Source organism: Allomuricauda sp. TY007, from assembly GCF_010468565.1.
In the GTDB taxonomy this organism is placed as follows: Bacteria; Bacteroidota; Bacteroidia; order Flavobacteriales; family Flavobacteriaceae; genus Flagellimonas.
Genome location: NZ_WUEG01000013.1, coordinates 57,672 through 115,342, shown reverse-complemented (window position 1 = coordinate 115,342; position 57,671 = coordinate 57,672). Strand labels below are relative to the sequence as shown.

53 protein-coding genes and 5 tRNA genes (2 of these 58 cut by a window edge) are annotated in these 57,671 nt (G+C 41.6%); 44 read left to right on the top strand and 14 right to left on the bottom strand.

Going from position 1 to position 57,671, the window contains the following annotated elements; all coding sequences use genetic code 11:
- The 3 genes in view from GO009_RS13935 to GO009_RS13925 are tightly spaced (at most 42 nt apart) and all read right to left on the bottom strand, a layout consistent with a single transcriptional unit that may run on beyond the window.
- Window positions 1-512, bottom strand: partial view of a YceI family protein gene (locus GO009_RS13935; RefSeq protein WP_163626916.1) — the 5' portion only. Its footprint begins 61 nt before the window's first position; only the first 512 of its 573 coding nucleotides appear in the window; it begins with the start codon at window positions 510-512; its stop codon lies beyond the left edge, outside the window.
- Between the two features lie 42 nt (window positions 513-554).
- The gene (locus tag GO009_RS13930) at window positions 555-1,187 is read right to left on the bottom strand and encodes an NAD(P)H-dependent oxidoreductase (RefSeq protein ID WP_163626914.1); all 633 of its coding nucleotides are present in this window, start codon (window positions 1,185-1,187) and stop codon (window positions 555-557) included.
- 5 nt (window positions 1,188-1,192) lie between these two features.
- On the bottom strand, window positions 1,193-1,639 hold the full coding sequence (locus tag GO009_RS13925; protein ID WP_163626912.1) for a MarR family winged helix-turn-helix transcriptional regulator: 447 nt from the start codon (window positions 1,637-1,639) through the stop codon (window positions 1,193-1,195).
- Between the two features lie 134 nt (window positions 1,640-1,773).
- Between GO009_RS13925 and GO009_RS13920 the strand changes: the two genes are divergently transcribed.
- The 27 genes from GO009_RS13920 to GO009_RS13790 all read left to right on the top strand — a co-directional run bounded on the left by GO009_RS13920 (window position 1,774) and on the right by GO009_RS13790 (window position 24,725).
- Complete coding sequence (locus tag GO009_RS13920; RefSeq protein ID WP_163626910.1) at window positions 1,774-2,328, top strand: TlpA disulfide reductase family protein; 555 nt, start codon at window positions 1,774-1,776, stop codon at window positions 2,326-2,328.
- Window positions 2,329-2,334: 6 nt separating this feature from the next.
- On the top strand, window positions 2,335-2,967 hold the full coding sequence (locus GO009_RS13915; RefSeq protein ID WP_163626908.1) for a thioredoxin family protein: 633 nt from the start codon (window positions 2,335-2,337) through the stop codon (window positions 2,965-2,967).
- A gap of 241 nt (window positions 2,968-3,208) precedes the next feature.
- Window positions 3,209-3,520: a rhodanese-like domain-containing protein gene (locus GO009_RS13910; protein WP_163626906.1), complete on the top strand. Its 312-nt coding sequence runs from the start codon at window positions 3,209-3,211 to the stop codon at window positions 3,518-3,520.
- A gap of 21 nt (window positions 3,521-3,541) precedes the next feature.
- Entirely contained in the window at window positions 3,542-4,822 is a 1,281-nt protein-coding gene (locus tag GO009_RS13905; RefSeq protein ID WP_163626904.1) for a DUF2851 family protein, read from the top strand.
- An 8-nt stretch (window positions 4,823-4,830) separates the two neighbouring features.
- Window positions 4,831-5,058 (top strand): PspC domain-containing protein, encoded by a 228-nt coding sequence (locus tag GO009_RS13900; RefSeq protein ID WP_014033469.1) that lies wholly within the window; start codon window positions 4,831-4,833, stop codon window positions 5,056-5,058.
- A 3-nt stretch (window positions 5,059-5,061) separates the two neighbouring features.
- The gene (locus GO009_RS17535) at window positions 5,062-5,304 is read left to right on the top strand and encodes a hypothetical protein (protein WP_203532461.1); all 243 of its coding nucleotides are present in this window, start codon (window positions 5,062-5,064) and stop codon (window positions 5,302-5,304) included.
- Window positions 5,305-5,389: 85 nt separating this feature from the next.
- Window positions 5,390-7,453 carry an amino acid carrier protein gene (locus GO009_RS13890; RefSeq protein WP_163626901.1) on the top strand — a complete coding sequence of 688 codons (2,064 nt, stop codon included), beginning with the start codon at window positions 5,390-5,392 and terminating at the stop codon, window positions 7,451-7,453.
- A gap of 19 nt (window positions 7,454-7,472) precedes the next feature.
- Entirely contained in the window at window positions 7,473-8,327 is an 855-nt protein-coding gene (locus tag GO009_RS13885; protein WP_163626899.1) for a helix-hairpin-helix domain-containing protein, read from the top strand.
- A gap of 10 nt (window positions 8,328-8,337) precedes the next feature.
- A complete protein-coding gene (locus GO009_RS13880) occupies window positions 8,338-9,507 on the top strand; it encodes an acyl-CoA dehydrogenase family protein (RefSeq protein ID WP_163626897.1) in 1,170 nt (389 codons plus the stop codon).
- 92 nt (window positions 9,508-9,599) lie between these two features.
- Complete coding sequence (gene rpsU / locus GO009_RS13875; RefSeq protein WP_090299076.1) at window positions 9,600-9,794, top strand: 30S ribosomal protein S21; 195 nt, start codon at window positions 9,600-9,602, stop codon at window positions 9,792-9,794.
- Window positions 9,795-9,891: 97 nt separating this feature from the next.
- Window positions 9,892-10,782 (top strand): tyrosine-type recombinase/integrase, encoded by an 891-nt coding sequence (locus tag GO009_RS13870; protein ID WP_163626895.1) that lies wholly within the window; start codon window positions 9,892-9,894, stop codon window positions 10,780-10,782.
- A gap of 54 nt (window positions 10,783-10,836) precedes the next feature.
- On the top strand, window positions 10,837-11,139 hold the full coding sequence (gene raiA / locus GO009_RS13865) for a ribosome-associated translation inhibitor RaiA (protein ID WP_127138516.1): 303 nt from the start codon (window positions 10,837-10,839) through the stop codon (window positions 11,137-11,139).
- A gap of 101 nt (window positions 11,140-11,240) precedes the next feature.
- Window positions 11,241-11,314: transfer RNA gene (locus GO009_RS13860), tRNA-Thr, on the top strand.
- 23 nt (window positions 11,315-11,337) lie between these two features.
- Window positions 11,338-11,420, top strand: a tRNA-Tyr gene (locus GO009_RS13855).
- Window positions 11,421-11,499: 79 nt separating this feature from the next.
- Window positions 11,500-11,572, top strand: a tRNA-Gly gene (locus GO009_RS13850).
- A gap of 89 nt (window positions 11,573-11,661) precedes the next feature.
- Window positions 11,662-11,733: transfer RNA gene (locus tag GO009_RS13845), tRNA-Thr, on the top strand.
- Between the two features lie 48 nt (window positions 11,734-11,781).
- Window positions 11,782-12,969, top strand: coding sequence for an elongation factor Tu (tuf, locus tag GO009_RS13840; RefSeq protein WP_163626893.1), 1,188 nt, complete (start codon window positions 11,782-11,784; stop codon window positions 12,967-12,969).
- A gap of 72 nt (window positions 12,970-13,041) precedes the next feature.
- Window positions 13,042-13,114 (top strand) — tRNA-Trp (locus tag GO009_RS13835).
- Between the two features lie 19 nt (window positions 13,115-13,133).
- Window positions 13,134-13,322: a preprotein translocase subunit SecE gene (gene secE, locus GO009_RS13830; RefSeq protein WP_127138518.1), complete on the top strand. Its 189-nt coding sequence runs from the start codon at window positions 13,134-13,136 to the stop codon at window positions 13,320-13,322.
- A 12-nt stretch (window positions 13,323-13,334) separates the two neighbouring features.
- On the top strand, window positions 13,335-13,886 hold the full coding sequence (nusG, locus tag GO009_RS13825; protein WP_014033479.1) for a transcription termination/antitermination protein NusG: 552 nt from the start codon (window positions 13,335-13,337) through the stop codon (window positions 13,884-13,886).
- Window positions 13,887-13,953: 67 nt separating this feature from the next.
- The gene (rplK, locus tag GO009_RS13820; RefSeq protein ID WP_163626891.1) at window positions 13,954-14,391 is read left to right on the top strand and encodes a 50S ribosomal protein L11; all 438 of its coding nucleotides are present in this window, start codon (window positions 13,954-13,956) and stop codon (window positions 14,389-14,391) included.
- 20 nt (window positions 14,392-14,411) lie between these two features.
- Window positions 14,412-15,104 (top strand): 50S ribosomal protein L1, encoded by a 693-nt coding sequence (gene rplA / locus GO009_RS13815; RefSeq protein WP_163626889.1) that lies wholly within the window; start codon window positions 14,412-14,414, stop codon window positions 15,102-15,104.
- Between the two features lie 23 nt (window positions 15,105-15,127).
- On the top strand, window positions 15,128-15,646 hold the full coding sequence (gene rplJ, locus GO009_RS13810) for a 50S ribosomal protein L10 (RefSeq protein ID WP_163626887.1): 519 nt from the start codon (window positions 15,128-15,130) through the stop codon (window positions 15,644-15,646).
- 55 nt (window positions 15,647-15,701) lie between these two features.
- Window positions 15,702-16,085, top strand: coding sequence for a 50S ribosomal protein L7/L12 (gene rplL / locus GO009_RS13805; RefSeq protein ID WP_014033483.1), 384 nt, complete (start codon window positions 15,702-15,704; stop codon window positions 16,083-16,085).
- A 127-nt stretch (window positions 16,086-16,212) separates the two neighbouring features.
- The gene (rpoB, locus tag GO009_RS13800; RefSeq protein WP_163626885.1) at window positions 16,213-20,022 is read left to right on the top strand and encodes a DNA-directed RNA polymerase subunit beta; all 3,810 of its coding nucleotides are present in this window, start codon (window positions 16,213-16,215) and stop codon (window positions 20,020-20,022) included.
- Window positions 20,023-20,060: 38 nt separating this feature from the next.
- Window positions 20,061-24,359, top strand: coding sequence for a DNA-directed RNA polymerase subunit beta' (rpoC, locus tag GO009_RS13795; protein ID WP_163626882.1), 4,299 nt, complete (start codon window positions 20,061-20,063; stop codon window positions 24,357-24,359).
- 54 nt (window positions 24,360-24,413) lie between these two features.
- Window positions 24,414-24,725, top strand: a complete 312-nt coding sequence (locus tag GO009_RS13790) for a DUF3467 domain-containing protein (protein ID WP_108247113.1) — start codon at window positions 24,414-24,416, stop codon at window positions 24,723-24,725.
- Between the two features lie 34 nt (window positions 24,726-24,759).
- Here GO009_RS13790 and GO009_RS13785 read toward each other — a convergent pair whose 3' ends face one another.
- Entirely contained in the window at window positions 24,760-25,191 is a 432-nt protein-coding gene (locus GO009_RS13785; RefSeq protein WP_163626880.1) for a hypothetical protein, read from the bottom strand.
- A 108-nt stretch (window positions 25,192-25,299) separates the two neighbouring features.
- Window positions 25,300-26,889 carry a peptide chain release factor 3 gene (locus GO009_RS13780; RefSeq protein ID WP_163626879.1) on the bottom strand — a complete coding sequence of 530 codons (1,590 nt, stop codon included), beginning with the start codon at window positions 26,887-26,889 and terminating at the stop codon, window positions 25,300-25,302.
- A 396-nt stretch (window positions 26,890-27,285) separates the two neighbouring features.
- On the opposite strand from GO009_RS13780, the gene GO009_RS17530 reads away from it, so the two are divergent.
- The 10 genes from GO009_RS17530 (at window position 27,286) to GO009_RS13735 (ending at window position 41,910) form a co-directional block, all read left to right on the top strand.
- Entirely contained in the window at window positions 27,286-31,071 is a 3,786-nt protein-coding gene (locus tag GO009_RS17530; RefSeq protein WP_203532460.1) for a gliding motility-associated C-terminal domain-containing protein, read from the top strand.
- Window positions 31,072-31,083: 12 nt separating this feature from the next.
- The gene (locus GO009_RS13775; RefSeq protein WP_203532459.1) at window positions 31,084-32,031 is read left to right on the top strand and encodes a type IX secretion system membrane protein PorP/SprF; all 948 of its coding nucleotides are present in this window, start codon (window positions 31,084-31,086) and stop codon (window positions 32,029-32,031) included.
- Window positions 32,032-32,042: 11 nt separating this feature from the next.
- Entirely contained in the window at window positions 32,043-33,992 is a 1,950-nt protein-coding gene (locus GO009_RS17855; protein WP_163626877.1) for an OmpA family protein, read from the top strand.
- Between the two features lie 416 nt (window positions 33,993-34,408).
- Entirely contained in the window at window positions 34,409-36,637 is a 2,229-nt protein-coding gene (locus GO009_RS13765) for a hypothetical protein (protein WP_163626875.1), read from the top strand.
- Between the two features lie 77 nt (window positions 36,638-36,714).
- Window positions 36,715-38,688: a gliding motility-associated C-terminal domain-containing protein gene (locus tag GO009_RS13760; protein ID WP_203532462.1), complete on the top strand. Its 1,974-nt coding sequence runs from the start codon at window positions 36,715-36,717 to the stop codon at window positions 38,686-38,688.
- Between the two features lie 24 nt (window positions 38,689-38,712).
- Window positions 38,713-39,645, top strand: coding sequence for a type IX secretion system membrane protein PorP/SprF (locus tag GO009_RS13755; RefSeq protein ID WP_239057474.1), 933 nt, complete (start codon window positions 38,713-38,715; stop codon window positions 39,643-39,645).
- A 56-nt stretch (window positions 39,646-39,701) separates the two neighbouring features.
- Window positions 39,702-40,235, top strand: coding sequence for an isopentenyl-diphosphate Delta-isomerase (gene idi / locus GO009_RS13750; RefSeq protein ID WP_163626868.1), 534 nt, complete (start codon window positions 39,702-39,704; stop codon window positions 40,233-40,235).
- Window positions 40,232-40,639, top strand: coding sequence for a 6-carboxytetrahydropterin synthase (locus GO009_RS13745; RefSeq protein ID WP_163626866.1), 408 nt, complete (start codon window positions 40,232-40,234; stop codon window positions 40,637-40,639). The genes idi and GO009_RS13745 overlap by 4 nt, the downstream gene beginning before the upstream one ends.
- Before the next feature lies 1 nt (window position 40,640).
- Window positions 40,641-41,609, top strand: a complete 969-nt coding sequence (locus GO009_RS13740; RefSeq protein WP_163626865.1) for a type I phosphomannose isomerase catalytic subunit — start codon at window positions 40,641-40,643, stop codon at window positions 41,607-41,609.
- Between the two features lie 28 nt (window positions 41,610-41,637).
- Window positions 41,638-41,910: a hypothetical protein gene (locus GO009_RS13735; protein ID WP_014033499.1), complete on the top strand. Its 273-nt coding sequence runs from the start codon at window positions 41,638-41,640 to the stop codon at window positions 41,908-41,910.
- Here the strand turns inward: GO009_RS13735 and GO009_RS13730 are convergent.
- Window positions 41,907-42,605, bottom strand: a complete 699-nt coding sequence (locus tag GO009_RS13730) for a DUF4369 domain-containing protein (protein WP_239057473.1) — start codon at window positions 42,603-42,605, stop codon at window positions 41,907-41,909. The two genes, GO009_RS13735 and GO009_RS13730, sit on opposite strands and share 4 nt — an antisense overlap.
- Window positions 42,606-42,650: 45 nt before the next feature.
- Window positions 42,651-43,913, bottom strand: coding sequence for a DUF819 domain-containing protein (locus GO009_RS13725; RefSeq protein WP_163626861.1), 1,263 nt, complete (start codon window positions 43,911-43,913; stop codon window positions 42,651-42,653).
- Window positions 43,914-44,151: 238 nt separating this feature from the next.
- Between GO009_RS13725 and GO009_RS13720 the strand changes: the two genes are divergently transcribed.
- The gene (locus GO009_RS13720; protein WP_163626859.1) at window positions 44,152-44,922 is read left to right on the top strand and encodes a S1/P1 nuclease; all 771 of its coding nucleotides are present in this window, start codon (window positions 44,152-44,154) and stop codon (window positions 44,920-44,922) included.
- A gap of 5 nt (window positions 44,923-44,927) precedes the next feature.
- On the opposite strand, the gene GO009_RS13715 is transcribed toward GO009_RS13720, so the two are convergent.
- Window positions 44,928-45,800, bottom strand: a complete 873-nt coding sequence (locus GO009_RS13715; protein WP_014033504.1) for an AraC family transcriptional regulator — start codon at window positions 45,798-45,800, stop codon at window positions 44,928-44,930.
- Window positions 45,801-46,015: 215 nt separating this feature from the next.
- Here GO009_RS13715 and GO009_RS13710 point away from each other — a divergent pair, with 215 nt between their 5' ends.
- Entirely contained in the window at window positions 46,016-46,393 is a 378-nt protein-coding gene (locus tag GO009_RS13710; RefSeq protein WP_163626857.1) for a hypothetical protein, read from the top strand.
- Window positions 46,394-46,442: 49 nt separating this feature from the next.
- Here GO009_RS13710 and GO009_RS13705 read toward each other — a convergent pair whose 3' ends face one another.
- Both GO009_RS13705 and GO009_RS13700 read right to left on the bottom strand, forming a co-directional pair.
- Window positions 46,443-47,075, bottom strand: a complete 633-nt coding sequence (locus tag GO009_RS13705) for an MOSC domain-containing protein (RefSeq protein ID WP_163626855.1) — start codon at window positions 47,073-47,075, stop codon at window positions 46,443-46,445.
- Window positions 47,076-47,152: 77 nt separating this feature from the next.
- The gene (locus tag GO009_RS13700) at window positions 47,153-47,506 is read right to left on the bottom strand and encodes a DUF6249 domain-containing protein (RefSeq protein ID WP_163626853.1); all 354 of its coding nucleotides are present in this window, start codon (window positions 47,504-47,506) and stop codon (window positions 47,153-47,155) included.
- Between the two features lie 137 nt (window positions 47,507-47,643).
- Between GO009_RS13700 and GO009_RS13695 the strand changes: the two genes are divergently transcribed.
- Both GO009_RS13695 and GO009_RS13690 read left to right on the top strand, forming a co-directional pair.
- Window positions 47,644-48,222 (top strand): RNA polymerase sigma factor, encoded by a 579-nt coding sequence (locus tag GO009_RS13695; protein WP_163626851.1) that lies wholly within the window; start codon window positions 47,644-47,646, stop codon window positions 48,220-48,222.
- Window positions 48,215-48,625 (top strand): hypothetical protein, encoded by a 411-nt coding sequence (locus tag GO009_RS13690; protein WP_163626849.1) that lies wholly within the window; start codon window positions 48,215-48,217, stop codon window positions 48,623-48,625. The genes GO009_RS13695 and GO009_RS13690 overlap by 8 nt, the downstream gene beginning before the upstream one ends.
- A gap of 55 nt (window positions 48,626-48,680) precedes the next feature.
- Here the strand turns inward: GO009_RS13690 and GO009_RS13685 are convergent, their stop codons facing one another.
- The 3 genes from GO009_RS13685 to htpG form a co-directional block, all read right to left on the bottom strand.
- A complete protein-coding gene (locus GO009_RS13685; RefSeq protein ID WP_163626847.1) occupies window positions 48,681-50,180 on the bottom strand; it encodes an IPT/TIG domain-containing protein in 1,500 nt (499 codons plus the stop codon).
- A 99-nt stretch (window positions 50,181-50,279) separates the two neighbouring features.
- The gene (locus GO009_RS13680; protein WP_163626845.1) at window positions 50,280-50,639 is read right to left on the bottom strand and encodes a MauE/DoxX family redox-associated membrane protein; all 360 of its coding nucleotides are present in this window, start codon (window positions 50,637-50,639) and stop codon (window positions 50,280-50,282) included.
- A 66-nt stretch (window positions 50,640-50,705) separates the two neighbouring features.
- On the bottom strand, window positions 50,706-52,592 hold the full coding sequence (gene htpG / locus GO009_RS13675; protein ID WP_163626843.1) for a molecular chaperone HtpG: 1,887 nt from the start codon (window positions 52,590-52,592) through the stop codon (window positions 50,706-50,708).
- Window positions 52,593-52,912: 320 nt separating this feature from the next.
- Here htpG and GO009_RS13670 point away from each other — a divergent pair, with 320 nt between their 5' ends.
- The 3 genes from GO009_RS13670 (at window position 52,913) to GO009_RS13660 (ending at window position 55,991) form a co-directional block, all read left to right on the top strand.
- Window positions 52,913-53,569: a TetR family transcriptional regulator C-terminal domain-containing protein gene (locus GO009_RS13670; protein ID WP_163626841.1), complete on the top strand. Its 657-nt coding sequence runs from the start codon at window positions 52,913-52,915 to the stop codon at window positions 53,567-53,569.
- Between the two features lie 5 nt (window positions 53,570-53,574).
- A complete protein-coding gene (locus tag GO009_RS13665; protein WP_163626839.1) occupies window positions 53,575-54,885 on the top strand; it encodes an AarF/ABC1/UbiB kinase family protein in 1,311 nt (436 codons plus the stop codon).
- Window positions 54,886-54,980: 95 nt separating this feature from the next.
- Window positions 54,981-55,991: a 3-oxoacyl-ACP synthase III family protein gene (locus GO009_RS13660; RefSeq protein ID WP_163626837.1), complete on the top strand. Its 1,011-nt coding sequence runs from the start codon at window positions 54,981-54,983 to the stop codon at window positions 55,989-55,991.
- Between the two features lie 122 nt (window positions 55,992-56,113).
- On the opposite strand, the gene GO009_RS13655 is transcribed toward GO009_RS13660, so the two are convergent.
- Window positions 56,114-57,671 carry the 3' portion of an outer membrane beta-barrel family protein gene (locus GO009_RS13655; protein ID WP_163626835.1) on the bottom strand. The gene runs 893 nt beyond the window's last position, so the window shows 1,558 of its 2,451 coding nt (coding positions 894-2,451); its start codon lies off the right edge, out of view — the gene reads right to left on this strand; its stop codon occupies window positions 56,114-56,116.

The following is a 57,671-nucleotide window of genomic DNA, read 5'->3' as shown; positions in this document are numbered from 1 at the left end:
CCAATGATACCTGATCCGTATTTTACGTCGTACTTGGTTCTGTCAACTTTCAAGGAAGCAGTTGCTTTGTCCCCATAAACGGAAACTTCGAAAGTTACGGGCTCGGTGGTACCTTTAATGGTAAGGTCGCCAGTTACGTCGTAAGAATTCTTACCGGTAGATTTCACTTTAGTGAACACCAATTTAGCAGTAGGATGATTTGCCGTACCAAAAAAGTCATCGGACTTCAAATGGCCGTCCAACTTATCTTTGTATTCTCCCTCCAAATCGGTTGTGTTGATGCTTGCCATATCCACAACAAACTCACCACCGACCAATTTTTCACCGTCGAATTCCAAGGCACCTGATTTAAGGCTGATGGTACCGGCGTGGGAACCTCCAACTTTGTAACCTTTCCAGGTAACAGTACTCTCCGTCGTCTTTACTTCCTTGGTTTCTTTTTTAATTGGGTTAGCTACTGCGGAAGCGGTAAAAAGGGTAACCAATGTTAAACTCAAAATTGTCTTTTTCATGATTGTTTTAAATTTCTGTTTTTAATTGTTAGGGTTTAAGGGTTATATGAGTGTAAATAATTCTTCTTTTGATTTTCTGACTTTCGGTAAATGCTGGGTCTCATCATCTTCGGAACGGTATCCTACGGCCAAAACAACGGCTGCATTGAGATTTTTGTCGTTCAATCCCAAAATTTCATTGTATTTGTCAGATTCGAAACCTTCCATCGGGCAGGTGTCGATTTTCAATTCTGCTGCAGCTTGCATCAAATTTCCAAAGGCGATGTACGCCTGTCTTGCGGTCCAATTGTTTTTGGTTTCGGTCGGGAGGTCCATCAATTTGGATTTCATAAAATCCGAATACCCTTTAAGGCCTTCTGTAGGAATATTTCTGGTTTCACTCACATTGACCAAATAATCATCTACCAATTCATCCCCGAAATCCGTTGCATTTGCAAACACGATAATGTGGGATGCATCTGTAATTTGTGATTGTCCCCAAGAAGCAGGTTTCAATTGCTCCTTTACTTCTTGGTCGGAGATAACCAGTACGTGATAAGGTTGTAGTCCGTAAGAGGAAGCACTTAAGCGTGTTGCTTCCAAAAGTGTATCCAAATCATTGTCCGATACTTTTTTTTCAGCGTCAAATTTTTTGGTGGCGTAGCGCCATGTTCTATGTTCTAATACGTTGCTCATTATGTCTAAAATTTATCTAATAGTTGATTTAATTGTTCCAAATCTTTTTGGTCGAAGTTTTTTAGTATGGTGCCATGTGCCTTTTCCAGAGCATTGTCCATTTGGGACAAAGCTTCCAAACCCGACTCGGTAACCATGATTTCCACTTTACGCCTGTTCGATGGGCAAACACAGCGGCTGACATATCCCTTGGCAATCAATTTGTCCACCAAACGGGTGGTGTTGCTCATTTTGGTGACCATCCTTTCATTTATGGTGGAAAGATTGGCAGGGTTGCCTTTTTGTCCCCTTAAAATCCTGAGAACATTGAATTGTTGCATGGAAACCTCAAAAGGCTTTAAGGTACCCGTCAATATTTCGTTGATCTTATTTTGAACCAACGCTATATGAATCACCGTTCTGGCCTCCAATGGGATTTTCTTTGTGGTTTTAATGATTTCCTCTACATTCATGTCTAAACAACAATTGTATATACAAATGTAAGTTGATTTTTGATGACGTTCCAAATTTTTGATCGATAAAATTTTGTTAAATGGTGGGAAAAGGAATTACTCTTGTGTATTTTTAAAGGTGTAAAAAACAGATAATGAATAAGTTATTCGCTTTAGGGTTGATGGTTTCCGTTTTTGTGGGCTGCGCCGAAAAGAAAGGTCAAAAAAAGGAAGAAGTTGAATCCGCTGGGAACGAAATGGTTGTTCAAGCAGAAGAAGTGGGTGCGGATGTTAAGTTCCCCATTTATGATTTTGATGGTTTGGAACCTTTGTTGCACAAGGAAGATGATAAAACCTACATTGTTAATTTTTGGGCAACCTGGTGCAAACCCTGCATAAAAGAGATGCCATATTTTGAACGTGTGCAAGAGGAGCAAAAGACGAATAATGTTGAAGTGATATTGGTCAGTTTGGATATGCCCAATATGTGGAAGACACAATTGGAGCCTTTTGTGGAAAAAAAGGGGATTCAATCTAAAGTGGTCATATTGGACGACCCCAAACAAAACGATTGGATACCAAAGGTATCCGAAGAGTGGGGAGGAGGTATTCCCGCTACCTTAATATATAATAAGGACAAGCGAACTTTTTACCAGCGTGGTTTTACGTACGAAGAACTGAACAATGAGTTAACTAAATTCATAAACTAATCAGCTATGAAAAAAACAAAGATCTTAGGATGGTCAGCTTTGCTGTTGATTTTTGTGGCAGCTTTTGCTATGGGGTTCAAAGTAGCAACCGAGCATAATTCCGATAAAGGATACGAAGTTGGCGATATGGCAGCAGATTTCTCCTTGAAGAATGTGGATGGAACTATGGTTTCGCTATCTGATTTTGATAGAGCCAAAGGTTTTCTGGTCATATTTACCTGTAACACCTGCCCGTATGCCCAAGCTTACGAAGACAGAATAATCGCTTTGGATGCCAAGTACAAACCGCAGGGTGTTCCTGTTATTGCCATTAACCCGAACAATCCCAATGCCAAGCCAGGGGACAGTTTTGCAAAAATGAAGGAACGTGCGGCCAAAAAAGGATTCACTTTTCCCTATTTGTTGGATGAGGGCCAAAAAGTATACCCCCAATATGGTGCCACGCGCACACCACACGTTTTCTTGTTGGAGAAAACAGCATCAGGAAATATGGTGAAATATATTGGAGCCATTGATGATAACTACCAAGATGCATCACAAGTGGACGAAAAATTCGTGGAAAATGCCGTGAATGCCATGTTGGCAGGAAATGAAATCAACCCTAAAACGACAAAAGCCATTGGATGCGGCATTCAATAAGTCAAACTCAAAATAAAACCATAAGAAATCCGGAGTAATGCTTCGGATTTTTATTTTTTTGTGATTGCAAGATTTTATCATAACCAAAACCTTCGTCAACCTGAACTTGTTTCAGGTTCTCATAAAATTATTTATTAATTGTACTATGAGATTCCGAAATGAATTCGGAATGACGTACAAAAAGCAATTATTACATATATGTTTTATTCAACTATTTTTGTAGCAATCTAAATTGAAAAAAATGTCAGATCTATCACAAGAAGAATGGGCGGAGCAACTGGAAAACGATGATAACGCCTTTATTTTGGATGTACGAACCCCCGAAGAAGTGGAAGAAGGCTATATTCCAGGTTCGACGAACATCGATATTTATTTGGGACAGGAGTTTGTGGACGAATTGGAAAAGCTGGATAAGTCCAAGAACTATTACGTGTACTGCCGATCAGGAAACCGTAGTGGACAGGCCTGTGCCATTATGAACAGTATTGGAATCGAAAATGCTTATAACCTGGAAGGTGGCTTTATGGAGTGGGAAGGCGAAGTAGCAGAGTAGACCTCCATTTATCCCAAATCAATGCGAGAAGACCTACTTTATTTTATTTGGAGGCATAACAAGCTTCCAACAGAACAGTTGTACACGGGCAATGGGGAACCTATTGTAATTAGGTCTCCAGGAACCCAAAACAGGTTGGCTGGCCCCGATTTTTTTAATGCCAAAGTTGAAATCGACGGGCAGCTCTGGGCCGGTAATGTGGAGATGCACCTCAAATCTTCCGATTGGTATGTGCACCATCATGAAACCGATAAAAATTATGACAATGTCATTCTCCACGTAGTGTGGGAGGATGACATTGCTGTTTTTAGAAAGGATGGTTCGCAGATACCCACTTTAGAAGTGAAAAACTATGTTTCCAAATCACTCTTGGACGGCTACCAGAACCTGATGAACAAATCACGGACGAGTTTTATCAACTGTGAAAAAGATGTAAGGCAGGTAGATTCCTTTTTGATGGAAAATTGGCTGCACCGATTGTACATTGAACGCTTGGAGCACAAATCCAAATTGATATGGAAACTTCTGGATACCTCAAAGAATGATTGGGAAGCGGTACTTTTTATGCTTTTGGCCAAGAACTTTGGTTCCAAGGTCAATGGACCATATTTTTTGGAGCGGGCACAACAATTGGATTTTTCCATAGCGAGGAAAACAACCAACGAGCCCTTGCAATTGGAAGCTTTGCTTTTTGGTCACTTTGGACTTTTACAAGTGGATGAATGCACTGATTCGCACTATGTGCAACTCAAAAAGGAGTATGGTTATCTGCAGCGTAAATTTGATTTGGATATACCAGCATCAAAACCAGAGTTCTTTGGGTTGCGGCCAATGAACTTTCCAACCATTCGGATTTCGCAATTGGTTAATTTATATGTGGGAAATCACAATTTCTTTTCCGAATTGATGCATTTGGACAGGCTGGAAGACATCTATCAGGCTTTTGAAATTTGTGCAAGCCCTTATTGGGAAGATCATTATACGTTTGGCAAGGTCTCCAAAAAACGTGTAAAGAAATTATCCAAAAATTTTGTGGACCTGGTCATCATCAATACCATTTTGCCTCTCAAGTTTTGCTATGCAAAACATGTAGGAAGGGATTGGAACGAGGAGTTGATTGCATTGGTATCGCAATTGAGCAAGGAAGACAATTCCATCATTAAAAATTTTGATAAAATCGGGCCTAAAACCCAAAATGCTCTGGAAAGTCAGGCAAAATTGGAACTATACAATAATTACTGCACAAAAAATAAATGTATGCAATGTACCATTGGCACACAATTATTGAATAGAAATACATAATTTTAACCATGTCTTTATTTTATAATACGCTTTATTACTTTCAAAAAAGAGGCTTTGAGGTCTGTCGCCGTATAGCCGAACGGCTTGGTATTCGTGCCCGTGTGGTACGTACCAGTTTTATCTATTTAACCTTTGTTACCTTGGGTTTTGGGTTTGCTCTGTACCTCTTTATAGCCTTTTGGCTTCGAATTAAAGACTTGATCTATACCAAAAGAACCTCCGTATTTGATCTTTAATTTATGATTAGACCGGTACGCCCCAAAATAGCATTGGCACTTTTCTTAATAGTTGTGGTGTTCTTGTTTGGGATATTCGGTTACAAAACGCTGTCTGATTTTACACGTATAGGTTACGTAGATTCGAACGAAAAACATATCATCAATCCAGAAGCAGATATGACATTACAGCCAAAAATTAAACTGATCGCTCTTGGAGTAGCGGAGCAATTACGAAAATTAAATCAAATGTTTCAGATAGGTTAGTTAAAAAAACATAAAATTTGATAGCGTTGAATTTTTTTTAGATATTGCTGCCTTTACCGTACCAAAAACTAACTAATTTCAATATATGAAGTATTTTATTACTCTATTGTCTTTTTTTGCACTAACCACAGGTTTCTCACAAGAATTGACCGTAGTGGGCAAAACCTATAATGTCTCCGATAACATAAATAATGGGGTCATAGAACTTGAAGTTGATGGTGGGGTGGAGCCCTATACCTATAAATGGAGCAACCAGAGTACGCCGCTCACATCAAAAAGGGCGCAAGGGCTGGTGGAAGGAATACCCTATAGTGTGGTTGTGACCGATGCTGCTGGCAATTCCGTTACAAAGGAGTTTGAAATTGAGACAGAATCGATTACTGAAATTTTTAACGGAACCATGACCCCGGCAGTAAGCGCTTTGGGGTCTGTTCTTTTTTGGGACCCCTTTGCCGCCATTGGAATATACGACCCTGTGGCCTATGCCGATGTAAAATTGATCGGTATTCCCGATTGGAGCAATGAGACCCAGGATAAATTTGTGCTTAAGGAATGGCTCAAAGAAGAAAAGGCAAGTGTTGCCAAAGGCGAGGATATTGCAATTATATCCAGTGACAAACGAGGTGAGATAATCATAAAATCCAACGCCAAAGGAAAACTCTTGCAAAAGGTGAAACAGGGAGGGGTAATCTACAACTCCCAGAACCCGGAGCATGTTATAGAACAGGGAGCACATTATTTTGCTCAAATCGAATATGACGAACCCATCCCAATGTTGCATCCCAATGGCGACCCAATTATCAAAGGGATTCCTTTTATTGTAATCTGGTTGGTGTTTGGAGCATTGTTCTTTACCCTCCGAATGGGATTCATCAACATCCGTGGCTTTAAGCATTCCATTGACCTGGCCAAAGGAAAATATGACGACCCTGATGCACCGGGACAAGTAACCCACTTTCAGGCGTTGGCTACTGCAGTTTCTGGTACCGTAGGCCTTGGAAACATTGCCGGTGTTGCTGTTGCCGTTTCGTTAGGGGGCGCAGGAGCGACTTTTTGGATGATTATCTGTGGTTTGTTGGGGATGTCCTCCAAATTTGTGGAGTGCACCCTTGGCGTAAAATATCGCGATATACTTCCTGACGGGCGTGTTTTCGGTGGCCCTATGAACTACCTGCGATATGGTCTTGAAAAAAGAAACCTGAAAGGATTTGGCAAAGTATTGGCAGGAGTGTTTGCACTGCTTGCTGTAGGAGCCTCCTTTGGAGGTGGAAATATGTTCCAGGCCAACCAGTCCTTCGAACAATTGGCAGGTCAGTTTCCTGTTTTGGCAGGCAACGGATTTTGGTTTGGTGTTGTTACCGCTATTTTGGTCGGTGTGGTCATCATTGGCGGAATTAGCAGTATTGCTAGGGTAACAGGTAAGATAGTGCCAATTATGGCCTCTGTTTACATTGTAGCGGCCTTGGCAGTAATTATAATGAACATACAAAATATTGGCCCTGCATTTTCAGCCATTTTTGAAGGAGCATTGAATCCTTCGGCCTTAAAAGGCGGTATAATAGGTGTTTTGGTGGTTGGGTTCCAACGGGCGGCCTTCTCCAATGAGGCAGGTGTGGGTTCAGCGGCCATTGCCCATAGTGCCGCCAAGACCAATCATCCCCCATCAGAAGGCTTTGTTGCTTTGTTGGAGCCGTTTATTGATACGGTGGTGGTTTGTACCCTTACGGCCTTGGTATTGATCTTTACCGGAATGCACGAAGTGGAGGGAATGGCCGGTGCTCAGTTGACCTCCGATGCTTTTGGTAGCCAAATCTCTTGGTTCCCCTATGTGTTGGCCTTGGCAGTGTTCCTTTTCGCATTTTCGACCATGATTTCTTGGTCCTATTATGGAATGAGAGCATGGACATACCTTTTTGGAAAGAGCAAGCGTGCCGAAATGATCTATAAAATGCTGTTCTTGGTATTTGTGGTTGTGGGGGCTTCCGTAAGCTTGGGTGCCGTGCTGGACTTTTCCGATATGATGATCTTGGCCATGTCCTTCCCGAACATTATCGGACTCTACATCATGTCCGGTGAAGTACGTAAAGACCTGGATGGCTATTTACAGAAATTAAAAGTCGGTCAACTTTTTAAAAAGGCTAAAAGTTAAGTTTTAGCATAAACATATTATGAGAAAACAATCCCACTTCAGGTTCAATAAACAAGAACGGAGTGGGATTTTCTTTTTATTGTTGATAACGATTGTGCTTCAAGGAGGGTATTATTACGTGAAAGCAAACCCATCTCAACGGGAAAGCAATTTTACTCTCGATACAGGGGAGCAAAGCAAGGTGGATAGTCTTAAAAACCATCAGTTTGAAGCATCCATAAAAATTTTTCCCTTCAATCCCAATTATATTACAGATTATAAAGGGTACACTTTGGGATTGTCCACTTTGGAATTGGACAGATTGTTTGCTTTTCGTGAAGATGGCAAGTTCGTGAATTCGGCCAAGGAGTTTCAAACCGTTACCCAAGTTTCTGATTCCTTGTTAAATGTACTCTCACCATATTTTAAGTTTCCAGATTGGGTTACAAAACATCAATCCATGAAAAAGGCCCCATCAAAACAACCGGCAGCAGTAAAGCTCCAAGATTTGAATACTGCAACGACGGAAGATTTAGAATCAATTTATGGTATTGGGGAAACACTATCGGAAAGAATCATAAAATTTCGGGACAGGTTAGGGGGGTTCTTGGTAAACGAACAGTTGTACGATGTTTATGGTTTAAAGCCTGAAGTTGCGGACAAAGCTTTGCTTAGGTTCCAAGTGTTGGAGGTGCCTTCGATACAAAAAATCAATATTAATAAAGCTAGTGCAGCGGAGCTATCGCAATTGGTTTATATCAGTAGGTCATTGGCTTTTGATATTGTTGCATATCGAGATAAGAATGGTGCTTATCAATCATTTCAAGAATTGAGTAAAGTCAATAAATTTCCTACGGGAAAACTAGATAGAATAGCCTTATATTTGTCCTTATAAATAAGGTGGTATGATCGATATGTACTTCACGGAAGAGCATAATTTGTTCCGGGAGAGTTTAAAAGATTTTTTGCAAAAAGAAGTTGTTCCCCACATTGAAGAATGGGAGGACACTGGAAAGATTGATAGGGCTATTTGGAACAAGTTTGGGGAGATGGGCTTTTTTGGGCTTATGACCTCCGAGGCTTATTCGGGTTTGGACCTAGACCTGTTTTATACCACTATTTTTCTGGAAGAACTACAAAAGATCAATTCGGGTGGTTTTGCCGCTGCTATGTGGGCGCATCAATACTTGGCCATGACCTATTTGAACAAACTGGCAGACCATGAGCAAAAGAAAGCTTATCTAGAACCCAGTGTGCTCGGTGATAAAATTGGTTGTTTGGGGGTTTCGGAGCCTTTTGGCGGGAGTGATGTGGCCGCTATGCGAACCACTGCTGAAAAGAAGGGCGATATATATATTGTAAACGGCTCTAAAACATTTATTACCAACGGGGTTTACGGAGACTACATTGTACTTGCAGCCAAAACGGACAAGGATGCTGGCCACAAGGGCATCAGTATGTTTGTTGTGGATAGGAATGCGAAGGGTGTCACCGCCAGCAAGCTCAACAAGTTGGGGTGGCGTGCTTCCGACACTGCAGAATTGGCCTTTGATAATGTGGAGGTTCCCGCTTCCAATTTGTTGGGTAAGGAGAACGAAGGCTTTGGTTATATTATGGAAGCCTTTTCCTTGGAGCGGTTGGTAATGGGTATCAATGCGCATGCACGGGCCGAGTTTGCCTTGGACTATGCATTGCAATATATGTCAGAGCGCGAAGCGTTTGGCAAAACCATAGACCAGTTTCAGGCTTTGCGGCATAGGCTGGTGGACCTGTATTCGGATATGTTGGTGTGCAAACAATTCAATTATGCCACAGTGGCACAAATGGAAAAAGGTGCGTATGTTGTTAAAGAAGCCACTATTTCCAAATTAAAGTCCACCAAAATGGCCGATGAGGTGATTTACAACTGTCTTCAATTTTTGGGCGGCTACGGTTATATTGAAGATTACCCTATGGCACGTTTGAGCCGAGATAGTAGGTTGGGTCCCATTGGTGGTGGTACTTCAGAAATTCTAAAGGAGATTTTGGCTAAAATCATTGTGGATAAAAAGGAATACAAAAAGACAATTGTATAGATTGCCTTTAAAAAAGCAAAATATTTCTTTACCCATTGAATATCATTTGTATATTTGCAGACCAAAATTTTAAAGAAAGGAGGTTGTAGCCCATGTTAATTATACCAGTAAAAGAAGGAGAAAACATCGATAGAGCTTTAAAGCGTTTCAAACGTAAGTTCGACAGAACAGGTACCATGCGTCAGTTAAGATCAAGACAACAGTTTACCAAACCATCTGTAGAGCGTAGAGCGCAAATTCAAAAAGCACAGTACATTCAAGGTCTTAGGGACCAAGAAGAAGTATAGGGCTATCGCTTTAACAAAATATATGAATCCCGTTCCAATATTGGAACGGGATTTTTCGTTTTAGATATAGACTAATCGTAATCGCTACCTTTGATATATGTCCGTATCAGCTTTTACATCTTATTTAAGGTTGGAGAAAAATTACTCCGAGCATACTGTAAAAGCGTATGAAAAGGATATTGATGCCTTCTCCGGTTTCTGCAGGGAGCATCATGGGGAGTCCAATCTGGAAAACGTCTCTTATCCATTGATTCGAAATTGGATCGTCCACTTGTCCGACCATGGAATTTCAAACAGAACCATCAACAGAAAAATATCTTCTCTACAGGCTTATTATAAATTTTTATTGAAGACTGGTGATATAGCCATTTCACCATTGGTGAAACATAGGGCGCTTAAAACCAGCAAAAAAATAGAGGTTCCATTTTCTGAAACGGAGATGGAAACTATTCTGTCCAAAATTCCTTTTGATGAAGATTTTGAAGGGGAGCGCGATAAACTCATTATAGAACTTTTGTACACCACGGGCATGCGAAGGGCCGAATTGGTAAATTTAAAGGTGACGGATGTAAACCTGTTCAACCATACATTAAAAGTTTTGGGCAAAAGGAACAAAGAACGTATTCTTCCCTTGTTACCATCTACCACAGAGCAGATAAAAAACTATTTGACCAAGCGCTCCGAACTTGAAAACGCATCGGATTCCACATATTTGCTGTTAACAAAAGAAGGTCTTAAAATTTATGAAACACTTGTTTATCGTACCATAAATAAGTATTTTAGTTTGGTGTCCCCCAAGGTGAAAAAGAGTCCGCATATACTCAGACACACCTTTGCAACACACTTGCTCAATAGGGGGGCGGATTTAAATTCCGTAAAGGAATTATTGGGTCATTCCAGTTTGGCATCTACGCAAGTGTACACACATAACAGTATTGCCGAGCTAAAAAAAGCACACCAAAAGGCCCATCCAAGAAACAAGAAATAAAATTCTTGTATTGTTTAACTTCACTGTCCAGGACAGTACTAAAAACTTCGTCTTATGAAAGTAAACGCACAATCGGTAAATTTTGCAGCTGATGGTAAACTCCTCGATTTTGTCCAAAAACGGATGGACAAGATGGAATTGTTCTATGACAAGGTCATTGAATCGGATGTATATTTAAAAGTTGAAAACACAAGTGCTAAAGAAAATAAGATCGTGGAAATCATGGTGTTTGTCCCTCGGGACAAATTCATGGTAAAAAAACAATGTAAGTCGTTTGAAGAGGCTGTGGATTCGGCCTGTAGTTCCTTGGAAAGACAGTTGGTAAAAAAGAAGGAAAAACTGAGGGCGAAAGCGTGATGAAAATTTTTCAAAATTTATTTTGAATTAAAATATAAATATATACATTTGCAGTCCGTTAGAAATAGCGGGCTTTTTTAGTGAGTAAAAAGCGGTGAAATGCCGATATAGCTCAGCTGGCTAGAGCAGCTGATTTGTAATCAGCAGGTCGTGGGTTCGAGTCCCTCTATCGGCTCGTAAGTTACTGAAAATTAAGGCGGGGGGATACTCAAGCGGCCAACGAGGACAGACTGTAAATCTGTTGGTTTTTACCTTCGCAGGTTCGAATCCTGCTCCCCCCACAAAAGTTGTTCGTCGGAACAGCTGGGAAATAAGGTTTTTTGAAATATTGGAATCTTTGGATGAAAGTCCAGAAAAAATGCGGGAGTAGCTCAGTTGGTAGAGCGTCAGCCTTCCAAGCTGAATGTCGCCGGTTCGAACCCGGTCTCCCGCTCTAAACTTGAAACTTTGGTTTCAAGACGAAGGTTGAAGTTTTGACGAGCTAGACTTGTAACTTTAAACTCTAAACCTGATAACCCATAGGCCGGTGTAGCTCAGGGGTAGAGCGTTTCCTTGGTAAGGAAGAGGTCACGGGTTCAAATCCCGTCATTGGCTCAAAAACGATTTGTACACTAATATAAACTAAGATTAAAATTATTTAAAATGGCAAAGGAAACTTTTGATCGTTCCAAACCGCACTTAAATATTGGTACCATTGGACACGTGGATCACGGTAAAACTACATTGACCGCTGCTATTACCACTGTATTGGCCAACGCAGGTTTGTCTGAAACAAGAAGCTTTGATTCTATTGACAACGCTCCTGAAGAAAAAGAAAGAGGTATTACAATCAACACTTCACACGTTGAGTACCAAACAGAAAACCGTCACTACGCACACGTTGACTGTCCTGGTCACGCGGATTACGTAAAGAACATGGTTACTGGTGCTGCTCAAATGGACGGTGCTATTTTGGTTGTTGCTGCGACAGATGGTCCTATGCCACAAACTCGTGAGCACATCCTTTTGGGACGTCAGGTAGGTATTCCACGTATCGTTGTTTTCTTGAACAAAGTTGACATGGTGGATGATGAAGAGCTCTTGGAGCTTGTTGAAATGGAGGTTAGAGAATTGCTTTCTTTCTACGAGTACGATGGTGACAATGGTCCTGTTATTGCTGGTTCTGCACTTGGTGCTTTGAACGGTGAGCAAAAGTGGGTTGACACGGTTATGGAGTTGATGAAAGCTGTTGATGAGTGGATCGAGGAGCCAGAGCGTGAAGTTGATAAAGACTTCCTTATGCCAATCGAAGATGTGTTTACCATTACAGGTAGGGGTACTGTTGCCACTGGTCGTATCGAAACTGGTGTTGCCAATACAGGTGACCCTGTTGATATCATCGGTATGGGTGCTGAGAAATTGACTTCCACTATCACGGGGGTTGAGATGTTCCGTAAGATTTTGGATAGAGGAGAAGCTGGTGATAACGTAGGTCTTCTTTTGAGAGGTATCGAGAAATCCGATATCAAAAGAGGTATGGTTATCTGTAAGCCAGGTTCTGTTAAGCCACACGCTAAATTCAAAGCTGAGGTTTATATCTTGAAAAAAGAAGAAGGTGGACGTCACACTCCATTCCATAACAACTACCGTCCTCAGTTCTATTTGAGAACTACTGATGTTACTGGTAACATTAACTTGCCTGACGGTGTTGAAATGGTAATGCCAGGTGATAACTTGACAATTACCGTGGATTTGATTCAGCCTGTAGCTTGTAGCGTAGGTCTACGTTTCGCTATCCGTGAGGGTGGTAGAACAGTAGGTGCCGGTCAGGTTACTGAGATTCTAGATTAAGATTCAATTTATAATAAAATTGCACTCAAGGGTGTTCCGATTTTCTCGGGATACCTTTCAGTGTAATTATAAACGGGTGTAGCTCAGTTGGTAGAGCACTGGTCTCCAAAACCAGGTGTCGGGAGTTCGAGTCTCTCCTCCCGTGCAAGTTAAATACAAAAAATATGGTCACTTACATAAAGGAATCATTCGAAGAGCTTAAGAACAATGTTACTTGGTTGGAGAGAAGTAAAGCTTCCAATCTTATGGTAATCGTTGCAGTGTTTTCTATCTTGTTTGCCTTGGCAACATGGGGTGTGGATTCCTTGTTCAGTAATTTGATCACATTGTATTTTGAAAAATTAATAGGATAAAGGTCGGTTGATATGTCTGAGGTTCTGGAGAAAAAATGGTATGTAGTTAGAGCGGTCAGTGGTCAAGAGAACAAGATCAAAGGCTATATCGAAAGCGAGGTAGAGCGTGCAGGTTTTGGCGATTATCTCGAAGAGGTTCTGGTGCCTACCGAAAAAGTTGTTCAGATCAGGAACGGAAAGAAAATCAACAAAGAGCGTGTTTACTTTCCAGGATATATCATGATAAAGGCTAACCTTGGCGGAGAAATGGTGCATATCATTCGTTCCATCACCAATGTAATTGGCTTCTTGGGCGAAGTTAAGGGTGGTGATCCAATTCCTTTAAGAAAATCCGAAGTGAACCGTATGCTAGGAAAAGTGGACGAGTTGGCTGTCAATACAGACAACGTTGCGATTCCATTCGTGTTGGGTGAAACGGTTAAGGTTATTGATGGACCTTTCAATGGATTCAATGGAACTGTTGAAAAAATCAATGAAGAAAAGCGTAAGCTGGAAGTAATGGTGAAGATTTTCGGAAGAAAGACACCATTGGAGCTAAGCTATATGCAAGTTGAAAAAGTATAACAAGAGCTGTTACATATATAAAGCTGTGTTGCTTCCAATTGACACACTTTAAATTTAATTAGAAACAATGGCAAAAGAAGTAGATAAGGTAGTTAAATTACAAGTTAGGGGAGGTGCTGCGAACCCATCGCCACCGGTTGGACCCGCCTTAGGTGCTGCTGGTGTTAACATCATGGAGTTCTGTAAGCAGTTTAATGCTCGTACGCAGGACAAACAAGGTAAGGTTTTACCTGTTGTTATCACCGTTTACAAAGACAAATCTTTCGATTTCGTTGTAAAAACACCACCTGCGGCAGTTCAATTGATGGAAGCAGCTAAGATTAAAAAAGGATCTGGCGAACCTAACAGGGTTAAAAACGGTTCAGTAACCTGGGATCAAGTAAAAGCAATCGCTGAGGACAAAATGGTAGACCTTAATGCTTTTACCGTAGAATCTGCAATGAGTATGGTTGCGGGTACTGCAAGATCCATGGGCTTGAAAATAGCCGGACAGAGACCTTTTTAAAATCTTAAAGCAATTAAGAAATGGCAAGATTGACTAAAAAGCAAAAAGAAGCCCAATCCAAAATAGATAAGAACAAACTCTATTCTTTGGAAGAGGCATCAGCTTTAGTAAAAGAAATAACCAATGTAAAATTTGACGCTTCCATTGATTTGGCTGTTCGTTTGGGTGTAGATCCAAGAAAAGCAAATCAGATGGTGCGGGGCGTTGTTACCCTTCCTCACGGAACAGGTAAAGACGTAAAAGTTTTGGCATTGGTGACTCCAGACAAAGAAGCAGAAGCTAAAGAAGCTGGTGCTGACTTTGTAGGGTTGGACGAATATTTGGAGAAAATTAAAGGCGGTTGGACCGATGTTGATGTAATCATCACCATGCCAAGCGTTATGGGCAAACTGGGGCCATTAGGTAGAATTTTGGGGCCTAGAGGTTTAATGCCCAATCCAAAGACTGGAACTGTAACTATGGATGTGGCCAAGGCAGTATCCGATGTTAAGGCCGGTAAAATAGACTTTAAAGTGGACAAAACTGGTATTGTACACGCTGCAATCGGAAAAGCTTCATTCTCTGCGGACAAAATCGCAGGAAATGCTAGGGAATTGATTGATACCTTGGTGAAGATGAAGCCATCTGCTGCAAAAGGTGTGTACATGAAAAGTATTTACTTGTCCAGTACCATGAGTCCTAGTATTCAATTAGATCCAAAAGCAGTTCAATAACTGGTAGTCCAATTTTTTTAACTATGACAAGAGAAGAAAAAGCAACAGTAATAAAAGACTTGACTGCACAGTTGACTGATAATCCTAACATTTACTTGGCGGATATATCGGGGTTGAATGCCGTGGACACCTCCAATTTGAGAAGAGCGTGTTTTAAGGCGAACATTAAGCTTGCGGTCGTAAAGAACACCTTGCTTGCAAAAGCAATGGAAGCTTCTGATAAGGAATTTGGTGAACTTCCCGAAGTGTTGAAAGGCAATACATCATTGATGTTGTCCGAAACAGGGAACGCACCTGCGAAACTTATCAAGAACTTTAGAAAAAAATCAGAAAAGCCCGTATTGAAAGGAGCCTTTATTGAAGAGGCCATCTACATTGGGGACAACAACCTTGACGCACTTGTTAACATCAAGTCCAAAGAGGAAGTTATCGGGGATATCATCGGATTGTTGCAATCACCGGCCAAAAATGTTATTTCTGGACTTAAGTCCGGAGGCGGTAAATTGGCAGGTATCCTTAAAACCTTATCTGAGAAAGAATAATTCGCGCACAATAAACTAAGTATATTTTTAAACATTTTTATTAAACGATAGAAAAATGGCAGATTTAAAAGATTTTGCAGAACAGTTGGTAAACCTTACAGTAAAAGAGGTAAATGAGTTGGCCGACATTTTAAAAGAAGAATATGGTATCGAGCCTGCTGCTGCTGCAGTAGCCGTTGCTGGTGGTGCTGCCGCTGGTGGAGGTGAAGGTGAAGCTGCTGAGGAAAAATCAGAATTTGATGTAATCCTTACAGCTGCCGGTGGTTCTAAATTGGCAGTAGTGAAATTGGTTAAGGAATTGACCGGTCTTGGACTAAAAGACGCTAAAGAAATCGTTGACAGCGCACCAAAAGCTGTTAAGGAAGGTGTTGCCAAAGATGAGGCAGAAGGTATCAAAAAATCATTGGAAGAAGCAGGAGCAGAAGTTGAGCTTAAATAATCGCTTTTCCCATTAGAACTTGGTTAAGGTCTTTCCATTTTTGGTTAGACCTTAGCCTATTTATATAAGGAGTGTATAAAGCCATACACGAACCCACATAGTATTCACGATCAAAATTTGTCCATAGATGTTCACAAACACTATTGAAAGAGTTAATTTCGCATCCGCTAAGAACATACCGGAATATCCGGATTTCTTGGACATTCAGATAAAATCGTTCCAAGACTTTTTCCAGCTTGAAACTAAATCTGACGAAAGAGGAAACGAAGGTCTCTACAACACCTTCATGGAGAATTTTCCAATCACAGATACCAGAAACCAGTTTGTACTTGAGTTTTTGGATTACTTCATTGATCCACCAAGATATTCCATCCAAGAATGTATAGAGCGTGGACTTACTTATAGCGTACCTTTAAAGGCGCGTTTAAAATTGTACTGTACCGATCCAGAACATGAAGATTTCGAAACTATCGTACAGGATGTGTATTTGGGTACCATCCCTTACATGACTCCTAGTGGAACTTTTGTAATCAACGGAGCAGAACGCGTTGTAGTATCCCAATTGCATAGATCTCCAGGGGTTTTCTTTGGACAATCTTTCCATGCAAATGGAACAAAACTATATTCAGCCAGGGTAATTCCTTTCAAAGGATCTTGGATTGAATTTGCCACCGATATCAACTCGGTGATGTATGCCTATATCGATAGGAAGAAAAAATTACCGGTAACCACTTTGTTCCGTGCCATTGGCTTTGAGAGGGACAAGGATATTTTGGAAATCTTCGACCTTTCGGAAGAAGTGAAAGTTTCCAAGACCGGACTTAAAAAAGTATTGGGCCGTAAATTGGCCGCCAGGGTGTTGAACACATGGCATGAGGATTTCGTGGATGAGGATACGGGAGAAGTGGTTTCCATCGAACGAAACGAAATTGTACTTGATCGTGATACCGTTTTGGAAAAAGAGCATATCGATGAGATCATTGATGCCGATGTGAAGACTATCCTTCTTCACAAGGAGAACAATGCACAATCCGATTACGCCATTATCCACAACACTTTGCAAAAAGACCCTACCAACTCTGAAAAGGAAGCGGTAGAACACATTTACAGACAATTACGTAATGCCGAGCCGCCAGATGAGGAAACAGCTCGCGGTATTATCGACAAATTATTCTTCTCCGACCAACGTTACAACTTAGGTGAAGTAGGGCGTTACAGAATGAACAAGAAATTGGGCTTGGATATCGGAATGGACAAACAAGTGTTGACCAAGGAAGATATCATCACTATCATCAAGTATTTGATCGAGTTGATCAACTCCAAAGCGGAGATTGATGATATCGATCACTTGTCCAACCGTCGTGTAAGAACCGTAGGTGAGCAATTGTCCTCACAATTTGGTGTAGGTTTGGCGCGTATGGCACGTACCATCCGTGAGCGTATGAACGTTCGTGACAACGAGGTGTTTACCCCGATCGATTTGATCAACGCGAAGACATTGTCATCCGTGATCAATTCCTTCTTCGGAACCAACCAGTTGTCCCAGTTCATGGATCAGACCAACCCGTTGGCAGAGATTACACACAAAAGAAGATTATCCGCACTAGGACCAGGAGGTCTTTCCCGTGAAAGAGCTGGTTTTGAGGTGCGTGACGTTCACTATACCCACTACGGAAGATTGTGTCCCATTGAGACACCTGAAGGACCGAACATTGGTTTGATTTCTTCTTTGTCCGTATTTGCCAAGGTGAACAATATGGGCTTCTTGGAAACTCCTTACCGCAAAGTTGAAGATGGTAAAGTGGACACCAAAAACCACATGTACCTAAGTGCAGAGGAAGAAGAAGGAATGAAGATTGCCCAAGCCAATATTCCATTGGCAGAAGATGGCACTATTGAAAGAGAAAAGGTAATTGCCCGTGAAGAAGGCGATTTCCCGGTTGTGGATCCAACAGAGGTGAAGTACACAGACGTTGCACCGAACCAAATTGCATCCATTTCCGCATCCTTGATTCCTTTCTTGGAGCACGATGATGCGAACCGTGCCTTGATGGGATCGAATATGATGCGTCAGGCTGTTCCATTGTTGAGACCGGATTCTCCGATCGTAGGTACTGGTTTGGAAAGACAAGTAGCAACGGATTCTCGAGTATTGATCAATGCAGAAGGAGATGGAGTTGTTGAGTATGTTGATGCACAGAAAATCACCATTAAGTACGATAGAACTGATGAAGAGCGATTGGTAAGCTTTGATGAGGATTCTAAGACGTACCAATTGGTGAAGTTCAGAAAAACAAACCAAGGAACCAGTATCAACTTGAAGCCTATCGTAAGAAAAGGCGACAAGGTGAAAAAAGGTCAGGTACTTTGTGAAGGTTATGCTACCGAAAAAGGTGAATTGGCCTTGGGTAGAAACATGAAGGTAGCCTTTATGCCTTGGAAAGGATATAACTTTGAGGATGCGATCGTAATCTCTGAAAAAGTGGTTCGCGAGGATATCTTTACCTCTATACACGTAGATGAGTACTCTCTTGAAGTAAGGGATACCAAATTGGGTGCAGAGGAATTGACAAACGATATTCCAAACGTATCCGAAGAGGCAACCAAGGACTTGGACGAGTATGGTATGATCCGTATCGGTGCCGAAGTGAAGCCAGGAGATATTTTGATTGGTAAGATTACTCCTAAAGGAGAATCCGACCCAACTCCTGAAGAAAAATTGTTACGTGCCATCTTTGGTGACAAAGCGGGTGACGTAAAAGATGCTTCCTTGAAAGCTTCTCCATCATTGAGAGGTGTGGTTATCGACAAGAAATTGTTTTCCCGTTCCATTAAGGACAAGAGAAAACGTTCCGAGGATAAAGAGGCCATCGCCAGATTGGAGATGGACTATGAAGTGAAGTTCCAACAACTGAAAGATGAATTGATCGAGAAATTGTTCAGTTTGATCAGCGGAAAAACATCGCAAGGCGTAATCAACGATTTGGGTGAAGAAGTACTTCCAAAAGGAAAGAAATACACCATTAAAATGTTGAACGCTGTGGACGATTTTGCTCACTTGGTCGGCGGAAGTTGGACAACAGATGACGCTACCAATGCTTTGGTTGCCGACTTGTTGCACAACTACAAAATCAAATTGAACGATATTCAAGGTAACCTGAGAAGGGATAAATTTACCATCTCCGTAGGGGATGAGCTTCCTGCAGGTATCATGAAGTTGGCCAAAGTTTATATCGCCAAAAAGCGTAAGCTTAAAGTAGGTGATAAAATGGCCGGTCGTCATGGTAACAAAGGTATTGTGGCGCGTATCGTTCGTCAAGAGGATATGCCATTCTTGGAAGACGGAACCCCTGTGGACATTGTATTGAACCCACTTGGTGTACCATCAAGGATGAACATTGGTCAGATCTACGAAACCGTATTGGGTTGGGCCGGACAAAAATTGGGTCAAAAATATGCGACCCCGATTTTCGACGGAGCCTCATTGGATGAAATCAACAAGCTTACCGATGAAGCAGGCGTACCAAGATTTGGACACACCTACCTATATGACGGTGGAACAGGTCAGCGTTTTGACCAACGTGCAACCGTTGGTGTCATCTACATGTTGAAACTAGGTCACATGGTAGACGACAAGATGCACGCAAGATCTATTGGACCATACTCATTGATCACTCAGCAACCATTGGGTGGTAAGGCACAGTTTGGTGGTCAGCGTTTTGGAGAGATGGAAGTTTGGGCATTGGAAGCCTACGGCGCATCATCTACCCTTAGGGAGATATTGACCGTTAAGTCGGATGATGTTATCGGAAGGGCCAAGACCTACGAGACCATCGTAAAAGGCGAGACCATGCCAGAACCTGGATTGCCAGAATCTTTCAACGTATTGATGCACGAACTTAAAGGTTTGGGCTTGGATATCAGATTGGAAGAGTAGAACACTATATACATTAATTATATCATCACCATATTGTTATGGCTAGAATAAAAGATAATAACGCACAAAAAAGGTTCAACAAAATTTCCATAGGATTGGCCTCTCCAGAGTCAATTTTGGCCGAGTCCCGTGGCGAGGTGTTGAAGCCTGAAACCATTAACTATAGAACGCACAAACCAGAGCGTGATGGATTGTTCTGCGAGCGTATTTTTGGTCCTGTAAAGGATTACGAATGTGCCTGTGGTAAATACAAAAGAATCCGTTACCGTGGAATCGTTTGTGATCGTTGTGGTGTTGAAGTGACGGAGAAAAAAGTACGTAGAGACCGTGTAGGGCACATCAACCTTGTGGTTCCTGTGGCACACATCTGGTACTTCCGTTCACTGCCAAACAAAATAGGATACCTTTTGGGACTGCCTTCCAAAAAGTTGGATATGATCATCTACTACGAAAGGTATGTGGTTATCCAGCCAGGTATTGCCAAAGGTCCTGAAGGTGAGGAAATCAATAAAATGGATTTCTTGACCGAGGAAGAATACTTGAACATTTTGGAATCCATTCCTACCGAGAACCAATACTTGGAGGATACCGATCCCAACAAGTTCATTGCCAAAATGGGTGCGGAGTGTTTGATCGACATTTTGTCCAGAATCGATTTGGAACAATTGTCCTACGAACTTCGTCATAAGGCAAACACAGAGACTTCAAAACAGCGTAAGACCGAAGCCTTGAAGCGTCTTCAAGTAGTGGAAGCTTTGCGTGAGTCGCAAGGAAATAGGGAGAACAACCCTGAGTGGATGATCATGAAGGTAATTCCTGTGATCCCACCGGAATTGCGTCCGTTGGTGCCGTTGGATGGTGGTCGTTTTGCCACTTCCGATTTGAACGACTTGTACCGTAGGGTGATTATCCGTAACAACCGTTTGAAGCGTTTGATGGAGATCAAGGCACCAGAGGTGATTTTGAGGAACGAAAAACGTATGCTTCAAGAAGCGGTGGATTCCCTTTTCGATAACACAAGAAAAGCATCTGCGGTAAAAACAGAATCAAACAGGCCATTGAAATCCCTTTCCGATTCATTGAAAGGTAAGCAAGGTCGTTTCCGTCAAAACCTTTTGGGTAAACGTGTGGATTACTCCGCTCGTTCCGTAATTGTTGTTGGACCGGAACTGAAATTGTACGAATGTGGTCTTCCAAAAGATATGGCGGCCGAGCTTTATAAGCCATTCATCATCCGTAAGCTGATTGAAAGAGGTATTGTAAAGACCGTTAAATCTGCGAAAAAGATTATAGACAAGAAAGAGCCCGTAGTTTGGGACATTCTTGAAAACGTCCTTAAAGGACACCCAGTACTATTGAACCGGGCCCCCACATTGCACAGATTGGGTATCCAAGCGTTCCAGCCTAAACTTATTGAAGGTAAGGCGATTCGTTTGCACCCATTGGCATGTACCGCATTTAACGCGGATTTTGATGGGGATCAGATGGCAGTTCACTTGCCTCTAGGGCCAGAGGCTATTTTGGAAGCACAATTATTGATGTTGGCTTCACAAAACATCCTTAACCCTGCTAATGGTTCTCCGATTACCGTACCATCTCAGGATATGGTTTTGGGATTGTACTACATGACCAAGGAGAAAAAATCTACCCCCGAGGAACCTGTTTTAGGTGAAGGATTGACCTTCTATTCTTCTGAAGAGGTAGAGATTGCCTTTAACGAGAAAAAAGTTTCGCTTAATGCCGGAATCAAGGTAAGAGCCAAAGACTTTAACGAAGAGGGCGAGTTGGTATATCAAATTATTGAAACCACGGTAGGTCGTGTATTGTTCAACACGGAAGTGCCAGAACAAGCAGGATTCATCAACCAAGTATTGAACAAGAAAGCCCTAAGAAATATTATTGGGGACATTCTTGCGGTGACCGATGTACCTACAACCGCTGAGTTCTTGGACAAGATCAAGGCCATGGGATACGATTTCGCCTTTAAAGGTGGTCTATCCTTTAGTTTGGGAGATATCATCATTCCAGCAGAAAAGCAGGATATGATCGGCGAGGCAAACGAGCAGGTCGATGGTATTATGATGAACTATAACATGGGTCTTATCACCAACAACGAGCGATATAACCAGGTTATTGATGTTTGGACATCAACCAATGCCATGTTGACCGAATTGGCCATGAAGCGAATTCGTGAAGACAAACAAGGATTCAACTCTGTATACATGATGTTGGATTCAGGTGCAAGGGGTTCCAAAGAGCAGATTCGTCAGTTGACCGGTATGCGTGGATTGATGGCCAAGCCTAAAAAATCTACCGCAGGTGGTGGTGAGATTATCGAAAACCCGATTCTTTCGAACTTTAAGGAAGGATTGTCAATTTTGGAATACTTTATCTCTACCCACGGTGCCCGTAAAGGTCTTGCGGATACCGCTTTGAAAACGGCAGATGCGGGTTACTTGACCAGACGTTTGGTTGATGTATCGCAAGATGTTATCGTTAATAGCGAAGACTGTGAAACCTTGAGAGGTATCGAGGTAGAACCATTGAAGAAAAACGAGGAAATTGTTGAAACCTTAGGTGAAAGGATTTTAGGTAGGGTATCGTTGCACGATGTGTACAACCCATTGACCGAAGAGCTTGTTCTTAGAGCTGGCCAAGAAATCAATGAAGCAGATGTAAGAAGGGTAGAAGCCGCTCCAATCGAGAAAATAGAAGTAAGGTCTCCATTGACCTGTGAGGCTCCACAAGGAATCTGCGCCAAATGTTACGGTAGAAACCTAGCGACTAACAAAATGGTACAGCGAGGAGAAGCTGTTGGTGTTGTAGCTGCACAGTCTATTGGTGAGCCTGGTACACAGTTGACCCTGCGTACCTTCCACGTGGGTGGTATTGCAGGTAACATTTCCGAGGACAACAAGTTGGAATCCAAGTTTGACGGTATCGCCGAAATCGAAGATCTAAGGCTTGTTGAAGGAGAAAACAGTGAAGGTGGAAAAACCAACATTGTAATTTCCAGGACCTCAGAAGTTAAAATTATTGATCCAAAAACTGGAATTACCCTAAGTACAAATAACATTCCTTATGGTTCTCAATTGTTCATCAAAAACGGTGAAAAGATTACCAAAGGAACCGTGATTTGTGAATGGGATCCATATAACGGTGTGATTGTTTCCGAGTTCTCCGGACAGATTGCCTACGAGAACATTGAGCAAGGGGTTACTTACCAAGTTGAAATCGATGAACAGACTGGTTTCCAGGAGAAAGTAATTTCTGAAACTAGAAACAAGAAACTTATCCCGACCTTGTTGATCAAGGATAGCAAAGGCGAAACATTGCGTTCTTACAACTTGCCAGTTGGTTCCCACCTTATGATTGATGATGGCGAGAAGGTGAAAGAAGGTAAGATTTTGGTAAAAATCCCACGTAAATCTGCCAAGGCAGGGGATATTACCGGTGGTCTTCCAAGGGTAACCGAGCTTTTCGAAGCACGTAACCCATCCAACCCAGCAGTTGTTTCTGAGATTGATGGTGTGGTATCCTTCGGTAAGATCAAGCGTGGTAACCGTGAGATTATCATCGAGTCCAAGACAGGAGATATCAAAAAGTACTTGGTTAAGTTGTCCAACCAGATTTTGGTTCAGGAAAATGACTATGTGCGTGCAGGTATGCCATTGTCCGATGGTTCCATTACACCGGAAGACATCTTGGCCATCAAAGGACCATCAGCAGTACAGCAATACTTGGTAAACGAAGTACAAGAAGTTTACCGTTTACAAGGTGTGAAAATTAACGATAAGCACTTTGAAGTTGTTGTAAGACAAATGATGCGTAAAGTGAAGATTCAAGATCCAGGAGATACCATCTTCCTAGAGAATCAATTGGTGCATAAAGACGACTTTATCAACGAAAATGATGAAATTTTCGGTAAAAAAGTTGTTGAGGATGCTGGTGATTCCGAAAGATTGAAACCAGGACAGATTTTGACAGTACGTGAACTAAGGGACGAGAACTCAATTCTTAGAAGAGAGGACAAAACCTTGGTAACCGCAAGAGATGCTGTCGCAGCAACTGCTACGCCAATCTTGCAGGGTATCACTAGAGCATCGTTGCAGACCAAGTCCTTTATCTCGGCTGCATCGTTCCAAGAAACCACCAAAGTATTGAACGAAGCTGCGGTAAGCGGTAAAGTGGATACCTTGGAAGGATTGAAGGAAAATGTAATTGTAGGACATAAAATTCCAGCCGGTACCGGTATGAGGGATTATGACAGCATCATTGTAGGTTCCAAAGAGGAGTACGATGAAATCATGGCCCGAAAAGAGGAATTCAAATTCTAAATAAAATAAACCCTGGCCTTTAGGTCGGGGTTTTTCTTTTTAAGATAAAGTGATATGGCTGAAGAAAAGAAAAATCAGAAACAGATCAACATAGAGTTGGATGAAAAAACGGCAGAAGGGACCTATTCCAATCTTGCCATCATCAACCATTCCGTATCCGAATTTGTGGTGGACTTTATCAGCTTGATGCCCGGCGCTCCCAAAGCCAAGGTAAAGAGCAGGATCATATTGACACCGCAACATGCCAAAAAGTTGCTAAAGGCATTGAACGATAATGTCAGTCGCTTTGAACAGGCACACGGAACCATTCAAGACTACGAGCAACCAGCGATACCGTTAAATTTTGGTCCCACTGGAGAAGCATAAAAAAAGCCCCAATTTTTGGGGCTTTTTTATTTTTTCACTTTAACCAACCTTTCTCAATTCCCTTTTTCGAAAAGAAAATCAGGTAAATACCTATAATGATGATTACCACAGGCATGGCGTAGGTAGATGACCCAAAGGCCTCAACAGCGTTGGAAATAAACAACCAATGGATGAATTGTGCCACAGCAGCAACCAATGAGATTATAAAAAAAGTTCTGGCCCACTTCTTACGCAGTAAAAGTCCGATACAAGCCAATGTCCCCGAAAAAACGGCAATGGCAAAAGCGGCGGTTGCCCAAGCAGGGATTCCCTCAAAAGCTTCACGCTGGGCCTGATCCATGCTTTCCAAAAGTGCCATTTGGTTAAAAGCTTGGTTGAGATAGTTGCCAACGCCCATCAAATTCCATAGAAGAGCGATAACGCTTACCACCCAAAACCAAGTAGGCGGCTTAACTGAAGTCGTCATAATTTGATTATTTAATTGGTTACGCTAATCAATGTACAAAAAAAATACATATGAATGTTGCAACCATTTCATATTCAGAGGTGTATGCTTGTACTTTAAATTGAATTCTTACTCAAATTCGGAGGTGTAGTGCAACTTTACCGAAGGATATTTTTGTTGGGTCATTTGCAAGGAGAAAGGCGAATCTGCCAAAAATACCAACTGCCCTTTTTTGTCCGTCGCCAAAAACTTTTGCTTTACACGCTTAAACTCTTTGAACTCTTCGTTGTTTTCATCCTCGGCCTCTACCCAACAAGCCTTATGTACGGGGAAGTTCTCGTAGGTACATTTAGCACCGTACTCGTGCTCCAATCTATACTGGATTACTTCATACTGCAATGCTCCCACGGTACCAATCACCTTTCTTCCGTTCATTTCCAAGGTAAAAAGCTGTGCTACCCCTTCGTCCATAAGCTGATCAATGCCCTTGTACAATTGTTTGGCTTTCATGGGGTCGGCATTGTTGATGTACCTAAAGTGCTCCGGTGAAAAGCTTGGAATGCCTTTGTAGTGCAGTTCTTCACCACTGGTCAAAGTATCCCCAATTTTGAAGTTTCCAGTATCGTGAAGCCCTACAATATCACCCGGATAGGAGATGTCCACAATTTCCTTTTTTTCTGCAAAAAAAGCATTTGGGCTGGAGAATTTGAGTTTTTTCCCTTGCCTTACGTGTAAATAGGGTGTATTTCTTTCAAATGTACCGGAAACAATCTTTACAAACGCCAAACGATCTCGGTGTTTGGGGTCCATGTTGGCGTGTATCTTAAATACAAAACCAGAAAAATCTTTTTCATTTGCCTTTACCAATCGTTCTTCGGCTTTTTTAGGTCGTGGAGATGGGGCAATGTTCACAAAACAATCCAACAGTTCCCGAACTCCAAAATTGTTTAAGGCAGAACCAAAAAAGACAGGCTGAAGTTCACCTTTTAAATAAGCATCCTTGTCAAAATCGGGGTAAACACCCTCAACTAGATCTAAATTATCGCGCAGTTCTTCGGCGGCATCGGTACCTATGATTTTCTCAAGTTCTGGATTGTCCAGATTGTCAAAAGCAATGGTTTCTTCGATGTTCTTTTTGCTGTTGCCGCTAAAAAGGTTGATGTTTTTTTCGTAGATATTGTAAATGCCTTTAAAATCGTAACCCATACCAATTGGAAAACTCAGTGGGGTTACTGTCAAACCTAATTTTTGCTCCACTTCGTCCAAAAGGTCAAACGCATCCTTACCTTCACGGTCCAATTTGTTGATAAATACAATCATGGGAATGTTGCGCATACGGCAAACCTCAACCAACTTTTCGGTTTGTTCCTCCACACCCTTGGCAACGTCGATTACCACAATTACGCTATCAACTGCGGTCAGGGTTCGGAAAGTGTCCTCGGCAAAATCCTTGTGCCCGGGAGTATCCAGAATATTGATTTTTTTGTCTTTGTAAATAAAGGCCAAAACGGAAGTAGCTACGGAAATCCCCCTTTGGCGCTCAATCTCCATAAAGTCGCTGGTTGCCGATTTTTTGATTTTATTGCTTTTTACAGCACCAGCTTCTTGGATTGCACCACCGAACAATAGTAATTTTTCGGTCAAGGTTGTTTTTCCGGCATCGGGGTGGGAGATAATGCCAAAAGTTCTTCGTTTTGCTATTTCCTTTTCAAATTCCATCAACAAAAATTTCGGCAAAAATACAGGATTTATATGTTTTGCCACTCATTTTTAGTGCGATTCAGGATTGTTAATATTATTGGAAAAAAAATAAGAATTAAAACTAGTCAAAACCAAAAAGAAAAGTAATTTTCGCCGGTTTTTAAATCGCTGACCATTCCACAATAGCATTATCCATTTGTAAATAAGCAGATGAGGTAAATAATGATGAAGAAATCGCCTTTTATCGATAAAAATAGGAGGTGAGGGTCAAATAAGTTAATTATGTGACCTATTTGTATCGAAGTGTGTCGAAAGCACTGGTGATATTAAAACCAATAAGAAAACCCCAATTTTCTTACAATTACGGGAACCACTTGTTGCCATGGTGATTAGTTGACCAAAACTTAATCATTTATGGAAAAAATTACTTTCTTGAATTTCAAGAAGAGCACACTATTATTGTTACTTCTATTTTTGGGATTGCCTATATATTCTAGCATTGTTCCGGCAATCAATCCAATAACGAATATGGCAGATACCTATTTAATGAGCGGTAATACCGATTCTGATGGTGATGGCGTGCCTGATAGTGTTGATATCGACAGTGATAACGATGGCATATTGGATGTTGTGGAAGATGCAAACCTCGATGGCGATAACAATCCCGCTACCAACCCAACCGATTTCGATGGAGATGGTATCCCGAATTACCTGGATTTGGATTCCGATGGCGACGGATTATTGGACAATTATGAAGCGCAAAACTTTGCAGACTTTCGGTTGCCTTCCGGTGTGGATTCCGATGGAAACGGGTTGGATGATATGTATGAAGATTCCCCAGGAGTGGGAAATGGATTGACACCGATAGATACGGATAGTGATGGTGTGGCGGACTATTTGGATATGGATTCGGATAATGATGGAATCCTTGATCAAAACGAATCCAGCGTGGTAAGTACAGATTTTGATTGCAGTACGGTTCCAAAATTAAATTTTGGAATGGAGCCGACCTTGGAGTCGGGCGATGCGCTTTCCGAAGGAGCCGTTTATCGTTATCAAGGAGTTGAAGAAAGTTTGGATGCACTGGTTACGATTGAAAAAGTAGTGAATGGTGAAATTTTATATTTTGACCAGAATGAGACCGATGCAGAATTTTTTAAACCAGAAATCTATTTCACCACAACATCAGAAGAAAGAAGGCCTTACGTAGATTTTAGGATCTCTTTTGTGGAACAGGGAACAAATACCCCCGTTGTTTTAGAAGAACTCAGTGCAAACTTTATTGATGTTGATGGGAACGGGGACTATCAAGAATATAATCGATTCAATACACCTGCAAGTTATACCCTCGATGCCGATAATGAAATAACGGTTCAAAATACCACAGGTGGCTTTTTAGTGAATGGAGGTACGCGGGAATATGATGGTATTTCAAATGAGCACCCCTCCGTAAATGTTGCTGTTGAGTTCTTAAACATTGACTCTTTTGTCTTCCGTTTTGGAATTCAGGCCGATGTGGATGACAATTTTAAAACGAACGTGGCTAGACAAGCCGGTATACAATTTACATGTTTAGATAATTTTAATGACCCACAAACGGTCAATTTTAGTGAAGACATTGATAGTGATGATGATGGGTACCCAGATAGATTGGATATTGACAGTGATGACGATGGAATTCCAGACAACGTAGAGGCGCAACCTACCTCTGAGTACATTCCTCCATCTGGAGATGACCTTAATGGGAATGGCCTTGATGATGCCTACGAAAGTGGCGAAACAATGGGACTTTCATTAGAAGATACTGATGCTGACGGAACTCCAGATTATTTGGATGACGACAGTGATAATGACTGGGTGCCGGATAATAATGAAGGGAACGATTTTAATTTTGATGGAATACCCGATTGGATCTATACAGGTGTAGATTCGGATGGTGATGGTCTTGACGACGGTTATGAAGGCAGTGATGTAAATGACGGCTTTGATGTGAACGATGAAATTGAAAACCCTGCAACTGATCTACCAGATAGAGATGGTACTGAGGATGTTAATTATCGAGATGTTGATGATGACGGTGATGGAATAGATACTCCGGATGAAGATGCCAATGGTGATGGCGACCCTACCAATGATGATACCGATGAAGACGGCACTCCGGATTATTTGGATAATGATACGGATACCGATGGCGATGGAGTTACCGATGAGGATGAAGAGGAAGATGGAACCGACCCGACCGACCCTTGCGATTTTATTGAAGAGCATATCACCCAGCCACAAACCGGTGATTATTTAACTGCCGATTGTGACGGTGATGGGGTCACCAACGAAGATGAAAAAGAAGACGGTACCGACCCATTTGACCCTTGCGATTATAACCCGGAAAGTGTGACCTTGCCGCAAACTGGGGATTACCTTGAGGCAGATTGCGATGGTGACGGTGTTACCAATGGTGATGAAAAAGAGGATGGAACGGACCCACAAGATCCATGTGATTTTGTGCTCGACAGTCAAACAGTTTCCCCTGATTCAACTTGGAACAGTTCTGATTGTGACGGTGACGGTGTTACCAATGGTGATGAGAAAGAAGATGGTACGGATCCATTAGATCCATGTGATTATAACCTAGAAAGTGTGACCTTGCCGCAAACTGCAGATTGGGAAGCTTTGGACTGTGACGGTGATGGTAATCCAAATGAAACAGACCCTGACCCATTAACGGCAAATGCCAGTGATGATTATGGGTCGACCCCAGCATTAACCGAAGCGGCAATAAACATTTTAGAGAACGATGATTTTCTCCCTAACAACAATCCTATCAATATAGGGGTTACAAATTTGTCAAGAACTGGAGGAGATGCAATTGGTACAGTTACTTTTGATAATGAGACTGGCTATGTAAACTATACTCCAGTAGCTTCCGAATCCAATTCAACGGTTACCATAATCTATCAAGTATGTAATGTTTTGCCGGACCCAAGTGTTTGCGCTTCAGCAACTATATATATAGAGGTAGGCGCAAATGTATTGGATGCAGCAGATGATAACTATACAACAAATGTAGGGGAAGGTGGTGTGATTGCGGATAGCAATGTACTGTTTAACGATACCTATAATGGAGAAGCTGTAACCCTTGCCGATGTTATACTGACCTCTACATCGACCAACGAACTTACCATCAACGAAGATGGAAGTGTAAGTGTGGTTCCCGGAACCGGAGCAGGTACATACACGATCAATTATACCATTTGTGATGTTTTGGATGTAAACAATTGTGATTCCGCTACGGTTACTGTTGAAGTAATGCAAGGAACAGGGAATGTTATCGATGCAGTGGATGATAACTATACAGCAAGAGTGGAAGAAGACGGTGTGATTGTAGATGGTAACGTACTGTCCAATGATATGTATAATGGTGAGCCTGTGACCTTGGCCGATGTACTATTGACCTCCACATCAACCGGCGAACTTATTATCAACGAAGATGGAAGTGTAAGTGTTGTGCCCGGGACCGAAGCAGGTACCTACACCATAAGCTATACCATTTGTGATGTTTTGGATGTGAACAATTGTGATTCTGCTACGGTTACCGTTGAAGTAATGCAAGGTGGGGATAATGTTATAGATGCCATTGATGATACATATAATGCAGGTGCTGGAGGTGGATTGATTGCCAATAGCGATGTACTGTTCAACGATACTTTGAATGGTGAGGCAGTATCCTTGATCGATGTAATATTAACTTCCACCCCTACAAATGGACTTACTGTAAACGAAGATGGGAGTGTATCCGTTGCACCAGGAACACAACCCGGTACTTACACCATTGAATATACGATATGTGAAACGGCCAACCCAAACAATTGTGACACGGCCACGGTTACGGTGGTAGTTGAAGCTATCGAAGTAAACCAAATGTTGACACCGAACGGGGATTTAAAAAATGACTTTCTCTTCATTCGAGGTGTCGAGTATATCAAATCGAGCTCCATCAGAATATTTAATCGTTGGGGAACCCTTGTATTTGAAGGCAACAACTACGATAATGTAAACAATGTTTTCGATGGACGTGTTAGAGGTAAATCAGCTTTGAGCGTAAACGATTACCTACCAGCAGGGGTGTATTTTTACATATTTAATTACGAAACCGTGCAGGGAAGTTTTACAGACTCCGAATACATTTATATAAGCAGATAAGATATTGATAGAATGGTAAAAAAACATTTTTTAACTACGTTGTTGTTTATTGGAATTGTATCCGCGGGTGCAATCGCCCAACAGGATGCCCAATATACACAATACATGTATAATACCTTGAGTGTCAACCCTGCTTACGCTGGGTCTAGGGGGCAGCTTAGTTTCGCTGGACTATACCGGTCACAATGGGTAGGTTTGGACGGCGCTCCGGAAACCTTCACTTTAAACTTGCATTCACCTATACGCAACAGTAGGTTGGGATACGGTATTTCCATTGTTAACGACAATATTGGTGACGGTGTGGTACAGGAAACATATTTGGATGCCGTTGTATCCTACACTATTGATGTTTCCATGGACGCCAAGTTATCTTTTGGATTGAAAGCAGGTGGGAATATGTTGAGTTTGGACTTCAACAGACTTCGGAATTTTGACCAAGAAGTAGTCAACCAAAATAATATAGACAATAGGTTCACTCCTAATTTTGGACTTGGGATTTATTATCACTCAGATAAGTTCTATGCAGGGGTTTCCGCTCCAAACGTTCTGGAATCAGAATATTTTGACAATGATAACTCGGACGATGGAGTAAACTTTCTCTCCGCAGAGCGTATGAATATTTATTTGATCACTGGATATGTTTTTGATTTGGGCGCAGACCTTCAATTTAAACCAGCGTTGCTTACAAAAGCGGTAGGAGGGGCACCTTTGCAGGTAGACCTTTCCGCAAGCTTCCTGTTTGCCAATAAATTCAGTTTTGGTGCAGCTTACCGTTGGGATGCCGCAGTGAGCGGCTTGGTCGGTTTTCAAGTAACGGATCAGATTATGTTGGGATTGGCATATGATCGCGAAACAACGGAATTGGGAGGAACACAGTTCAATGACGGATCTTTTGAAGTATTCCTAAGATTGGAATTGTTAAAATCTTTCCAAAGAACCATATCACCTAGATTCTTTTAATAATGTTTAGAATGCTGAAAAGAATACTCACATTATTTATCATCGTTTGTGGATGTCTGGTCAACGTAAATGCGCAACAGGACAGTATTCCCGATAAGCAGACTGCCAGGGTTATGGAAAAGGCCGATGAACGCTACAGGCAATACTCCTTTAGCCCGGCCATAGATATTTACAAAAAAGTATTGGACAAGGGGTATAGCTCCCCAGATTTGTTGAAAAGGCTAGGAAACGCATATTATTTCAACGCTAAGTACAATGAAGCAGCAGATACTTATAAAAAGTTGGAAGAAACCTATCCAGATGAGATGTCAGTGGAGGATGTTTTCCGATATGCACAAAGTTTAAAGTCGGTAGGGAACTATGACAAGGCTGCCCAAATTATGCAGAACTTTAAGGAGATGACCTCTTCCATGGTAGATTTTGATGAGGATTACATGGCCAAAATTGAAGAGAACTCTGGCAGGTATACCATAAAGCCATTTCCGTACAATAGCAAGTATTCAGATTTTGCCGCTGCCTATTACGAAAAAGGCCTCATTTTTGCTTCCGATCGCGATACGGGCAATTTTGCGAGGTACAGGCACACGTGGAACGCTAGGGATTTTTTAGACCTTTACAAAGTAAATGCCGATAGTGTTTCCAACGATAAGGCAGTAAAACTGGAAGGCGATATAAATACGCGATTGCACGAATCCACATCTGTGGTTACAAAAGATGGTACCACCATGTACTTTACCCGAAACAATTTCTTCGATGGAAGAAAGAAGAAGGATGAAGAAGGAATTATACGCTTAAAAATCTTTAGTGCAGAATATATTGATGGAAAGTGGACCAATATTGTGGAACTTCCGTTCAATAGTGATTCTTATTCCGTGGCCCACCCCATGTTGAGTCCAGATGGAAAGAAACTCTACTTCGTTTCCGATATGCCCGGCAGTTTGGGAGAATCGGATATTTTTGCGACAGAGATTATAGGGGATGGCACCTATGGTCCAATCCAAAATTTAGGAGACAATATCAATACCATGGCCAGGGAAACATTCCCATATATAACCCAAGAAGGAGTACTATACTTTTCGTCCGATGGACACCAAGGACTGGGCGGATTGGATATTTTTGCTACTAAAATCACCTATAACGATTATAGCCAGCCAGTAGTTAACGTAGGGAAACCGATCAACACTCCAAAAGATGACTTTTCCTTTATCTACAACACCGAGGACAAAGCAGGATATTTCGCTTCAAACAGGGATGGCGGCATGGGAGATGATGATATTTACGAATTTGTGGAAAATGAGCCACTTACATTGGATTGCATACAAGAAGTAACAGGAACCGTTAGGGATCGCATTTCTAACGAGGTTCTTGCCGGAGCAACCGTAAAAATCATCGATGAGGAAAATAACGAGATTTCTTCTACTATTACTGATTCTGACGGTAATTACATACTCCAATTGGATTGTTCCAAAGGTAATTTTGTAAGAGCATCAAGGGATGGTTATGTACCTGCGGAAGAATATTTGCCAATATCCGATGGAAAACCTCGAATTGTGGATTTTTATTTGGAACGCGATTTGGTCACCGGAGGTTTTGGCGACGACCTGGCAAAATTACTACAGTTGAGTACCATATACTTTGATTTGAACAAGTATAATATCCGACCAGATGCTGAAATTGAGATTCAGAAAGTAATTGTGGCCATGGAAAAATACCCAAGTCTAAAAATTAAGGTAAACTCACATACCGATAGCCGGGGTATTGATGCCTATAACCTTTGGTTATCACAAAAAAGAGCAGAATCCACTGTTGATTATATGATTTCCAAAGGAATTTCTCCTTCTAGATTAGAGGGTGAAGGATTTGGCGAAACCCGATTGGTAAACGACTGTGTAAATGGCTCAAAATGCTCCGAAGAAGAACATCAACTTAATAGAAGGTCGGAGTTCATTATTTTTGAATAAAAATTTTTTGTAGCAATAAAATATTCGAGCGGCCTCATTATGGGGTCGTTTTTTATGGATTCTATCCCAATATATTGTTACTATTTTATTGGATAGTTCACTTCTTCATAGTGAAGCCTGATACTTTCCTGTTTACGTAAACTTGTAAGATTCAACCTACTAAACCCACTGTTCTATTTAGGGCTTATCGACGAACAGCCTTTAAAAAAGTGTAAAAAAATATTGGGGTCACCTCAAAATCTATGGACTATACAGTTCTATTCCATCTGTTCACAACAATTATTTTCAGCCCCTAAAAGTGGGGGTAAATTTGTATCAGGTTGAAAATTCGGTAAGTAGAACTACATAGGAACGAGTAGACCAAAAATACAAAATCAACAAAACAACAAACACAATCCTCAACTAATAGTAACCTCATGAAAAAGAGCATTCTAGCCCTATTTTTTCTTCTTTTTACAGGAATTGCCTTTTCTCAAACCACAGTAACCCTTCAGGATCAATGCAATTGTGAGGTCCTTAAGGGTATGGATGTTTCCAGTTCCGGTGCGATAACACCAGTTGGTGCAGATTTGGGAGATATCTACGTAAATACCAATACAGGAACCATATACTTCTGGGATGGTGATTCATGGGAATTAACATTTATCGACACTAATACGGTAAATAGTAGAATGGAGGTGGTCGGAACAGACTTGGTGTTAACAGACTCGGACAATAATATTGTTTCAATTCCTCTTACGGATGTTGCAGCGGGAGGAGCCATTGGTCCACAAGGTCCAATGGGAGAGCAAGGTCCCGTCGGTGACAAAGGAGAAACAGGCGACAAGGGAGAGACCGGTGACAAGGGCCCTCAAGGCGACCCCGGTATCCAAGGCCCACAAGGTCTTCAGGGAGATAAGGGAGAAACAGGTGACAAAGGCCCCCAGGGCGACCCCGGCATCCAAGGTCCTCAAGGTGACCCCGGTATCCAAGGCCCACAAGGTCTTCAGGGAGATAAGGGAGAAACGGGCGACAAAGGCCCGCAGGGCGACCCCGGCATCCAGGGCCCTCAAGGTGACCCCGGTATCCAAGGCCCACAAGGTCTTCAGGGAGATAAGGGAGAAACRGGYGACAAAGGCCCGCAGGGCGACCCCGGTATCCAAGGTCCTCAAGGCGACCCCGGYATCCARGGCCCACAAGGTCTTCAGGGAGATAARGGAGAAACGGGCGACAAAGGTCCTCAAGGTGACCCCGGTATCCAAGGCCCACAAGGTCTTCAGGGAGATAAGGGAGAAACGGGCGACAAAGGCCCCCAGGGCGACCCCGGCATCCAAGGTCCTCAAGGTGACCCCGGTATCCAAGGCCCACAAGGTCTTCAGGGAGATAAGGGAGAAACAGGTGACAAAGGCCCCCAGGGCGACCCCGGCATCCAAGGTCCTCAAGGTGACCCCGGCATCCAAGGTCCTGTTGGAGATAAAGGAGAAACAGGCGATAAGGGAGAGACCGGGGACAAAGGCCCACAGGGCGATCCCGGCATACAGGGACCACAAGGCCCGATTGGAGAACAAGGCCCTGTCGGTGACAAAGGAGAAACAGGTGACAAGGGAGAGACCGGTGACAAAGGCCCGCAGGGCGACCCCGGTATCCAAGGCCCGCAAGGTCTTCAGGGAGATAAGGGAGAAACGGGCGACAAAGGCCCTCAGGGCGACCCCGGCATACAGGGACCTCAAGGTCCGATAGGGGAACAAGGCCCCGTCGGTGACAAAGGAGAAACAGGTGATAAGGGAGAGACCGGTGACAAAGGCCCACAGGGTGATCCCGGCATTCAAGGTCCGCAAGGCCCAATGGGAGAGCAAGGCCCTGTCGGTGACAAAGGAGAAACAGGAGACAAGGGAGAGACCGGTGACAAAGGCCCACAGGGTGATCCCGGCATTCAAGGTCCGCAAGGCCCAATGGGAGAGCAAGGCCCGGTCGGAGAACAAGGAGAACAGGGTCCGGTAGGATTGCAAGGTCCAACTGGTGAACAAGGTCCACAAGGCCCAATAGGAGAGCAAGGCCCTATAGGTGAACAAGGTCCTGATGGACTTGCTAATTTAGTTGTTACAACTGCAGAACCCGCAGGGCTTAACTGTACAGTTGGAGGAGTAAAAGTCGAAACTGGAATTGACGACAATAATAATGGCACATTAGATGTTAGTGAAGTTGATTACACAGAATATGTGTGTAATGGCGACCCTTCAACAGATGATCAAAAAGCATCAGAAGTGGATTCAGATTCACCAGTAGATGTGGATGGTGATGGAACCACAGAAGATAAAGTTGAAGACGTAATTCAAGCAATAGCACCAATTACATCCAAAGCAGCAAGAATATTTTATCCGCCATCTATTGCAATTGACGCATCATCCAATGGCACTTTTAGTCTTGATCTTTATCAAGAGTATATCAACCAGTATGGTTCACCAACAGTCGGGAGTACGGGTGCACCTGCTGCAATTCCAACTTATAGTCGTACCGATTTGTATTACTACGTAACCTATGCAGACCCTACGGTGTTCGACACGGGAAGTATGACAATCGATGCAAATGGTAATTTGAATTATACCGTTCAGGGACAACCTGCTGACTACAATGCATTGATCAACGTGGTTTTTGTAGTAAAATAATAAGGACTAAAGACGGATAGAATTTGAAATCAAACACCTCATATAAGTCTTTAATCATTGGACTGTTCATTTTCTTTATGGGAATGAACTTTGCAAATGCACAATTCTTGCTACAAGCACCCGATACTGGTGATGAATATAACTATCAATGGTTTGAGGCATCGGACACGGGAACCGTTTTGGGAACCAATTCATTTTATGAAGCAACCCAACCAGGCGTTTATTTTGCAACTTATGATGGTACACTCTGTGGCTCCAATGCAACAGGCTACTTTATTTTAACCGATTGCGAAGCCCCAAATAATGAGGTGGTTTTGGATATTTCTGCCAGTGTACCTTCTGGGGCTACCGTGAGCTGGAGTCCTGCGTTGAGCGGCGATCAAACCAGACCTACCGTTACAAGTACCCAAACTGTAATGAGGTATGTAGCCACCATTACAAAAATCGGCAATAGTACAGAACTGCCACGTTTTACGGTGGTGTGTATGAGTCAGGCAGCAAGCCTTACTGATGATATGATCGTGGTCAATGAGGATACTTTTATTACTGTGCCCATATTTGACAATGATTCCGATGTACCAACCGAAGGTACTTTGACGGTTACTGACCCATCAAACGGAATAGTGAACATTGATGATAATGGAACCACCAATGACCCGACCGATGATGTCTTGACCTATACACCGAACCCTGATTATAACGGAAATGATGGTTTTGACTACACCATCTGCAATTCTTTCGGGAATTGTAGTACTGCAACGGTTACTGTGGATGTGCTTCCCATTGTGGATACCAACGAGGATTCGGTATCTACCGATATAGGTGTGGAAGCGGTTGTTTCTTGGCGAACCAATGATAACGATATACCTACTACAGGTTCTATCACAGCTACAGACCCATCCAACGGAACCGTTGTTTTAAATGATAATGGCACGGTTGGTGACCCCTCGGATGATGATATTACCTACATACCAAATTCAGGATTCACAGGCACGGATTCCTTTGATTATACCCTATGTGATTCGAATGGAAATTGCAGTACGGCAACAATCACGGTTATTGTAAGTCCTTCAGGAATTGACTTGGATAGTGACAATGATGGTATTGTGGACAGTTTTGAAGACCTGAACGCCGATAATGATAATGATCCATCAACCAACCCTACGGACACCGATGGAGATGGCATACCCGATTATTTGGACATTGATAGTGATAATGATGGTATTCCTGATAACATTGAGGCGCAGCCAGTCTTGGGCTATATTGCCCCAAGTTTAACGGATGTAAACGGTAACGGATTGGATGATGTCTATGAAGCTGATGGAAACGTGGGATTGATCCCTCTTGATTCCGATAATGATGGTATCCCAGATTATGTGGACGAGGATAGCGACAATGATAATGTCCCCGATGTCATTGAAGGGCACGACCATGACCATGATGGTGTTGCAGATGTAGAACTGATTGGTTCCGATAAGGATAACGATGGTTTGGACGATGGTTATGAAGGGGAAACAGTAATCGACATTGATGTAAACGATGAAATGGATGGCCCAAGTGCAACCTTGCCAGATAACGATTCCGACGGTATCCCAGATTTTAGGGATTCTGATGATGACGATGACGGCATCGAAACCATAGATGAAGATTTGGATATGGATGGAAACTATGCTAACGATGATTCCAACGAAAATGGTATTCCAAATTACCTAGATCAAGATTTAGGTGAATTGACCGATACAGAAGAAGAACCCGACCCAATCAATGTAATTACACCAAATGGTGATACGGTACATGATGTGTTTACCATAAAATATATAGAAAACTACCCGAACAATACTGTACGAATTTACAATAGATGGGGGGTAATGGTTTTCCAGACCAAGTCCTATAATACCAGCGGTAATGTCTTTGATGGTACTTCCCAAGGAAGGGTTACCGTGGACAAGGATAACAAATTACCAGTTGGCACCTATTTCTACGTAATAGATTATGAGGATCAAAATGGAAACATGAAACAAATTTCAGGTTATCTATACATAAACAGATAAAGAATGGTTACTGTGGAGAAAAAGATGTTTAAAGGAAAAATGCAATGGTTGTTTGTGCTGTTTCTACTTGGTGTGGCGAGCATATATGCACAACAAGATGCACAGTACACCCAATATATGTACAACACGGTAAGTGTTAACCCGGCCTATGCAGGTTCGCGGGGCCACTTGAGCATTGCAGGCTTGTACCGTAACCAATGGTTGGGGCTCGATGGAGCGCCAGAGACCCAAACCTTGAATGTTCACACACCAGTTGGTTATCGCGGTGTTGGTTTGGGATTATCTATTGTAAACGATAAGATCGGACCCACCTCCGAGACCTATTTTGATGTAGATTTCTCCTATACCATACAAACTTCAGATGAAGGTAAATTGAGTTTTGGTCTTAAGGCAAGTGCACACATGTTGGACATACGCTATTCCGAACTCGATGAGTACGAGGTGGATCCACAACTACGATCACAACAGGACATTCAGAATAAATTTTCACCGAACATTGGGGCTGGTGTATACTACCATACCGATAAATTTTATGCCGGTATTTCGGCTCCAAGAATGTTGGAGACCACCCATTTTGATTCATCCTCGGCTTCTACGGCCAAGGAACAGATGAACCTTTACCTAATTACTGGATATGTTTGGGACCTAAACCCATCATTAAAGTTTAAGCCCACACTTTTGACCAAAACGGTACAAGGAGCGCCGTTACAAGTGGACCTATCCGCCAACTTTATGTTGAACGAAAAATTTATTGGTGGAGTGGCCTATCGCTGGGATGCCGCGTTTAGTGGCCTTATGGGCTTCATGTTGTCCGACCAATTTATGATCGGTCTCGCTTATGACCGTGAGATATCGGAACTTGGTGCGGCCACTTTTAACGATGGTTCCTTTGAAATCATTTTAAGATATGATTTTATCAGAAATATCGGAAACATGAAATCCCCGCGTTTCTTTTAGGAAGAATTTAAATACCTATTCCCGTTATTTTATCGCAAAGGTCATATTTTTACCAAATGAGAGAGGAAAATGTGATACTTGTAAATGAAAAGGACGAGCCCATAGGTTTAATGCCCAAAATGGAGGCCCATGAAAAGGCATTGCTGCACCGGGCATTCTCGGTTTTTGTGATGAATGCCAAGGGAGAGACCATGCTCCAGCAAAGGGCCAAGGATAAATACCATTCCCCATTGTTATGGACCAATACGTGCTGTAGTCATCAACGAGAGGGAGAAAGCAATATTGATGCCGGCAAGCGCAGGCTCATGGAAGAAATGGGCTTTACCACCGAACTCAAGGAACTTTTCAATTTTGTGTACAAGGCCCCTTTTGACAATGGCCTTACCGAACACGAGTTCGACCACGTGATGGTGGGATATTTTGAGGGTGAGCCCAATATCAATCCAGATGAAGTTGCCGATTGGAAATGGATGCATCCTGAAGACATTAAAAGGGATATGGCAGAAAACCCAGAAGCATACACTGCATGGTTTAAAATTATTTTCGAACGTTTCTACGATCATCTTATGCAAAACACTTCGGCACAATGAAAGTAAAAGTAAGTAGAAAGGCCAGTTTTAATGCCGCCCATAGATTGTACAGACCAGATTGGAGTGACGAAAAAAACAATGCGGTCTTTGGAAAATGCAACAACCCAAAATTTCACGGACATAATTACGACCTTGTAGTCAGTGTTACAGGGGAAATTGATCAGGAAACCGGTTTTGTTATGGATTTAAAAATCCTCAAGGAATTGATCAAGGAACATGTTGAGGAAGCATTGGACCATAAAAACCTGAACTTGGATGTTCCAGAATTCGAGAATTTAAACCCTACAGCCGAAAACATAGCGGTAGTGATATGGAACAAGTTGAGGCCCCATATAAGTAAAGATAAGGAGTTGGAGGTTGTACTCTATGAAACCCCTCGAAACTTTGTAACCTATACAGGATAAGATGAGCCTATATCCATTAAAATTTAAACCAATCCTTAAAGAAAAACTTTGGGGAGGCACCAAATTAAAAGATGTTTTAAACAAACCCATTGAAAGCGATATTACTGGCGAAAGCTGGGAACTCTCCGGAGTCTATGGCGATATTTCTGAAGTATCCAATGGGGACTTGGCGGGAACTTCGCTTCAACATTTGATGAATGAACAAGGAGAAGCACTTTTGGGAAAGAGTGTGGAGGAACGTTTTGGGAGCGAATTCCCCATACTCATCAAGTTTATTGATGCCAAACAAGACCTTTCCATACAATTGCACCCTAACGATGAGCTGGCCAAAGAACGGCACAATTCCTTTGGAAAAACGGAGATGTGGTACATTATGGATGCTGACCCTGGCGCTAAATTGATTGTGGGATTCAATAAAGATGTAGATAAGCAAGAGTACATTAAAAGTATTGAAGAGGGCACCTTAACCGATTTGATGAACTATGAAGAAGTAGGGGAAGGGGATACGTTCTTTATCAATACGGGGAAAATCCATGCCATTTGTGCAGGAGTACTTTTGGCCGAGATTCAACAGACCTCCGATGTAACCTACAGAGTTTTCGATTTCAACAGAAGGAATAAGGATGGAAACCTAAGGGAATTGCACACCTGCCTGGCCGTTGATGCCATTGACTATGAAAAAAAGGATGATTTTAAAATAGATTATCCGAAACTGCCAGATACTGTCAACCCTATGGTGGATTGCCCATACTTTAAAACCAATTTTATGGAGTTGGCCCAACCTTTAAAACAAAATGTAACGGACAGGGATTCTTTTACAATTTATATGTGCGTTGGTGGAGAAGCAACCATTAACAACGATTGGGGAAGCGCATCCATTAAAAAAGGGGAAACTGTTCTTGTGGCTGCATCAAGCAGTTATATAGATATTGATACCCAAGGAACTAAACTTTTAGAAGTTACCATTTAATGGTATCTTTAAACAAAACTGCCGCATTATGCCAAGTATTCGTGATTTAAAAAAAGATGTCAATTTTGTCTTGGGAGACATTATTGAGGCTGTCTACATTTGGGAAGCCGGTTCAGGTAACAAAGAATCTGAAGAAGGAACCGTAATCATAGACGAAGCCATTGAGGTGTACGACAACCTCATGGATAAAATCAATCAAAAAAAGATAGAGGACACTAAAGCCCACTTTAAGTCCATACGGACCGAATTGGAGGAAAAGGCCACTAAATTGGTCGAACAGCTCAATAGCCTTGAAGCCTAATTCTTTTTATCCAAGAATTCTTTGAATTCCTTTCCGTATTTGGATGCAGCCACCCCAGGGTCCAATCCTTTGTAGATGGAGTCCAAGTACTTTGGATTTGCCTCGCTGGCCTCTGTCATCATAATATAGGGAGTGGCATAAGAATCCCCATTGTTGAGGCCAAAATTTAGGGCATATCGGTATCTGCTGATCGTGTTTTGGTTCATTAATCGTTGAATGGAGTCCAAAGCAACGGAATCTTCCTGTAATTCGGGGGTAGAGGCTTGCTGTGCCAGTGTTAGTTCTTTGATGTTGAATTTAGAAGCCATTTCGTAAAACTCCAAGAGCTTTTCATGGGATTTAGATCCCGAAATTTCGACATTGGTATCAAAAGTGTTCCAAGCGGTATTGATTACAATGTTCCCCGACTCTCCAAAAAAGGTAATTCTATCGTTGATGTCATTATTGTCTTTCTTTTTTAGGTAGAGATAAAATATCTCTGGTTCGACCACTTCGGTCGAAAAACTAAATGCCCCGTCTCCCTTTATTTCCAAAGAATCCAAAACAGCCAAGGTGGAATCCTTGAATTGTTGTAAATAAAGGGTTCCCTTTTTAAGTCCTTTAATGTTTCCACTAACGGTCATGGTGTTTTCCGTAGGCTGTTCACAGGACAGTACGGTAATTCCAACAAGCAATACAAACAAAATCCGCTTCATCATATAATTTTAGCTCGGCAAATATGCATAATCTTCTGAAAATATTTAAACATTTGAGGCGACTTCCATCAACAAAGCGCATAAATAGGCTCCTGCCGTACCCACAACATAGCCAAAAACAGCCAAAAGAATGCCCACAGAGGTCAAGGAAGGGTGGAACTCAGCGGCAACAACGGGAGCAGAAGCAGCTCCTCCTACATTGGCCTGACTGCCCACGGCCAAGAAAAAGAAAGGCGCTTTTATAATTTTCGCCATCAAAATAAGCAGTCCGGCATGGATGGTGATCCAAATGAGTCCAATGGCAATAAGCCCCGGGTTGTCCAACACTTTGCCCAAATCCATTTTCATTCCGATGGTCGCCACTAAAATATAAATGAACATGCCGCCAATTTTACTGGCCCCGGCACCTTCATAATTTTTGGCTTTGGTAAACGAGAGACCGATTCCGATAGCGGTGGCAAAAACAACCATCCAAAGAAATTCGGACCCAAGGGAGGACAATATTTTTTGCGGATTTCGGATGACCTCAAAATTATCCTGTAAAAAACCGGCAAAATGATGTCCGGCCAAATGGGCTACACCCACTCCTACAAATGCAAAGAACAACAACATAATGAAATCCTTGAGTGTGGTGACCCTTGCAATTTTTTCAGTGTGGGTAGATACTTTTACCTTGAGCGCTTCTATGGACGAGGTGTCGGCCTTGAGCCAACGGTCAATTTTGTCCGTTTTGCCCACTCCCAAAAGGATGATGGCCAACCATAGGTTGGCGACTACAATGTCTATAAGCACCATGCCTCCGTAACTTTCTTGATTGTATTTGAACACTTCGAGCATGGCGGCTTGGTTGGCACCACCCCCGATCCAGCTTCCTGCGATGGTGGCAAGTCCCCTCCAAACAGCATCTGGTCCAACACCACCGACTGTTTCGGGAGAAAATATGGAAACAATCAATATGGCGATTGGCCCGCCGATTACTATGCCCACGGTTCCGGTCAAAAACATAATCAATGCTTTGGAACCTAGGTTCATAATGGCTTTTAGGTCAATACTTAATGTCATCAAAATTAAAGCTGCGGGCAGAAGATAGCGACTGGCCACATAATAAGTGTTGGACGATGACTCGTCTATAATGCCCACACTGGCCAAAATAGCAGGCAAGAGGTAGCACATGAGTACCGTAGGGATCACACGATAAAATTTGCCCCAAAACCCTGTTTTAATGGATGAGGTGTGGAAAACAAAACCTAAACAGAGGCAAAGAAGCCCAAATATAACGGTGTCTTGGGTAAAAGGTAGTTGGTCCATAGAATTTGTAAGCTAATTGCCCAAATATAGGAAAATCGTCGGGGTGTCAGAGGCTATTTTATGGTGCTTGAGTTGATACATAGTACTGGTATCAGTATTGAACGGTAAACAGGCTTTTAGTTTTATAGTTAAAAAAATCCCAAAATTGTAGAATAGATTGTTCATTGGTGAAACATTCTGAAAATTAGCCGTGATTTGTTTTATAATCACCACCTTCTATTCTAAAAGACGTTAAAAAATGAAAAAAACCTTATTGCTATTGCTTTTATTTCCCTTTATAGTTTTTGGTAATACTATCTGGGGGAAAACTGGACACCGGGTCACTGGACAAATTGCACAAGAATATATAACAGGAAAGGCCAAAAGAGCTTTGAACGACTTGTTGGATGGTCATAGCTTGGCTTTTGTCTCCACGTTTGGGGATGATATAAAAGCGGACAGGGCCTATTCAAAATATTCGGCATGGCATTATGTCAACTACCCATTGGGGACGAGGTATAAGGATTCGGAAAAAAGTGAATATGGTGATATTGTTATGGCAATTGAGGAATGTATGGCTAAGGTAAAGGATAAGAAAAATGCGAGGGGAGATCGTATTTTCCATTTAAAAATGTTGGTTCACCTTATTGGGGACTTGCACCAGCCCATGCACGCGAGTAGGGCGGAGGACAAAGGAGGTAACGACATTCAAGTACAGTGGTTTGGCGAAGGAAGCAATTTACACCGGGTATGGGACAAAAACCTTATCGAATCTTATGGGATGACCTATACAGAACTGGCATCTGAACTAGGTGATGTGAACCGCAAGGAACGTAAAAAAATCCAAGAGGGAACCATTTATGATTGGGTCGATGAATCCCACGAAATTTGCGCAGCACTATACGAATCTGTTGAAGTGGGCGATAAATTGGGATACCGCTACTCCTACGAATATAACGATTTATTGTTCCAACAGCTCCAAAAAGGAGGATTGCGGCTGGCCAAGGTCTTGAACGATGTATTCAAGTAAAAGGTTTAGGACTGCAATACCGTTTTCAATTGATTTCTATATTCCGAAGGGTTTTGCCCGGTAAACGCCTTAAAGGACTTATTAAAGTGCGAGAAGTTGTTGAAACCACTATCATAACACACCTGGGTAATGCTCATGGGCTGTTCCGCCAACAGTTTGGAGGCGTGCACCAATCTATACTCGTTAACAAATTGGGTAAACGTTTTGTGGGTGATTTTTTTAAAATATCTGCAAAAAGAAGGTACGGTCATACTCACTATATCGGCAATTTGCTCCAAGCTAATGTCTTCTTTAAAGTTTGCCTTTACATAATTGAACACAATATTGATACGGTCGTTGTCCTTTACCTCGGTCTCAATGGAAAATCCTTCAGCGTTCAAAACATTCATTTCGGTAGAGGTGGCCAAAATGTTCAATATATTAAGGATGGACAGTAATCTTTGGAAATCTGTCTGGTATTCCAAGATTTCCATTTTTTCCCCAACTTTCATTTTGGTCTTTCCAGAAAAAGCGATGCCACCTTTGGCAACCTCGAACAATTTTTGAATATTTTTCATCTCTGGAATATTGAAAAAATCACTTCCCAGAAAATCCACCTTCATCTGCACCAAAGTCTCACTCTTGTTGCCGGTAAGCTTATCGGTAAAGCCACAATGCGGCAAGTTGGAGCCAATAAGGATAAGGTCCCCGTTCCTATAATAAGATACGTGACTGCCTATTTGCCTTTTGCCAGACCCCCCGTTCACATAAACCAACTCCAATTCCGGGTGGTAATGCCAACCATTGTTCTTGTTCTCATTGTTTGCATTGAATTTTTGAAACGCGAACGAGTGACCAAAACTTGGGGCTATTGCTTCAAATGCAGGTTTTTGAATCATTTAGCGCAATTTTTTTCTTTTAATACCATAAAGGTAAAAAACTAATTTGCATGCAAATATCTACAATGTTAACTTAAAGTTATGCTATTTTATCATTAATACTATGTTAAAACACTTACCATGTTAATATAGCACATAAACTGGAAAAGATGGTGGTATTTCTGTGCGCCAATGCAACATACATTTGTACTATAATCTTAAAAAAACGAAGTGTTATGAACGTAGTAAAGAATTTAACAGTAGTAGCAGTCCTTTTGATATCCTCTTTGGGAATGGCTAACGGAAACACAACCGATTTTGGTAAAAAAGTAGTAGCCAAGTACGAGGTTGAGAAGAATTTGGTAAAAGTAAACCTTGACCCGGTATTTGTAAAGAAAGGTCAAAAAATTATGATGAACCTTTTGAACATTTCTAAAGGTAAGGTGCTTTTAAAAGTATACGATAGCGAAGGCAGACTTGTTTTTGATGAAGCTATCGACGGTGACATCGTTGTTGAAAAGGCATTCAACTTCGAAAAAGCCTTTAAAGATAAATATACCATAGTTGTAGTGGACAAATTTGGTACCTACAAGAAAACTATGGAGGTAAGATAGTTTGTTTAGTTAATTTTTATGTGCATTGGGGGGCGAGAGCCCCCTTTTTTTATGCCCATTTTTTAAGTTTTTCTCTTTTGTTCGGCGGGAGTGCTTCATTTTTTATGGCCAATTCCAAAACATCTTGGTCTTTTGCTTTGGAAAAAAGCAATGTATAGAATTCCTGAACGGTCAAAGGGTTTTTAGACGCTTCTGCAAGTTGCATGGAATCACCTATACGTACCGTACCCGGTTGTAAAACGCGAACATAGGTTCCGGGAAAACCATGGTCTATAAATTGTTTCAGTATATTTTGGTCCTTAAATCTAATGCCCAGTTTATAGCAAGGCTCCCTTGGTTGTGTTATTTGGACCAGTGCAGAACCTAGTTTATAAATGCTGCCTATTCGTATTTGAGATTCATCCAAGTTGTCAATGGTCAAATTTTCTCCGAACATGCCCCAATCCCATTCCAAATGGGGATATTTTGCTTTCCAATAGGGATAGTTGCCGGCAGAAAACAAATAACAGGCTTTGTATATACCACCGTGGTATTTTCTATCTACAACGGTATCGCCGTGCACATCTTCGGAGTCTAAAAAGATCGGTTCTTTAACAGGGAATTTGTAAATACCGGTTGTGGTTTCCTTGTCGTTCCAAACGATTTTTTTGGGCTTGCCGAGGTTTGTGGAAATAACTTTCATAACGGCAAGTTATAAAAAAACCACCGCTGGTAGCGATGGTCCTTCATTTTTAATCGATTTTAATCGATGTGGAAGAGTCAATCCTCTTGATCTAATTTCTTGGTCATTGTGAAACCAACGAAAAGGCCTATACCTGCCATCAAGAAAATACTTCCCGGATAAGCTACTTCCTCGTCTACCCCCAAGCTATAGTGCAATACGGAGGCCACAAAAATGGCAGCTCCAATGCCCATAAGCAATAAGGCAAGGTTAAGGATAATGATTTTCCAAACAGGAGCCGCCTTGTCTCTTTTGCCTCTCACAAAAATACTCGCGTCTGCCCCTTTCTCTATTAAAGCTAATCGTTCTTTGTTCCTGGTTGAAAAATAAAGGTAGGCAATGGCAAAAATGACCCCGAAAATAATTGGTATGATGATAACTTCTGATCCCATAACTGTTCGTTTTTAATGATTATTTGTAATTTCTTTGTTCATAAGCTATGACGAGGGTTTTTTGAATCAGGTTACATGATTTCTATAAAAATAATTATTTGTGTAACCTAAATAGCACTTTTGGCGTCCAATGAACAATGCTGACCAACAAGGAAAAACAACTCATTTCAGAAATACGCAAAGGCAATGCCCGCGCGTTCTCTGATTTGGTGGACAGTTATAAGGATTTGGTCTTTACGCTATCCATAAGAATGTTGGGCAATAGGGAAGAAGCTGAGGAAGTGTCGCAGGACGTATTTATTAAGGTATATAAGTCCTTGCCCACCTTTAAAGGCGATTCCAAGCTATCGACTTGGATGTATAGAATTGCCTATAATACCTGTTTGGACAGGATTAGAAAAATAAAAAAGAAAAGGACCCATACCGATTTGGAACATATTGATCAAATTGCCTATGCGGATTTGGACACGGCATTTCAGAAAATGGTGGAGACCGAACGGAGCGAATTGATCAATAAATGCCTATCACAATTATCGGCAGAAGATGCAGGAGTTCTTACTTTGTTTTATCTTGAGGAAAAGAACCTGCAAGAAATGGAGAAAGCGACCAATCTTCCCGTAAATACACTAAAGGTACGGTTGTTCAGGGCTAGAAAACGATTGGCCAGTATTATGGAAAAAAATGTGAAAAAAGAAATATTGCAAAGCAATGGATGAACTTGAGGATAAAAAACTGGAAGCTTTTATTGATAAACTCATGGAAGATGCCCCATTGGAGTCCCCTTCTGTTGATTTTACCCAAAATGTGGTACAAAAAATCGAAGCGGAAGCACATCATGAGGTTTTTGAATATAAGCCTTTGTTGTCGGGCAAGCTCTTGACCTTTTTATCCGTGGCCTTTGTTGCTTTGCTCGTTTACTTTGGGTCTCAAGTTGGGGTCGATAATGGTCAGGGGTGGTTTAAAAACCTGAACATGGAGGCTTGGTTCCAAACTGATTGGGGGTGGATGCAACATTACGCTTCTTCCAAAATAATGCTGTACGGCTTCCTGTTTTTAGGGCTTATGTTTTTTGCCCAAATCCCTTGGTTGAAAAGGCAAATGGACAAAAGGGCTTATTAAGGATTAAAAAAATGCCCTACCAATGGCAGGGCATATGAAATATATAAAATGATTGTTATTTTACAACCACTGAAACTGCATAAGTGCTATAGTCCGTTCCTGCTAAAATGGTAGGGGAGCCATTTACCCAAAGTTTTGCCACGTTGATTTCTTCGTTATCAACTATTGTATTTTCATAACCCACAGCGTAAACATCTCCATCATATACAAAAACTGAATTTACTCGAGCGTTTATAGTGCCGTCCGTTAAATCGGTTGGGACTCCGTTTTTCCAAATTGTAGCAATATACTTTCCTTCTTCATTATATGCAGACCCACCAACATATACATCGGTTCCATCCACAAAAACAGAGTAGGCAAAAGAAGGACTATCTTCTTCGGTTAAAGGGGTGGGAGCACCATTTTTCCAAAGTGTTGCAATGTTATCATCAGAACCAGCGACATATAAATCATTACCTGAAACAAAAATGGAGTTCGCTTGGGCGTAGTTTGTTCCATCGGTTAGTATGGTAGGGACCCCATTTACCCAAATTTTGGCTAAGGTTTTGTTCTCGGTAAATTCTTCCCCGGCAATGTAGGTGTTTTGATTATCAACAACAAGATCGTAAGTATGGTTGGTGTTAATACCGTCAGATAAATCTTCGACACTTCCATTTTTCCATAATTTAGCTGTAAAGATGTAGTCATTATTTTCGTACCCAATAACATAAATATCATCATCATAAACCTTTATGGATGATAGACTGGTGTTGGTTGTATTATCAGTCAAATTAGTGACTTCGCCATTCTTCCAATATTTCGCAATATAGTTTTCTGACTCCTTGTCCAATTCAGATCCTGATATGAATACATCACCTTTATAAATATCTATAGAATTTGCATAGGCATTGCTAGATCCATCTGTTAGTTCGGTGATTGAGCCGTTTTTCCATATACTGGCTGTGTAATCTGTAGTCTTATAAAGGTTTACGGTAACAAAAACACTGGGCTCTACCATTATTTCTGCTGAAGCTTGGGATTCATCAACAGAAACAGTAATGTTTGCCGTACCTGCTCCTACGGCCTTTACATTTCCGCTTTCATCAACAATGGCCACTTCTTCATCATCACTGCTCCATGTGACTTGATTTTCTCCTGCCCCGGATACTGTTAATTGCTCCATGTCCGAAGTGTGAAGTTCTAAAGATGATTTATTAAGTTCAAGATTTATTGGTGCACTGACAGTAAAACTATCTGTACTAGTAGTTGCATTCCCATTTACCGTAACCGATATTTTTGAAGTGGAAGCGCCATCAGGAACCGAAGTTTTTAACTCCGTTTCGGAAGCTTGGGTTACTATTGCTGTAACATTACCAAATTTAACTACGTTCTCTGAAGTTATAGTGCTGAAATTTTTCCCTGTAATGGTCACTTCAGTGTCAACAGTTCCAGATTTTGGTGTAAATGTTGTTATCGAAGGTAGTGCTTTGGACGAAGGACCATCATCCTTGCTACAGTTCACAATGATTGAAAAGGTGCAAAGAAGTAGTATTGCATTCGAAAGAATTTTTTTCATGATAAAAATTTTGATTCGAGTGCAAGTAATTGCAAAAAGAAGGGAATCCCTCTGCCCAATTGATGGATGCCTTATATGAATTGACGAATGGGGATTTTTCTAAAGATAAGCATAATAATACGCCCAATACATCAAAAAGAATTGCAGGGGAATTCGAAGAATCAATATCCACTTGGGAATACCTGCGGATGCTTTCTCGCCCGATAGCATGTAAAAATGTACCGATAGAAACACACCCAACATTAAAATGATACCAAAAGTGCTCAGTTTTCGGGTAGCATCGAAACAAACCCCTATCCCCAATAAAATTTCAGCAATACCACTTAGGTAAACCAAAATCCTATGATTCGGAAGATACAGCGGCATAATGCGCATGTACATTTTTGGTTTTATAAAATGCATTAAACCTGCAACCATATACATTCCGGCCATTACATAAAGATGCCAAGGAGTTTCCATTGGTCTAAAAATAAGAAAGGCAGACCATAATGGACTGCCTTTACCTAAAATTTATTTTGAATGATCCTATTTGATCATATCGTAGCTTCTCGCAATAAAATTGGTAAGCTCTTCGCCTTTCAACAAACCTTTGGAGAGGCGGGCCAAATCCAAAGATTGATTGATCAACCTTTCCCGTTTTTTTGCAGTCTTGGTATTCAAGATCTCGCTGACCAACTCGTGATTGGTGTTTACGATAAGGTTGTACATATCCGGCATATTGCCCATGCCGAACATACCACCGCCACCAGTTTGTTGCATTTCCTTCATACGGCGCATAAATTCAGGCTCCGTGATGATAAATGGCGAAGCACTGCTTTCCATGGCCTCCATTTGAATAGTATATCCCTTATCGGAAACTACTTTTTCCAAATCCGCCTTTAGGCGGTCTTTTTCCTCATCGGACAATTTGGAAATGGCCGTATCTTCTTTTTTGATGAGGTTATCCACATGGTCGGCATCCACTCGCACAAAGGATAGGTTCTCTTTGGATGTTTCCAACTTTTGCATCAAGTGTGATACAATCGGCGAATCCAACAACAGGATTTCGTATCCTTTCTTTTTGGCCGCTTCAATATAACTGTGTTGCGCTTCTTTGTTGGAAGCATACAACACCACCAATTTATCATCCTTATCGGTTTGGTTGTCCTTGATTTTGGCTTCCAATTCTTCGAAAGTATAGAAGTTGCCATCAACCGATGGGTAAAGCGCAAACTTGTCCGCCTTGTCAAAGAATTTATCCTCGGAAAGCATTCCGTACTCTATCACCACTTTAATGTCGTTCCACTTCTGTTCAAAATCCTCGCGGTTGTTTTTAAAGAGCGAAGTCAATTTATCCGCCACTTTTCTGGTGATGTAGGAAGAAATTTTCTTTACCGCACCATCAGCCTGTAAATAGGATCGGGATACGTTCAAAGGAATGTCGGGAGAATCGATCACACCTTTTAACATTGTCAAGAATTCTGGAACAATGCCTTCCACATTATCGGTAACGAACACTTGGTTCTGGTACAACTGAATTTTATCCTTTTGTATGCTAAGGTCGTTCGTCAGCTTTGGGAAATATAGGATACCCGTTAAATTAAACGGATAATCCACGTTTAGGTGAATATGGAACAAAGGTTCCTCGAACTGCATCGGGTAAAGTTCCCTGTAAAAACTTTTGTAATCAGCCTCCTCTAGGTCCGCAGGTTGTTTGGTCCATGCTGGATTTGGATTATTGATGATGTCATCCACCTCTTTGGTTGGCGCAGGGTCATCCTCCTTGGCACCTTCGGGTTTGGGAAGCGTTTCTGTTTTTGTTCCAAATTTGATTGGAATGGGCATGAATTTGTTGTACTTGGTCAAAAGTTCACGGATTCTGGCTTCTTCCAAAAACTCCATGGAATCCTCAGCAATGTGAAGGATAATTTCGGTACCTCGTTCTGTTTTATCGCTCGGTTCAATGGAAAATTCGGGAGAACCATCACAGCTCCAGTGTACGGCTGGCTCTTCTTTGTGACTTTTTGTGATGATCTCCACTTTTTCCGCGACCATAAAGGCAGAATAGAAACCAAGTCCAAAATGCCCGATGATGCCCGCATCTTTGCCTGCATCCTTGTATTTGTCCAAAAATTCCTCGGCACCGGAAAAAGCCACTTCGTTGATGTACTTTTTCACTTCCTCCTCGGTCATACCGATACCTTGGTCCAAAATATGGATGCGCTTGTTGTCCTTATCCACTTTCACCTCGATCATCGGGTTTCCGTATTCGACTTTCGCTTCCCCGATAGAAGCAAGGTGCTTGAGTTTTAAGGTTGCATCCGTAGCGTTGGAAATAAGTTCCCTCAAGAAAATTTCGTGATCACTGTAAAGAAATTTTTTGATCAAGGGAAAAATGTTCTCTACTGAAACATTGATTTTACCTGTAGCCATCGTTTTGTTTTTTATACTTTTTACTGCTGTTGGTCAAAAAAAATACCACAATGTCAAATCTGACAAACTGGCATTAAGAATCCATCTTGACGGAAACAAATCAATTTTAACAAAACTTTGTTTATTTAAATTTAAAAAAAGTTAAACAAAAATGTATATTTACAGTGTTATGGGAAATTGCTATGAAATAGTACTACTATAACAGTTTGTTTATTTATTGGTTAGGTTGTGAAAATGCACTTTCGAGCGAAAGTGCATTTTCTTTAAAAAATTAGATGATGCATCCCTAACTTTGTTAATTCTTCAAAAAACAACTCAAAATGGCAAATACAAGCAAATCCAAAATTACCGAAGATAAAATCATAGCCCTTTTTATGGAATCTGTTTTGGAACATGAAAAGGTGCCAAGCTCGGTATTCAAATTCTGTAAAGAGCATAAAATCAAAGAAGATGAGTTTTATGGGTTCTTTGGTTCGTTTGAATCGCTGCAGCAATCCATATGGAACAAATTTTTCGACAATAGTTATGGAGTAATGCAAAAAAACAGGCAATATGCCTCCATGACCAACGAGGAAAAGATGCTGACTTTCTTCTTCACATTTTTCGAAAATCTTACTTTGAACAGGAGCTATGTGTTGTTCATTATGAATGAGCACAAATATTCTCTGGAGGGTCTGACCCAATTGAAAGGATTGCGAAAAAGTTTCAAGGATTTCGCCTCTACCTTGATAGAAGAGCGAAATGAGGAGAAAAACATGAAAATCTTCAAATATAATGCACCCTTGTTTTCAGAAGGAGCTTGGTTTCAGTTCCTCTTCATCCTAAAATTTTGGATGGAAGATGGTTCTCCAGGTTTTGAGAAAACCGATATCGCCATTGAAAAATCCGTGACCACCGTGTTCCAGATTTTTGAAAGTACACCCTTGGAAAAGATTGTGGACTTTGGAAAATTTCTTTACAAGGAAAAATTCGCATAGAACACATGAAAAGTTTGGATACCATCCCCACAGGAAAAATTGAACGGGCTGGAAAGCTGGTTAAAACTGGGGTTAAAATAGGAGGGAACTACGTAAAATACTACGGTAAAAAACTGGTGGACCCGGAGACTTCAAAAGATACCTTGGATCAAGACAATGCCGAGGACATTTATGACGGGCTCAAAAGTTTAAAAGGTAGTGCCCTTAAAGTGGCTCAGATGCTCAGTATGGAGAAGAACCTTTTGCCACGGGCCTACGTGGAAAAGTTTTCCTTATCCCAATTTTCGGTACCGCCTTTGTCCGCACCTTTGGTGCGCAAGACCTTCAAAAAATATTTGGGCAAATATCCAGAGGACATTTTTGATGAATTTGAAAAAGATTCCGTGAACGCCGCCAGTATAGGTCAAGTTCATCGCGCAGAAAAGGATGGTAAACAATTGGCGGTCAAAATCCAATATCCGGGCGTTGCAGAAAGCATTAGTAGCGATTTGGCCTTGGTAAAGCCCGTGGCCATTAAAATGTTCAACTTGAAGGGTAAGGATTCCGAAAAATACTTTAAGGAAGTAGAGCACAAATTAGTGGAGGAGACCAACTATATTTTGGAACTGGAGCAAAGTGATGAAATTACCACTGCTTGCACTGTTATCCCTAACATGCAGTTTCCAAAATACTATCGCGAATTATCAAGCGAGCGTATTTTGACCATGGATTGGATGGAGGGAATCCATTTGGGGGAATTTACCCAAACCCATTTCGATGCTGATTTGGGCAACAAATTAGGGCAGGCACTTTGGGATTTTTACATGTTTCAAATCCATGAATTAAGGCGTGTGCATGCTGACCCTCATCCAGGTAATTTTTTGGTCAGTTCCGAAGGTAAGTTGATTGCGATTGATTTTGGATGTATCAAACAAATACCGGACGATTTTTATGTGCCCTATTTTGAATTGGCGAAGGAAGAGAACATCAACAACGATAAAATCTTCATGGAGAAATTGTACGAACTGGAGATTTTAACACCAACAGATTCAGAAGAGGAATTGCAGTTTTTTAAAGCTTTGTTTAAAGAAATGCTTACGATTTTCACTTCACCTTTTCACAAAGAGACTTTCGATTTTGGTGATGAAGGCTTTTGGTCGAAAATTGCGAACCTCAGTGAACGCTACTCCAAAGATGAGCAAATCCGAAAAATGAACGGAAACCGAGGATCCAAACACTTTTTGTACATAAACCGCACATTTTTTGGACTTTACAACCTCTTACATGATTTAAAAGCCAAGGTCGAGGTCAACCATTTTGAAAAGTATATGGACTAATTTTCTTAATAAATATCCAGTTCTTGGGATATATTTTTTACTTTTCCATTAATTAGCCTAGGACTTTTTAAAGATTCAATATTAAGCACTTTATAATGTATAACTCAAGAATATCAGGATTGGGATTTTACGTCCCTGAAAATGTGGTCACTAACGACGATTTGTCCAAAGTGATGGACACCAATGACGAATGGATACAGGAGCGTACCGGGATTAAAGAAAGGCGCCATGTTGTAAAGGGTACAGATACCACCACATCCATGGGGGTAAAAGCGGCCCAAAAGGCAATCGAACGTGCCGGCATTGATAAGGATGAAATAGATTTCATTGTTTTTGCCACACTGAGCCCTGATTATTACTTTCCTGGCCCCGGGGTTTTGGTACAACGCGATTTGGGATTAAAAAGAACTATAGGGGCACTCGATGTCCGAAACCAATGTTCTGGTTTTGTCTACGGAATCTCCGTCGCTGATCAATACATAAAAAGTGGCATGTACAAAAATGTGCTTGTTATCGGTTCCGAACTTCATTCCCATGGTTTGGACATGACAACAAGGGGTAGGGGCGTATCCGTAATTTTTGGGGATGGTGCGGGAGCTGCCGTACTAACCCGAGAAGAAGATACTTCAAAAGGAATTCTTTCCACCCATTTACATTCCGAAGGGCAACATGCCGAAGAACTTTCATTGATTGCGCCCGGAATGGGCAAAAGATGGGTGAACGACATTATTGAGGATAATGACCCTGAGGATACATCCTATTTTCCTCATATGAACGGCCAATTTGTATTTAAAAATGCAGTGGTCCGTTTTAGTGAAGTGATTATGGAGGGTTTACAAAAAAACAATCTGGGCCCTCAGGACATTGATATGTTGATTCCGCATCAAGCCAACTTGCGGATTTCACAATTCATCCAAAAGAAATTTGGGTTGAATGATGATCAGGTGTTCAACAACATCATGAAATATGGAAACACCACGGCCGCATCCATTCCGATTGCTTTAACAGAGGCATGGGAAGCAGGAAAAATCAAAGAAGGAGACTTGGTGGTGCTGGCTGCTTTTGGTAGTGGCTTTACATGGGGCAGTGTGATTATTCGCTGGTAGCGGATATCGCCACAATAAAGAATAAGTATAAAATAAAACCCCGATCCTAAAGGATCGGGGTTTTTTATTGATGCTCTCACAAGATAACCAACCAACACTCGAATATGAAGCATCAATATGTTTTATAGGATTCCGCCACCACCTTGTTTGGTGTTGTCATCCCTTCTTTTGCGTTGCTTGGCACGGTTTTTTCCACTTCCAAACCGGTAGGATAATCCAATATATACGTTGTTGCTTTCCCAATTAAAGGCACCTTCTTGAGCATATGGGTAATCACCTTCAAAGGCGAAGCGCATGGTGTTGAAAATATCGTTGTAGTTAAAGCTAAGTGTACCCTTGCCCTCGGCGAAGCTGTAGCGTGCGCCTAAATTCACAAAATACATGGGTTGGGCATCAAACTGTATGCTTTTGTTTCGTCCACGGTAAAAGCCAAAGGCTTGCAGCGTCAATTTTTTGGTAACTGTAAAGCTGTTGTTCATTCTTAGGTTCCAGGCTGTGTTGTCGACCTCGACATTTTCCTGAACAATGTCATCTTCGGTAGGATCGGGGTCTGTGGTACTGAATGTTTCCGTAATGCCTCGTTGTGTTTGCGAGAACATATCAAAACTACCATTGATGTTCCACCATTTTGCTGGACGATAATTGGAGGACAACTCAACGCCATAGGCCGATGTTTTATCAAAATTGTCAAAAGTGAGAATGGTCTTGTTCAGGTCCAAGCGGTCCACATAAACGGCCCGGTTGATCTCATCGGAAATACTTCTATAGAAAACACCACCGGTAATACTTCCATTTTTGATTCTTTTGGTATAATTGGCTTCATAAGAGCTTGTAAACTGGGGAACCAAATTTGGGTTTCCAAAGGAAGATATCAAAGGGGTGGCAAACTCTCGGATGGGGTTTACTTGCTGTAGCCCCGGTCTATCCACTCGTCTACTATAACTAATTTGTATCTGGTCTTTTTCGTTGGGCTTGTATGTTACGAAAGTGGATGGATATATTTCGGTATAGTTATCCGTGAAGGAGCGTACCGCATTGGTATCCGCTTTTACCTGCACATCCTCTACCCGAACACCCATTTGGTAGGACCATTTCTCATAGGACTGTCCAAATGTGGCGTAGGCGGAATAAATATCCATGTCGTACACAAATTTGGTAGATGGTGTGGGTACCAAGTCCCCGTTGGAATTAAAGGACTGACCAGTGGACGAATAATCCACTTTGGTCTCAAAATTTCTGGATTGCAGTCCCAGTTCCAATTTGGAAATACTGTCCAGTGGATTCACGTAATCTAAATTGGCAGTGGTTTGGGTACGGTCGGTATCCACAAAATCCATATAATCCGGGTAGGTAGATGCTCCAGTGGAGCTAAAATCGGCATCTTGTTCGCTTTCAAACTGGTTGTGGTCCACCTCCAGTTCAATGTTATGCCCTTCCTTATTAAAGTCCAGTTTATAGTCAAAATTGTACTGTTCGCTACGGTTGTTGGAATCGTCCAAGAACAATTGGGTCACATTTCTGGATGGATTGTTGAAATACGAAACTTGGGTTTTGCCATCTCCTTCCCCTTCATAAATATTTTGATTGGTAAAGAAGGATATGGTGTTTTTGTCATTCAGATAGAAATCGACCCCTACTTTATAGAGATGGGATTTGTTGTTGTTGAAAAAGTCAAACTTT

Coding starts and splice junctions, on each gene's coding strand:
- GO009_RS13735 (WP_014033499.1), top strand. CDS start 41,638: ATGCCAAGTATTCGTGATTTAAAAAAAGATGTCAATTTTGTCTTGGGA.
- GO009_RS17855 (WP_163626877.1), top strand. CDS start 32,043: ATGCTGAAAAGAATACTCACATTATTTATCATCGTTTGTGGATGTCTG.
- GO009_RS13695 (WP_163626851.1), top strand. CDS start 47,644: ATGCTGACCAACAAGGAAAAACAACTCATTTCAGAAATACGCAAAGGC.
- GO009_RS13745 (WP_163626866.1), top strand. CDS start 40,232: ATGAAAGTAAAAGTAAGTAGAAAGGCCAGTTTTAATGCCGCCCATAGA.
- GO009_RS13660 (WP_163626837.1), top strand. CDS start 54,981: ATGTATAACTCAAGAATATCAGGATTGGGATTTTACGTCCCTGAAAAT.
- rpsU (WP_090299076.1), top strand. CDS start 9,600: ATGTTAATTATACCAGTAAAAGAAGGAGAAAACATCGATAGAGCTTTA.
- GO009_RS13730 (WP_239057473.1), bottom strand. CDS start 42,605: ATGAAGCGGATTTTGTTTGTATTGCTTGTTGGAATTACCGTACTGTCC.
- nusG (WP_014033479.1), top strand. CDS start 13,335: ATGTCTGAGGTTCTGGAGAAAAAATGGTATGTAGTTAGAGCGGTCAGT.
- GO009_RS13725 (WP_163626861.1), bottom strand. CDS start 43,913: ATGGACCAACTACCTTTTACCCAAGACACCGTTATATTTGGGCTTCTT.
- GO009_RS13780 (WP_163626879.1), bottom strand. CDS start 26,889: ATGGAATTTGAAAAGGAAATAGCAAAACGAAGAACTTTTGGCATTATC.
- GO009_RS13915 (WP_163626908.1), top strand. CDS start 2,335: ATGAAAAAAACAAAGATCTTAGGATGGTCAGCTTTGCTGTTGATTTTT.
- GO009_RS13870 (WP_163626895.1), top strand. CDS start 9,892: ATGTCCGTATCAGCTTTTACATCTTATTTAAGGTTGGAGAAAAATTAC.
- GO009_RS13785 (WP_163626880.1), bottom strand. CDS start 25,191: ATGACGACTTCAGTTAAGCCGCCTACTTGGTTTTGGGTGGTAAGCGTT.
- rplA (WP_163626889.1), top strand. CDS start 14,412: ATGGCAAGATTGACTAAAAAGCAAAAAGAAGCCCAATCCAAAATAGAT.
- rplL (WP_014033483.1), top strand. CDS start 15,702: ATGGCAGATTTAAAAGATTTTGCAGAACAGTTGGTAAACCTTACAGTA.
- GO009_RS13710 (WP_163626857.1), top strand. CDS start 46,016: ATGAACGTAGTAAAGAATTTAACAGTAGTAGCAGTCCTTTTGATATCC.
- GO009_RS17535 (WP_203532461.1), top strand. CDS start 5,062: ATGATTAGACCGGTACGCCCCAAAATAGCATTGGCACTTTTCTTAATA.
- GO009_RS13775 (WP_203532459.1), top strand. CDS start 31,084: ATGGTAAAAAAACATTTTTTAACTACGTTGTTGTTTATTGGAATTGTA.
- GO009_RS13900 (WP_014033469.1), top strand. CDS start 4,831: ATGTCTTTATTTTATAATACGCTTTATTACTTTCAAAAAAGAGGCTTT.
- GO009_RS13670 (WP_163626841.1), top strand. CDS start 52,913: ATGGCAAATACAAGCAAATCCAAAATTACCGAAGATAAAATCATAGCC.
- GO009_RS13930 (WP_163626914.1), bottom strand. CDS start 1,187: ATGAGCAACGTATTAGAACATAGAACATGGCGCTACGCCACCAAAAAA.
- GO009_RS13685 (WP_163626847.1), bottom strand. CDS start 50,180: ATGAAAAAAATTCTTTCGAATGCAATACTACTTCTTTGCACCTTTTCA.
- GO009_RS13885 (WP_163626899.1), top strand. CDS start 7,473: ATGAGAAAACAATCCCACTTCAGGTTCAATAAACAAGAACGGAGTGGG.
- rplJ (WP_163626887.1), top strand. CDS start 15,128: ATGACAAGAGAAGAAAAAGCAACAGTAATAAAAGACTTGACTGCACAG.
- rpoB (WP_163626885.1), top strand. CDS start 16,213: ATGTTCACAAACACTATTGAAAGAGTTAATTTCGCATCCGCTAAGAAC.
- GO009_RS13665 (WP_163626839.1), top strand. CDS start 53,575: ATGAAAAGTTTGGATACCATCCCCACAGGAAAAATTGAACGGGCTGGA.
- GO009_RS13760 (WP_203532462.1), top strand. CDS start 36,715: ATGGGAATGAACTTTGCAAATGCACAATTCTTGCTACAAGCACCCGAT.
- GO009_RS13690 (WP_163626849.1), top strand. CDS start 48,215: ATGGATGAACTTGAGGATAAAAAACTGGAAGCTTTTATTGATAAACTC.
- GO009_RS13680 (WP_163626845.1), bottom strand. CDS start 50,639: ATGGAAACTCCTTGGCATCTTTATGTAATGGCCGGAATGTATATGGTT.
- GO009_RS13910 (WP_163626906.1), top strand. CDS start 3,209: ATGTCAGATCTATCACAAGAAGAATGGGCGGAGCAACTGGAAAACGAT.
- GO009_RS13715 (WP_014033504.1), bottom strand. CDS start 45,800: ATGATTCAAAAACCTGCATTTGAAGCAATAGCCCCAAGTTTTGGTCAC.
- GO009_RS13925 (WP_163626912.1), bottom strand. CDS start 1,639: ATGAATGTAGAGGAAATCATTAAAACCACAAAGAAAATCCCATTGGAG.
- idi (WP_163626868.1), top strand. CDS start 39,702: ATGAGAGAGGAAAATGTGATACTTGTAAATGAAAAGGACGAGCCCATA.
- GO009_RS13880 (WP_163626897.1), top strand. CDS start 8,338: ATGATCGATATGTACTTCACGGAAGAGCATAATTTGTTCCGGGAGAGT.
- raiA (WP_127138516.1), top strand. CDS start 10,837: ATGAAAGTAAACGCACAATCGGTAAATTTTGCAGCTGATGGTAAACTC.
- GO009_RS13705 (WP_163626855.1), bottom strand. CDS start 47,075: ATGAAAGTTATTTCCACAAACCTCGGCAAGCCCAAAAAAATCGTTTGG.
- tuf (WP_163626893.1), top strand. CDS start 11,782: ATGGCAAAGGAAACTTTTGATCGTTCCAAACCGCACTTAAATATTGGT.
- GO009_RS13920 (WP_163626910.1), top strand. CDS start 1,774: ATGAATAAGTTATTCGCTTTAGGGTTGATGGTTTCCGTTTTTGTGGGC.
- GO009_RS13720 (WP_163626859.1), top strand. CDS start 44,152: ATGAAAAAAACCTTATTGCTATTGCTTTTATTTCCCTTTATAGTTTTT.
- GO009_RS13890 (WP_163626901.1), top strand. CDS start 5,390: ATGAAGTATTTTATTACTCTATTGTCTTTTTTTGCACTAACCACAGGT.
- secE (WP_127138518.1), top strand. CDS start 13,134: ATGGTCACTTACATAAAGGAATCATTCGAAGAGCTTAAGAACAATGTT.
- htpG (WP_163626843.1), bottom strand. CDS start 52,592: ATGGCTACAGGTAAAATCAATGTTTCAGTAGAGAACATTTTTCCCTTG.
- rplK (WP_163626891.1), top strand. CDS start 13,954: ATGGCAAAAGAAGTAGATAAGGTAGTTAAATTACAAGTTAGGGGAGGT.
- GO009_RS13740 (WP_163626865.1), top strand. CDS start 40,641: ATGAGCCTATATCCATTAAAATTTAAACCAATCCTTAAAGAAAAACTT.
- GO009_RS13905 (WP_163626904.1), top strand. CDS start 3,542: ATGCGAGAAGACCTACTTTATTTTATTTGGAGGCATAACAAGCTTCCA.
- rpoC (WP_163626882.1), top strand. CDS start 20,061: ATGGCTAGAATAAAAGATAATAACGCACAAAAAAGGTTCAACAAAATT.
- GO009_RS17530 (WP_203532460.1), top strand. CDS start 27,286: ATGGAAAAAATTACTTTCTTGAATTTCAAGAAGAGCACACTATTATTG.
- GO009_RS13755 (WP_239057474.1), top strand. CDS start 38,713: ATGTTTAAAGGAAAAATGCAATGGTTGTTTGTGCTGTTTCTACTTGGT.
- GO009_RS13700 (WP_163626853.1), bottom strand. CDS start 47,506: ATGGGATCAGAAGTTATCATCATACCAATTATTTTCGGGGTCATTTTT.
- GO009_RS13790 (WP_108247113.1), top strand. CDS start 24,414: ATGGCTGAAGAAAAGAAAAATCAGAAACAGATCAACATAGAGTTGGAT.